The following is a 57,671-nucleotide window of genomic DNA, read 5'->3' as shown; positions in this document are numbered from 1 at the left end:
CATGCTCTTCTCATTTTGAAAGATACTATAGATACACCCAATTGAAAGAGAGGGATGTACATGCGAAGAAAGAGAAATCATCATTTTAAAAGTGGTGAAAAAAACGAAGAGTATGCAGCTGAAATATCACCAGCTGGCATACCAATTAGACATAAGCGTAAAGAAATTGCAAATGAAATAGAAGGTACAAATACCGGTGCAATGATAGGCTATGTCGCTTTATTTCTTTCGCTTTTCTCCATTGCATTTTATCCAGTTACACTCGGTTCTCTTGCGATTTTAGTCGGCTTATTAGCTGTCAATTTTGGAGCAAGAACACTTGGATATACCGCAATTGGTTTTGGTAGTTTTTCTGTTTTATTTACTTTACTTTATCCGCTTGCTTTGTCAGCGTTTTAAAAAAACACACCAAGTTATACTTGGTGTGTTCATTCGTGATACAACATAATATGACCGCATCCACAACAATGTTTCGCTGTAATTTCTTGAAACACTGGATAATTTTCTTCATCCCGATGCTCAATAAACACCTTTTCAAATCGATACATATTTGGTGCATATGCCCAATCTTGTTTCGTACGTGCGTATAATGTAGAAGAGAAAAACTCCTCACCGCCGCAAACAATACATGTGTTCTTCATCAATACCCCTCCTATGCTTGTCTTACTTCATCTATATGAACATAAGCATAAGAAAAAGACCTTCTATTACTAGAAAGTCTTCTCTGAAACAAAAAGAAATGTACCAAACATTCCTACTCCGCTATATTCTTTCGTAACACCAGCTTCTGTTTTAAATGTTTGCTTTACAGTCATAAAGAATACACCATTTCGTGCATCTGTACTTTCAAATTTTAGTTTTTCTTTTTTACCATCTACATTTTGTGTGCATTCAAAACTACTCTCATCACATTTCAATGCATACTTATCTTCTAGATACAATTTAAAATCTGATTCTTTTGGACAAGTGATAAGTAAAATTGCCACAAGAATAATACTTACAATACCCACAATTGTATAATACTTCTTCATTTGTACTCCTTTCAAAAGACAAGAAAACTTGACTGCATGCGCCAAGTTTTCTTAGTCTACAACCCATTGCCACTCTTGGTCTTTCTTATCAAAAATAAGCCAACCAGTCTCTGTTGCTTCTTCTTTCAATTCATCGATATTATCTAGTACTTCATCCGTACTTTCATACGAACCCACTACATATACCGGAATTTCAAGACCTCTTCTTGACTCAATTTTTCCTGCCAGATCAATATAAAGACCATCTTCCATTAATGGAATAAGCCCCATAATCACTTCTTTTGAAATTGCTGGGAAAATTTTTGATTTTTGGAAGAAAGAAAAACGTTTCTTACCGAAAGCACCGAGTTTATAAGGAATGACTTTACTTAACATTCCTACAAAATCAGCAATTCTACGATAATACACTTTGTTGTACCATCCGTCATCATGTGAAAAATAAACAAATCTATTTTTCAATAACGGAAAGAACGTTCTTGCAAGTGGTTCTTTTTTGTGAGCCAAATATAAAAGCTCTGCAATTTCTTTTGGCTCTAGTTCATCTAAATCGCTTGCATCATCAAAATCTACCCAACAAAATTCATCAAATTCATCAATCTCTGCTTGAATTAACTTATGTATATTTTCTTCCTCAACATATTCAAATAAAGTATGATAATGAAAATCTGTCCATTCAAAGTTATGCTTCAAAAGCAACACTTGATGAAGCGGTGAAGGGATGTTACTTGCAAACTCTTTAAACGTAATTCCTGATGTAATAAAACAATGACCCCGACGATTACCATTAATATATATCATATTCTTTACTTGGTCAGATCCTCCAGACAAAGCACCTAGCCACCTTCGTTTTATATGTTTCAATTCTATAGCATATTTTAACATGAAAAATTTTAGAAACATAGAAAAAACTTCAAAAACTATTTACAATTTCATGTGTTTTATTACATAGTGATTACAAGAAAAAACACCTGCTCGTAAGCAGGCGTTTTTAAAGGATTTCATCTGGGTTTTGAGGATGATGATTTCCCTCTTTCTTTTCATCTTTTTGGAACATCGATTGAATTTTATCAATTGTTTGTGGAGCTAATTCAATCATTTTCTCTGCTAAATGTGTCGCATTTTGTAAATGAAGAATATTTACTCCATCTTTATTCACCACAAGAAATGCTACTGGTGTAATAGAAACACCACCCGCGCTACCGCCACCAAATGCAGGGTTACCGTTCGCTCTTTGTCCATCATTCGTTTGGAAATCAGAACCTCCTGCTCCAAACCCGAACGCTACTTTAGAAACCGTTAACACTACACCACCGTCAGCCGTTTGAACAGGCTCTCCAACAATCGTATTTACATCGACCATTTCTTTTAAATTTTCCATTGCCGCTTTCATCAATCCTTGAATTGGATGATCCACCGTTCATAACCTCCTTTGTCATATCTTTCCTAGTTTTTCCGAAAGTTTGTGAACTAAACATAAAATTTTATATTGATTTCAAAAAACTTAAGTTGTAATATTTAGAAAAATGAAAAAGAGGTCGATTCGTTATGATGCGAAAATTAACAAAGAAAGATCATGAACAAGTATTCGCTTACCTAAAAGAAGAAGCAGCCCATAACTGATTTATTATTGGAGATATAGAGTCTCTCGGTTATGAAACAGACTTTCAAGATCTGTGGGGAGTATTTAAAGAGAATGGAACATTATAATCAATTTTACTCGGCTTCCATGATTCATTTATACCATATAGTAAAGAAGAATTTGTTACCTCTCATTATGAGGCACTTCTTTCCGCATATAAGCTGATAAAACTCTCCGGAAAGTCAACTATTGTTGAACGATTTAAAACTGTTTCAAATATACAGCTCGGTGCTAAAAATGAAATGTATTTTATAAATGTCTAGATGCCGACACCTTACCTAGTACGCCTGGCCAAGAAACAATTAAACTTGCCACACTAGATGTTGTAGAGCGAATTATGCAATTGCGGAGTAACATCATTGAATTTCCTACAAGATCAAACTACTGAGGAATACACACTATTAGGGGAGCCCCAGTATATTGGAAAAATCCACGTTAAGAGCATGCAAGATTTCACACAGGTTTTTAGCTAATTCAGTAACATACGAGAACCCTAAACCCTAAAATCTACGCTAGGATAGGGATACATATAAAGTTGCATAAAATTATATAAAAAGAAAACGGCAGATTCCTTTTGAGGGTAGGATTTCTCCTTATGCCTGCTACCAATCATGAGACGTTATGTTAATTGATTATGAACACAATATATAATAAAAACCCCTCGTTTTTTCTTCTTATCACATGATAAAATGATTATAAGTGATAAATTTCGAAATCATTAGAGAATACAAAAGGATTGATTACATGAAAAAAGGATTAGGATTACTTGTAACTATAATGATTGAAGCTGGAATTGTATATAAATTATCTAAGCTCTTAAAATGGAGTTTTATTGATTTAACTTTCTTCGCTGGAATATGTTTTGTCATTATTACATATTACTTTAGCAGTAAAGGCGGATTTTCTAGCAACAGTGTTCGCCTTCAAGCTCAAGCTAGATTGGGTATTAAAGTAGAGGAAGAAAAATTTGAATTAAGTGTAAATCCTATTTTAATAGGATCTATTGTTTATACAGTATTATCTTTAATACTTGTAGTAATAAGTTATTGGGATTACTTTATCAAATAATTTTCACTTTCAATAACGAGAATTATGTAAATGAGCTGTCCAAACGGATGGCTTATTTTATAACAACCCAGCTGCTGGCCGAATTTATAAACGATTAAGATTTAAAAATATTAGAATGCGAGCGATGTATCGATAATAAAAAGCTTTGTTCGCTGAATTACGATACTTTAGAGGTTTGAGACGTATAATGAGAAATGTTTTTGTTCAATACGTTCGTTGATACCGTTCACTCTTAACAATGTTTATCGTTATCCATATTTCACCCTACATCTTATTAATGGGAAAATTATTTCTGCATTTCCAAGACAAAATCGATAAAATTAATTTTTTGAAGGAGAACATAATATGGATTACAAATTCGAATTACTTAGTACAGGTAGCTTAGTTATTAGACTACAAAAAGAATTCGATACTTTAGAAGCTTTTTTAAATGTGGAGGTATCCACATTCGGTGATTGGATAGCAGAAACTGTAGATAAAGTTTTAAACAAAAAAAGTCATCACGAAAAAATAAGTGCGAATATTTTTGGGGCAGATGTTCGAAGAGATACAACAGTTATATTTAATAAGTATGATGAAGATGAAATCGAAATCCCTCTTGAAATAGAAACTATTACATTAAGAAATCTAATAGATATTTATTTAAATGAGCATACAAAATTAATAAGCGAAAAAAAATAATCATTAAATAATATTACATATATTACAAAATAACCGCCTGTAATAGACGACTTTTTTCATTAAATTAACACACATTCACATACTTATCACTAGCGGTAATATATAACACTTCACTTTCAAAAAATATCCTTTAATTTCAAAACCATAAGATGATGTTCGCTACTTACTTATTAATGTACAGCTCTCTCCAACTCTTATGGAAAGTTTATTATTATCATTTCCCAATCAATACAAAATTCCTAGGTGTTTATTCAACTCTATTTGTAATTTTTTTAGCTAAACGATTAAATAATACTGAACTTCCATATGCCAACATCCCAATACTGAAAAATAGTTTCTGCCATAAATTAAATGGGAAAAACCACCCTGCAAATACGTCCTTGTTTAAACATGTGTGCTTACTCCTTTTTTTTAGGTTTCAAGAAAAACCTCCTCCGAAACCTTTGTGGGTTATCCCTCTTGAAATCGCCCTTAATAGGTATTATTATCATGATGATCTCCCCCTCTTGTATTAACCTTATTTATGTTTAAATTTACTATACATCCATTCGTAAAACTTATTAGTACCAAGTGCACATGCTCCCAAAATAAGAACACCTATAATAAAACCAACCTTTTTAGGTAATTCATAAGGAGACATTATAGCGACTACAAGAAATATAGCAATTGCAACATATGTAATATATTTTCCAGCCTTAAATGGTTGCATATTAGTTTGCTCCTCTCTTAATCTCCAATTTTAATAGTACCACCTATCCCATAACCATCTCTAACGTATAATCCTGTTTATTTTCCTAATTAATATCGGATTGTCCCTATCCTTTTTCAAACTTTATTATTCTTTAAATTTGTTATATATTCGTCCTACTACTTTATTCGCTCCCAAGGAAATGGCCCCTAAAATTAAAAAAATAATAATAAGAGCAATCTTTTTAGGTAGGCTATATGGCAATAACATAGAAAATATAAGAAGTATCAAAACTGCAACATATGTAATATATTTCCCAGCCTTTAATGATCGCATATTCATACGTTCCTCTCTTAATCCTCAAACTTAATGGTATCGCCTACAACATAACCCATGGTCTCCTATAACTAGAGTAAAATCTAATATAAGAAAAGATTTCATTCAACTTCTTACTTATTAACCGTAACTTCTATTGCTAGTTTGGCTGTCTACATAATCAAAATTACATTTATGTGCCGATTCGACCATTATAACAATAATCATCAAAATTGTTTTAATCCCTCTAGTTTCACTACTACTCCAATCGACAAAAGTTTTATTTATTTCACTTTTTATGTATCTTTTGATAAATTCGTTCAAATAAAACTGAAGACCACACAGCTATTACACCGAATAAAAATATTACAAGTACATTTATTAATCTTGTTTTATTGTCTGCTGGCACCATAAAACTCGCGATGAGTGTTACTAATGTGCCAATAACAATTATAATTCTTCCTTGTTTTAACATTTAGTTACTCCTTTTTCTATTGAATTTCTCCAGAAGATTTATAACAAATGTGTTCCATACTAAAGAAAATCCAGTAAATATAAGAACAGCTAGCGAAACAACAATTTTATCTTTCCACGTTTCTCCATTTATCATAGCTAGTGTGACAAATAGTACTGCTGCTACATAGATTACTATTTGTGTAACTTTGCGCATATTCCCCCTCCTTATACACCTTAATCATCAAACTTTCCTACTTCTTTCATTAAAACTCCTTTCTCAAGTTCCTCCGACTCAATCACAATTGCCATCAATCCCTTTTCCGTACTCGTTTCATGAAACTCACCCTTCTCCCAAAACACAGCTTGTCCCGCTTCCACCTTCACTTTTTCTTTATCTGTCCCGCATACATATCCTTCTCCGTCCACAATAAGAAGCAGTTGCGATACAACTGCTTCATGATATCCAATTATTCCATTCTCTTTTAAATGCATAGCACCGATATGTATATTCCCTTGATGATTTACTATTTTCGACATTATGAAATTAGATTGAAATGCTGTGATTTGCTTTCCTACTTTTTTATTAAAATCAAAAATTTTCACTTCTAGTCCTCCTTATATGTATAAAACCATCCTTACTGTCTGCATCATATGTCCTTCAAAATCTTCTTCAAATTCCTCTAATTGTGCAAAACCTTTCGCTTCATAAAACCGCTTTCCTTTTTCATTCGCTGCTTCTACATGAATGTATAGTTTCCGAATTCCTTTTAATACCGTTAACCCTTTTTGTAATAAAGCACTTCCTATCCCTTTCCCCTGTTGATCTGGTAACAAATAAATTGCTCCTAATTCTGCTTCGTTTTGCAGTCTAACAGGTGAGAAATTTGCAAAGCCAATTACTTCTCCCTCTTCTTCTGCAACGAATAAATGTGTATTCTCAAGACGATATTTCATTTTTTCATCAGAATAAGCCTCGTCTAAAAAACTGTCTTGAATCTCTCTCGGAATAATGCCTTCGTATGTATCATGCCAAGCTATTTTCGCTACTGATTGTACAGCATGAATATCTTCTTGCTTCATTTCTCTAATTACATATGTCATCTCGTTGTCTCCATTCTCTTTAACTTATATTCTGCTAATATACTAGAAGAAATGGCAGAACCATTTTCATAATTCACCTTAATTAATTTTAATTTTTCAATTGAAGCTGTTGCAAAATCAAATTTTTCATAAATGTATTCCATTACACTTAAAAACTGATTTGTATGTAATCTATTTGCAATCGTACAATGCGGAACCCACTTTCCCGGTACGTAATATGAATTTGGGTTGTCATGAAAAGTTTTAAAATAATCATGATAAGAATGATGAAAATTTAACAATTCATCAGTAACAGTCAGTGCTAGAAAGACCGTTCCATTAGTAGGAAAAACTCCAACAGAAGGAAAAGTTACTGGGTCCGTATTTTCTTGAATAGCTACAAACTCTCCTAATTTCTCCTTATACAAATGAACATCTAACTCATTATAATCAGCTAACGTAATATGAGGTTCTACTCCGGCTAATTGATTTGTGCCAATGATATTTGTTAATTCATTTTGCAATTCTGTAATTTTATTAGTAAACACACGATCAAATGTAGCAATAATAGCGTACATATCCCTTCACCCCTTTGTTACACATAGTGCTTCCCATTCTTCACGAATCATCCCCATTCGAATAGAATCATAGTACGTTCCGTTATAATAACGACATTTGCGCATTCTACCTTCTAAACTCATTCCTATTTTCTCCGCTACTTTCATCATTCGTTCATTACCAGACCAAGTCGTGAGCCCTACTCTACCAATCTCCATCTTTTCAAATAGTAAATCTCGATATAACGTTAACGCTTCTGTACCGTAGCCGCCATTCCAGTAAGCCGGATTATAAATGACAATCCCCATCTCCAACCAACGCGTCGGTTTATACTCCCAATAAAATCCGACCGTCCCTATAACTTGACCGTTATTTTCTATAATTAAATTGGATAGAGGTTCTTCTTTTAAACGAGTTTGCATCTTCTCCTTATAGGATGAGTATTCTTGCATTGAAAACGGAAAATACGGTGCATCCCATTTTTTCCATTCTGGATTTTCTTCTTTAAATACGAGATCCCATAATGTTTTTATATCTAATTCTTCAATTGTACGAATTGTTACTTTATCCCCTTTTACGATTACGCTTTTCATAATTTCCTCCTACACTCCTCTTTATTTCATATATAATTATAATATTTTTTCTGAAAAATCAAAACAGATATCGTTTATTATATTGTATAATTTTGTTATAAGATACCAATTATTCATGTAGAAAGCTGGTGATTCAGTGAATAATCGATTTAGCATTGCTTTACTTCTCACTATTATTACGACAAATATTATTCTCTATTTCTTCTTACCATTACGTATTGTTACGAAATGGGACTTCAATGGAACGCCTACATCAACAATGGATAATAGTACTTTTGTGATCGTAAATATAATTATATGTTCCTTCTTATTCTTTTTATTTTTAGCTTTATCTAAAGCAACGAGTAACGAGAAATTTCTCCATTGGATCGGCAACACAATGTTACTATTCTTATTTTTTGTCGATATTGTCATTGCCCTTATAGCTCTTGGTTTTTCACTTCCTCTTGATCATTTTATATTTTTAGGATTAGGGCTTTTATTTATATTAATAGGTTATTTCAGTTCCAAAATTGATACGACTAAATCAACCGTTTCCTTGGAATGGAATGATAAGCACCTTGAAAAAAGAGCTTCAAATATTAGTAGTATTTCAATGATGATAGCAGGTATTTTCCTAGCGGGGCTTCCATTTATCGTTTCTACTCCTTATAGAGGTTATGCTATACTAGCGATTATTTTAGGAATGACGCTTGTCATTTTACCGAGTACGATTTATTTACTTATTAAAGATAGCAAGCAATCTACTTCTTAAAAAAATAGGAGGTTACATCCCTCCTATTTCAGCTAAATATTTTCTTTTTCGTCTTTTCTATCTCAACTAAAATCCCTTTCTCTATCCAACCTTCTACTCCATCTTTTTTAATTAAATCATATCCTGAGCAGCTACCATCAATAAGAGAAACAAAGTCACCTTTTCTTACACTTATTTGCGCACAAGATATATCCGTTTTCACTGTGTATTCACCTGAATCAAGTTGCCTAATATATTCATCTTTCACATAAAGTAATGTATTCGTTTCCTTTTGCCTGCATATTGTGTAATCTTGCTTCTTCTCAATAGGCTCTATGTAATAATGCGGATAGGTAACCCCGCCCTGCATTGTTGCATCGGCATGAAAATCTGCTATTACTTCATACTCTGGAAAACAGTCTACATATGTATAAGAAAACTTATCACCTGTTGGTTTCCTCTGAATGATAAATGCATTTAATTGCCCTGCCTCTTTAATCGTATTTCCGCCGTCAATTGCAATAATCTTTTTTTCCTTATCAATAACAGGATTATTAGACGGTGCTTCATCAGAATAGTTCACAACAGGCCAATGTCCAACAACTACATACTTATTTGCTTTATGTGATTGATTGAAAAACTCCGGCATTGCTATCGCATTTTTTCGTTCTGTTTCTTTCCAATCCTCTCTATCTTCAAGGCCAGCATGTACAAAAATATAATCTTCCGTTTCAATCGCTGTTGGTAATTCTGTTAGCCACTTTATTTCTTTTGAGAAATGGCTCATTAATTTTCTTTTCAATTCACGGATATCACTTTCTTCATGAACGTTAATATTCAATTGCCCTAGCCATTCATTAAAAATTGTATTCTTTTGCGTACATAAATAATGTATTAGCGCCGGATTTTCATTTACAAGCGCTTCAACTACAACTTCACAATTCCCTTCAACTACATAAACGTTTGGCTTACTAACTACTAGATCCATCACATAGTTTACGACGCCAATACTATTTCTTCCTTTCTCACAAAGATCGCCATTAATAATTAAATAATCTTCATCTTGAAAATTAACTTTATGTAGTAGTTCCTTAAAAAGATCTAATTCTCCATGAATATCAGAAATAATGATGACTCTTACATCATTTGGTATAGATAATTTCTTTATTTTTTCCAAGTTTAAACGCTCCTAACATTCTCTAAATTCAAGATTCCATTTTTAATTTCTAATATTCGACAAATCATATTGCTAGACCTGTTCCTAGCTCAAATCTGAAAAAGAAAATAGGTTCCATATATCTTTACATATGGAACCTACTTAATATTATAACGCTTTATAAAAAGAATAGCTTACCTTATTAAAGCCCTCTCTTTCATAAAAACGATGTGCATCAATTCTTGGAAACGCAGATGTAAGAACGATAGAACTGCATCCTTTTTCTTCCCCCCATTTTTCTACATATGACAGCAGAATCTTACCATACCCTTTTGATCTGTGAGCTTCCGCAGTTACAAGGTCATACACAAAAACATGTTTCTCATTATAAAAATTCGTACAAATCGCTACACCAGCTAGACTAACAACTTCTTCATCTTCATTACGTAGCGAAAATAGTTTATAATTTTCTTCTTTCATTTTTTGAAATAAAGAACTTGCCTCTTCTCTTGAAATTTTCGTTCTTAATTGTTGTAATACGGGAAATACATCGTGTAGATCCGCTTCTGTTACTACTGCTTTAACATTCATTATGATTCGCCCCTTACTATTTATAAAATTTTCTAAATGTTATATCATTATTATAGAAAGCGACTGCCCTTAGTTTAAGTGACAGTTCTATTGTTTTTTATAAGGCCAGTATAAAGTGAAACTTTAATCAGCCCTCACCAATTGGGCTTTTACGGGCAGTTGATTCCCACCTAACTTCTTTGCTTCCGCTGAATTTTGAGGTGAGGGTCTTACTGCCCGTTAATGCGGGATAAAAAGGAGCGTCTATAAATGGATTTGAATATTCCTTTAGTGTTACAAAATAAAACACCTATTTACTTACAAATTTACGAATATATGAAACGCGAAATCTCTCATGGATCACTATGTGCTGGTACACGCCTTCCTTCTCACAGAAATTTAGCTATGCAGCTTAATGTGAGCCGTATTACAGTTGAATCCGCTTATCAACAATTACTAGCTGAAGGTTACGTAGAAAGCAAACCGAAACGCGGGATTTTTGTTGCGGAAGTAGATATTGATGTCATTCAAAAGAAACAACAAATTGCGTCAAACAGTGCTAACAATAAAGAAAAAGAACAATATAATTATGATTGTAGTCAAGGACTTATTGATCAAAAAGCTTTTCCCATAACAAACTGGAAAAGAGCATTACACGAAACTTTATTTCAGTATGAAAATGAATTATTTGCCAAAGAGGATCCACAAGGTGAGCTCGTTCTACGAGAACATATTTCAAAATATTTATATCATGCTCGCGGGGTACATTCTTCACCTGATCAAATTATTATTGGAGCAGGTACGCAGCCTCTTCTTTGGCTACTCCTTCAACTACTTGGTTCAAAAAAAGAATACGGAATCGAAAACCCTGGATTTCACCGTATACCTGCTATGATTCAAAGTTCTGGCCTTCCTGTTCACCCTATCCCTTTAGATGATAAAGGAATTCATATTTCTGCTTTACGTGAATCGGGTTCCAATGTGGCATATGTCACTCCATCTCACCAATTTCCACTCGGAATCATTATGCCGTTATCTAGAAGACTCGAGTTATTAAAATGGGCGAATGATTGTAAAGGGTATATTATTGAAGATGATTATGATGGAGAATTTCGCTATATTGGAAAACCTATTCCTTCTTTACAAGGACTAGATTCAAATGAACGTGTTATTTATATGGGAACTTTTTCGAAATCTTTTTTACCTTCTTTACGAATGGGATATATCGTTTTACCACCTCATCTGCTAAAAACCTATAAAGAACTTGGTGGTATGTATAAACAAACGGTTTCTACAATGCAACAACTTACCTTTGCTACCTTTATTCAAAGTGGGGATTGGGAACGTCATATTAACCGAAGTCGTACGTTATATAAAAGAAAGCATATTTCTTTAATTAAATCTATTACAAACGAAATGGGGAATAACGTGCATATACTCGGTGAACAATCCGGACTTCATATTGTACTTCACGTTCATAATGGTATGAACGAACAAGAACTTATTCATGCAGCTGCAAAAGAACGTATTAAGTTATACCCTCTCTCGACATACGATTCTGTTCATAATGTGAGGAAGGAGTCATATGTATTACTCGGTTTTGGTAGTATTCCAGAGAATCGTATCGAAACCGTTGTCCAATTATTGAAAAAGGCCTGGTTCCCAAAATAAGAATAGCTCCACGTAAGTATAACTTACGTGGAGCTATTTCATTCACTATTTTTCTGATCTCGCTGCCCTTCCCGGACGTTTGACACCAGTTGTTTCTGTTGAATAAGACGCTTCAATTATAGCAGTTGGATCTACAGAGAGAACGAGATCTTTCATTTTCGGATAAATGAAACGGTTTGTAATACAGTAGATGATTCTCTTATGTTCTCCTAAAAAACCACCTTCTCCATGTAGATATGTAACGGATAATTGCAGTTCTTTCATAAGTAAATCGCCTATTTCTTTATTCTTACCAGAAATAATCATAACGCTCTTTCCTTGATTAATACCATCTAATATGAAATCAATCATCTTCGTAACAATATAGAAAATTGCTAATGAGAACATCGCTTGTTCAATTGAAAACAAAATGGCAACAAAGATAAAAATAACTGCATTTACAGCAAGTAAAAATGTACTAATCGGCACTTTAAAATGTTTATTCATCCAAACAGCTAACATTTCTGATCCATCAATTGCTCCGCCCATTTTTACTACAATCCCTACACCAACACCAAATAGAACTCCTCCATAAAGAACAATTAACAATTCAGAAGTTGTAATTGCTGGAAATGGTTTTAAATAAATCAATCCGAGTGTTGTAACAACATTTGCATAGGATGTACGAATAAAGAACTTCTTTCCCATTACTTTTGCAGTAAATAATAAAATCGGAATATTAATTCCTAAGAACACCCCATAAAGCGGCAACCCAGCAACTTTATTCGCCATAATTGCAATAGCAGTTACCCCGCCATCTACTAATCCGTTAGGTGCTAAAATAAGCTCCAATGAACCCGCTACAATAATCGAGCCAATTGTTAATAATATGTATTCAAATACTTTCTTCATTCATTACCCCCAAAACTTATATATTTTCTTAGTATTATTTTAACGTAATTTCAATGCCAATTCAAAGATATCAGTTTATATACACAAAAGTTTCACCTTTACAATGATTTTTTATGTAATTTATTTATAGAAACACACTTACATATTACAGTAAGTGTGCTCCAAACATTTATTTAAGTTTTGAGTATGAATTCATTTTTAAGATTTCATTAACTGCCCTATTATAACCACCAGCATTTCGAAGTGACTCTCCAACTTTACGACTATTTTCTTTAAACGTTACATCATTCATCACTTTCTTTACAGACTCACGTAACAATTCAGAAGTGAGTTCTTTACGATTTAGCCTTATTCCAGCCCCTACTTCATTTACTCTTTTCGCAACTAAAGGCTGATCTCCTGTTACCGGAATTACAACTAATGGGACACCGTAATATAGTGCTTCACTTGAACTATTCATACCACCGTGTGTCACGAATACATCAGCATACTGTAATAGTTCTAATTGCGGCACATAATTATACAACTTAAAGTTATTCGGAATGTTTTCAAATTGACTTATATTTATCTTCTTACCAACAACTAATACGACTGTCGCTTCTATACCTTTAAACGCTTCAAAACATTTTTCATATAACTCAGGTTGTTCATTAAAAACTGTTCCCATAGAAATGAAAATCAATTTTTTATCTTTTAAATCTTCCATAGGAAAGCTGCCTACTTCTTTACGCGTAGCAATTGATGGGCCAACAAACTTATACGATTCATCGAATACATCTGAACGCGGCTGATATTCCTTTGAAGTATACACAATTGTAATATCACCAGGATGGTTCATAATATCATACATACTATTACATTTCATTCCATACTGTTTGTTCCATTTTTCCATTCCCGCTAAACAAGATTGATACAATGGATTCGTTTCATCTACTTCTCTTGATTCATGTTCATCGTTAAAAGTAATGTACTGATTAAAAGCAAACGTTGTACAAGAAGAAACACTAGGTAATTTTAAAACATTGGCTATAATACGTCCTACTGGAAAGTGATTATCATATATCAAATAATCGTACTTTTCCCCTTTTGTTTCTTCTACAATTTGAGTAACAATACGTTCTGATGCTTCCATCATATGAGACAGCATTGTCAAAGGACTCCCACCTTCATTTACTCGCTCCATAATATTAATTTGAGAGAGGAAATTCTCAAACACTCGGAATTGTGCACCTGTTGCTTCAATCTTCTTTCTATAATCTTCAATACAATACGAAACAACTGTCTCCCCTCGCCGAATTAACTCACTTACAATAGCTAAAGTCGGATTTATATGACCTTCTCCAGGGAAATTTATTACGAGTACGTTTGCCATCATATTCTCTCCTATCTAATATTATTAATAATTAATTATATTAATTAATTTAAAACTATTATAAAGGAATCTATTCTATTTCTTCACATTTTTCTCTTCATTTTATTATTGAGAAATATTTTTCATAACCTACTTTATACCCCTATTGAAAGTGTGCTTAACTCTTCATTTACTAAAAAATATGAGATTTATATTTTGTATTTTTACAGATTTATCATCAAAAAATTATTTTGACAATTCATACAAAAGTAGAAAAATATAATTTTCACACTGATTTCTCACCGTAAATTTATTTAAGTTCTATGTTGTCCCTATCATTACCCACTTCGTACACATTCTGTTATATAATGAATTTATCGAATTTACAGAAAAGGAGCACCTTCATGCTACAACAACTCTTCGCTTCACCTATTTTATCTGTTCAAACTTTACATCCAAGTTATGAAGACCATGCAAGCGATGTGTTTCTCGTCCAAACAAAAGATGAAGAAGTCATCGTTCGTTCCTCAAAAATGACTGAAGAACCAAACAATGATTTTTGGTGGGGATGCAAAAACCTTTTTGGAATCGATCCAAGGAACGTACATCAGTTAGAATATATACACGAATTATTGAAAAAGCATACTAACTTGCCCATCCCCACTATTTTGCAAAAACATGTTTTAAATGGCCGAAAGTATGTTAGTGTCGAAAAACTAACAGGAAGTACGCTGCAATCCTTTGTCGGACAATCTGATTCAATTTTATTCAGCCTTGGAAAAGGACTAGCAGAAATTCATTCGTTTCAAGCAGAGTTTATAGGAAATCCATCAGGTACTTTCCAAGTTCCACTAGAAGAATGTAAGTCTCACATATTAAAAGTCAGTAAAGAACTTGTAAATAGGTTTTATTCCAATAATGCGAGCATCCGTAACGCATTTCCTACTTTTGAACAACAACTTTCTTCCTTACCGGTACCAAAGGAAGCAACGCTCGTTTTAATTGATATGGACCCTACTCAGTTTTTATCAGATGGTACAACTATTACAGGTTTAGTAGATACAGAAGCCTATGCAGTTGCTCCCCGAGAACTTGATTTTATCAGCTTAGAATATGTATTTACAGAAAAGGAAACTCATGCTTTTAAACAAGGTTACGAAACCATTATGCCCATTCCTCGTCTTGCAGAATGTAGACATCCTTATCGATATTTGTACCGGTTATTATCTATTCAAGGCAGTGTGGAGTTAGAGAAGTGGCTAAATCATCCATCCTATTTTTAAATACGAATGTGAGGGATTATAAAATGAATATTGAACGAAAAAAATCTTTAACAGCAAACGAAATTCAGCACATGAAAGATTTAGCTCATATTTGCGGGCAACACGATCAAATTGATTACTCGTCAGATTTACATATAAACTTTTTAACTGCTCGTAATAAAGAAGAGATACATGATTTTTTACTCTATGACGATACTCAATTAATTGGTGCATTAAGTATGTATGACTTTGAAAGATCGACAAAACTGGAGCTAATAGGGTTTGTTCACCCAAACTATAGGAAACAACATATAGGTGCTACTCTTTTGCAAACCGCAATGAAAGAAGTACGAAAAAGAGAGGTAGATGAAGTACTTCTTATTATGAATGGGGATTCTGCTTCCGGGAAAGAATTTGCAAAGCATATGAAGTTACCTTATTTATATAGTGAATATAGTATGGAGTTCCAAGCAAAAGAAGTGCAAAAACCAACAAAGAATACTTTACAGCTCACTCTTGCATCTTCAGAATCACTTCTTGATCTTATTGACCTTTCCAGTCAAGCCTTTGGAGATTCAGTAGAAAATACCTCTATATGGTTACAAAAAATGATGAATTCACCTTCTCATCAAGTATATAGTGCTCTTATCGACGAAAAAGTGATAGGAACGATTACAGTTTCGAAGCAAGAGCAATCTACTATACTATCAGGATTTGCCGTTCATCCTTCCTATCAAGGTAAAGGATACGGAAAAGATATTCTTAGTTATATGGTACATACCCTTATTACAGAAGGAGCTTCAACAATTGAATTAGACGTTGCAACAAAAAACATCAATGCTTTACAACTATATACACAATGTGCTTTTGAAATGAAAGCGAAGCATGACTACTATAATGTAATGAATTTTGAGGTGAATGCATGTGTCTAAAAAACTAATATATTCTGATTATGATATTTTCGCATCCATTTATAATAAACATTGGGGGCATTACGCTGAACACTCCTATCTACTTTTGGAAAAACTCATTTTACAATATGCACCACCACACTCTCATATTTTAGATCTTTGCTGCGGGACTGGTCACCTTACTAAGAAATTAATTGATAATACTTTTGTAGTAACTGGTATAGATGGTTCTGCCCAAATGATTGAATACGCACGTCAAAACGCGCCAAACGCAACCTTTATCGTCGATGATGCTCGCTATTTCAACATAAATGAGCAATTTCAATATGTTATCTCTACTGGCGATAGCTTAAACCATATTTTGAAATTAGATGAATTAAAACGTGTTTTTCGCAATGTTTATTCCGTATTACATAGCGAAGGTACATTCGTATTTGATATGAATATGGAAAAAGGGTTTCTTGAAAATTGGATTGCTTCGTTTCATATTTCAGCGGATGAATATGTTTGTACGATTGATTCTACATATGATGATGAAAATAAAAAAGCTATCATGAACTTTATACTATTTCAACATGACATAGATAATAATTGGGCAAGAAGTGATTTTTCTTTTGAAGAGGCTTGTTATTCAAATGAAGAAATAATTTCTTCACTGGAATCCGTAGGTTTTAAAAACATTCAACTACACGGTACAAATAGAACATTTTTCATTTGTCAAAAATAAAAAAAACTGAATCATATCGATTCAGTTTTTTCTTAGTATATTTACAATAGCAGTCGTTTCATTATTTTCTTTATAAACTCGCGGGATTCTTCTGTCTAACATACATGTAACTTCATAGTTAATTGTACCTAACATATCTGCTACTTCTTCTACCGCAATTTCTTCTTCACCTTGTTTACCGTAGAATACTACTTCGTCTCCCACTTGTACTGGCATTGCTTTTGAAACGTCTAACATAAGCTGATCCATACAAACACGTCCAATAACAGGTACTCGAACTCCATTTATTAATGCATGCCCTTTATTAGATAACTGACGGTTATAGCCATCAGCATAACCAATCGGTACAGTTGCAATCCATTCTTCACCAGTCGTTACATACGTATTCCCATAACTTACACCGCGATTTTTCTTCGCATGCTTAATATGGGCTACTTTTGATTTTAACGACAACGCAGGCTGTAAAGAAACAACTGAATGATCTACCTCTTTTGAAGGATACATTCCATAAATCCCAATACCTACACGAACCATATTTTGAAATGTATTGCTAAGTTCCATTGAACCTGCACTATTTGAACTATGAATATATGGAATATGAATTCCTAATTCTTTTGCTGCATTGACAGCTTTCTCAAATAAACTTGTTTGCATATTCGTATATGATTTATCAATTTCATCTGCCGTAGAGTAATGTGTAAACATTCCTACTACCTCTACATACTCCATACGGTTTAATTCTTCTAAAAATGGTTTAACCTCTTCTTCTTGTAAACCGATACGACTCATTCCTGTATCAATTTTCACCTGAATTTGCGCTTTCTTTTGAAGACGTTTTGCGATTTCATTTATACCTTGTAAATCTTCACTTCTATAAACAGTCATCATAACGTCATATTGAATTGCCTCTTCCGCAGCTGCTACTGATGTATAACCTAAAATTAAAATCGGCACGTTAATTCCTGCTTCTCTTAACTCTATCGCTTCATCTACAAATGCAACTGCAAGCTGATTTATTCCTGCTTCAATAGCAGCTTTCGCAACTTCAACTGCCCCGTGGCCATACCCATTTGCTTTTACAGCAGCCATCATTGCAATATTTTCATCATTCACTCGTTTTTTAAATTCTTTTACATTATGTTTTACTGCATTTAAGTCAACCTCAACAATTGTATCTCTTCCATATTTCAAACTCATTGGTCTAACTCCTAACTCAATAATTGCATTCCATTCTATTTCACGTTTCATATGACCTTTTACAATATAATACTTTTCAATATGCTAGTCAAACTACTAGAATTTTCGGAATTTTGAGTATGATATAATACCCTCAAGAAACTATTATATACGGAGAAGAGGAGAATTACAATGTTTGTACAATCTGCATTGCATCAACTTAAAGTTGCTGTTGATACTTCTATTCAAATGCTTAACCAATATAATGATGTCGATTTAAAAATACAACCCATTCACGCAAAACGATCTGTATTTGAAATGTGTGCACATCTTTCTCTTATTTGCCATGCAGATCTACTCATTTTAAATGGTTTTACGGAAAAACAAATGTACACTTTCTATAAAGAACAAACACCCGAAACAATTACGCAAATACAACAAACGATGATACAGGGATACGATTTACTTTCTAAAACTTTTTTATCCTACTCCAATGAACAATTAGCGGAAATAAAGACTGCTTATTGGGGGATTTCTTATTCACGCTTTGAATGGTTGCTTGAAATTGTTGCACACTTTTATCATCATCGTGGGCAAGTTCATATTTTACTATGTGAGCATATAAAAGATCCTAACATACCTTTATTTCAATAAAGGTATGTTAGACGACATGAAACTTCTCTAAAGCAAATAAAATACCACCTTCACTCGCCTTCTTTGTAACAAAATCAGCTCTTGTTTTTAACTCTTCTCCAGCATTCCCCATCGCAATACCTAATTCTACATACTGCAACATCTCAATATCATTTCTACCGTCACCAAAAGCAACCGCTTCTGATTTACAAATATTTAAATGATCTAATACTTTTTGAATTGCGGTGAGCTTCGATACTTTACTATCTTCCAATACATTTATTACGTAATTATGAAAACGCTCAAACGTAAGCATAGGATATCTTTCAAGAAATTTTTGAGCTTCTATTTCATCTGAATACAGACATAAGCAATAGATTTCTTCTGACAAATCCCTGCTTTTTTCAGGATACTTCTCTAAATTCAACGTCTCGCTAAGCGCTTGCATTACACGCTCATTATCCGAGGCTATTCCGTTCATTGCAAAATCCTCGGTAAAATAAGAAATACCGTGACCATGTAATTCAGCAAATCTCGAGATACCATGAACGATTTCACGTGAAAGTACTGATTTATGTATAACTTTTTCACCACATTTTATATGGGCACCATTTGCAGAAATAAACGTATTTATGCCTAGTTCCATAAATTGCGAACATAAGCTATATGGTCTCCCTGTCGTAACAACTACATGAATCCCTTTATCTATTAACCTTTGTATCGCTTCTTTTGTACTTTCGTGCATACTTCTATCAACCTCACTTAAAAGCGTACCGTCAACATCGAAAAATACAACTTTGTACATAATTCTCTACATCCCGTCCAAATGATTCGTATCATTAATGAAATGTACCGTTTTTTGTTCACCGTCAATTTCAATTAAGCTTATTCCCGTATCTCCCATTTTAAAATAATAGTCCATTGAAATTGGCATTTTGAAGAACGCACGTAATAGACTATTTATTACACCACCGTGTGCAACAATTGCTATCCGTTCATAAGTATTCTCTGTTACGATTTTAGAAAAGATTCCTTCTATTCTCATTCTAAATTCAATAAATGACTCCCCGTTTTCAAAACGATCATGAAGAAACTTTGGCTCTGGATATTTCTTTGCTTCTTCAAATGATAAGCCTGCTTGCACTCCATTATTGAACTCCATTAATTCCTCTTCTAATTGAATTGGACATCCAATTCCTTCAGCTAACGTTTCACCTGTTTCACGAGCACGTTTTAATGTACTTGCCCAAATGAAATCTGGCGGAAAATCTGCTTTCACTTTCTGTACAAGCCTTTGCACTTGCTGTCTTCCCTTTTCTGTTAATTCAAAGTCAGCTCGTCCTTCATGTACCTGTAAAATGTCCGCTTCGGATTCTCCGTGACGTATTAGTAGTATTTGCATGTATATTCCCCCTTATCTCCTTAAAACCAAGACTAAATTTTAACATATTATTTAAAAAATTCAAAACAATAAAAGCAATCCTCATTCATATAAGAATGAAAATTGCTTTTATTACTAACTAATTTTCTTTTAAACTTTCTTTAGACCTTCCGCCTACTCCCCAATGAGAACTTGGGATTTCATTCACTAAAACACGAACCCGTCCAACATCTACATCTAAGTTTTTCGCAACTACCTCTGTAACATCAAATATTAGATTTTGAATTTGCTCCTGCTTTCTACCTTCTATTATTTGAATTTGTATAATGGGCATTTTTATCTCTCGCTTTACTATTTATTCACAAAACATTGCTACACTTCCCAAATCATCAAATTGTGCAATGATAGAATCTCCGGCTTTAAATGCAATCGCTTCAGATAATGCTCCACTTAATACAATATCACCTTTTTTAAATCCTTCATTTTGTAAACCAAGTTTATTTACCGCCCAAGCAATTGCCTCTGCTGGATGTCCCAGTACAGCTGCTCCTGTCCCAGTCGTAGCAATCTTACCGTTCTTTGACATAACCATTCCTACATTTGCTAAATCTATATTCTTAACATCAATCCATTTACTTCCTAACAAAAATTTTGAAGAGGAACAATTATCTGCTATTACATCAGGTAATGTAAATTTAAAATTTAAATATCTACTATCAATCACCTCTAAAGCTGGCGCAACATATTTTGTTGCCTTTAATACATCGTCAGCTGTCACATTCGTTCCCTGTAAATCCTCACCTATTAAAAAAGCAATCTCTGGCTCTATTTTCGGATGAATCAGCGTTTCATATTGTAATGGCTCCCATTCGAATGCAAGCATATCGTGCAACAAGTATCCGTAAATCGCTTCATCAATCCCCATCATTTGTTGTTTTGCCTTACTCGTTAATCCAAGTTTCACACCAACTCTTTTAGAACCTTCGCTCATTTTTTGTTCAATTAAACGTTTTTGCAATTTATAAGCATCCTCTACTGTTAAATCAGGATGCTTATCCGTTACTTTTACTACTTCTTTTCTTTCCTTTTCAGCTTGAAGTAAATAGTCAATAATTTCTATATCTGCCCCTTTCACTAAAGCCATATGTTACACCTCCATTTTTATCTTTGCTAATTCTGCAGCTACATCTAAAATCATATCCTCTTGTCCTCCAACTACTTTTCTTTTCCCCAGTTCTATTAAAATATCACGTGCGTCTACATTAAAGCGTTGTGCCGCCCTTTCAGCATGTAATAGAAAGCTAGAGTATACCCCTGCATATCCCATTACTAGACTGCCTTTTTGAATTTCTTGTGGTACTGGTAATAACGGGGCAACAATCTCCTCTGCGACGTCCATCATCTTATATAAATCTATATCTAGCTTATATCCCATACGATCCAAAACAGCAAGCAATACTTCTGTTTGAGTATTTCCAGCTCCTGCCCCAAGACATCGTACACTTCCATCAATACGTGTCGCGCCCTCCTCAATTGCAGTAATTGTATTTGCTACTGCAACCGAAAGATTATTATGACCATGAAAACCAATTTCAATATTTAAAGATTGACGCAAAGCACGAATACGTTCACGTACTTCATGAGGCAATAAAGCTCCTGCAGAATCTGTTACATAAACTGCTTCTGCACCATAACTTTCCATAAGCTTTGCTTGCTCTACTAACTTTTCAACCGATGCAGAATGTGCCATCATTAAAAAACCGCACACTTCTATACCTAACTCACGTGCAAATTGAATATGTTGAGCGGAAACATCCGCTTCTGTTACATGTGTTGCTACACGAACAAGTTTCGCACCGATATTTGCAGCTTGCTCTAATTCATGAATCGTTCCAATACCAGGAATTAACAAGACAGCTACTTTAGCTTGCTTACACTCATCTACCGCGGCTTCAATGAGCTTCATTTCATTAACTAATGACTTCCCATATTGTAAAGTAGAGCCACCTAAACCATCTCCATGACTCACTTCGATATAATGCATACCTGCCTCATCTAATGTCCTTGTTACAGATCGAACTTGCTCTTCTGTAAATTGATGTTTCATTACATGACTTCCATCACGTAAACAAACTTCCGTTATTCTCACTGGTCTTTCACTATTTCGCCTCATTCATTACACCTCTTTTCTTCTCTGAAATGATTTGCGTTGCAAATTCTTCACCTACTTTTAATGCTGCAGCTGTCATAATATCTAAATTACCGGCATAAGGAGGAAAATAATCTCCAGCTCCTTCAACTTCTAAAAATACAGTTACACGATTCCCATCAAACATTGGCTCTTGTTTCAAAGAGTAACCAGGAACATACGTCCTAACTCGTTCAACCATCTTATGAATTGCTTCATAGATAGAAACCTCATCCATATCCTTAACTTCACAATAAATCGTATCTCTCATTAATATAGGTGGCTCTGCAGGGTTTAATATAATTATCGCCTTCCCCTTATCAGCCCCACCAACTTCTTCAATTCCACGCTTTGTCGTAATTGTAAATTCATCAATATTTGTCCTTGTACCTGGACCTGCACTTAAACTGGAAATTGTAGCAACGATTTCTGCATATGTAACATTCGCCACCTCATTAATAGCATGAACAATCGGGATTGTTGCTTGTCCCCCGCACGTAATCATATTAACGTTTTTCTTATCTAAAAAATTATTATTTCGAATAGCAGGACAAACAAATGGCCCATATGCAGCCGGTGTTAAGTCAATTACTATTTTTTCAAGCTCTTCTAACGTTTTCGCATGATAACTATGTGCTTTAGCTGAAGTTGCATCAAATACAATATCAGCTAAACTGGGATTATCAATAATCGCCTGTATTCCATTATCAAAAACCTCATATCCGGCTTCTTTCGCTCTCTTTAAACCATCCGATTCGGATTCTATTCCAATCATGGCATTTAGCTCTATAACTTTACTATTTTTTAATTTATACATTAAATCCGTACCAATATTACCTGATCCAATTATAGCCGCCTTTACTTTCTTCACGTCTATCCCCCCTTTTCTCAACACTTTAACCTATATGAATGTAACAGAAACCGATCCGAGTGATCCGAAGTCAGCTTGAATACTGTCTTTACTATTCACTGAGACTGCACCAGATAACGCACCTGGTAAAATTAACTCACCTGCTTTTAATCCAATATTAAATTCATGTAGTTTATTAGCTAACCAGGCAATAGCTTGTGCAGGATGCCCTAATGCGGCCGCCCCAGCACCTGTTGCAATTAAACTATTATTTTTATACAGTGTCATCCCAGTTGTACGTAAATCTACTTTATTTATGCTAGATAATGTATTACCAATTACAACCTTTGCTGACGAGCCATTATCCGCTACTGTATCAACCAATTTGATTTTCCAATCAGCAATACGGCTATCAATTATTTCAAGTGTAGGTACAACATACTTTGTTGCCATCAGTACATCAATGTATGTAATATTAGGCCCTTTTAAATCTCTCTCTAAAACAAATCCTATTTCTGCTTCTACTTTCGGAGATAGAAAAGAACTTATTGCGATTGTACTTCCATTTTCTATTTTCATGTCATCTAACAAATGTCCATAATCTGGTTCATTTACCCCAAGCATCTCCTGCATCGCAACACTCGTAAGTCCAACTTTCTTTCCGATTACACAATGCCCATTCTCCAACTTTCTTTCTACTACTTCAAGCTGAATATTATAAGCATCCTCAACTGATAAATCAGCATATCTCTCAGTAAAAGGAGGTATCCCTATACGTGAATCTTCAGCCTGTAATAGTTCATCAGCTAACTCTTTCATTAACAATTGCTCTCACCTCATTTTTTAATTTATATATCCTCAATTCTTTACATTGTAGACTAGCCCCCATCCATCTACTTATTTTTATAAACACCAGATGGGAGCTCTTTGTATGTTAAGTTAAAATATTATCCTTATAATTTCATCGTTACCGTCTTAGCTTCTGTATAAAATTCGAAACTATGACGCCCACCTTCTCTACCAATACCACTTGCCTTTGAACCTCCAAATGGAGTACGTAAATCTCGGACATACCAACAATTAATCCATAGTAAGCCTGAATCAATTTGCGAAACCACTCGTTGTGCTCGTCTAAGATCATTTGTCCAAACAACTCCAGCTAGTCCATAAATGGAATCATTCGCAATACGAATTGCATCCTCCTCCGTTTTAAATGGAATAACAACTAAAACTGGACCAAATATCTCTTCCTGTGCTACACGCATACTGTTATCAACATCATATAGAATAGTAGGTTCATAAAAGTTTCCTTCCACTAGACTCTCTACTCTTTTTCCACCATAGGCTAATTTTGCCCCTTCTGAAATTCCTATTTCTACATAACGATCAACTGTTTCTAAATGAGATTTTGATACAAGCGCTCCCATATCTGTCTCTTCAGAAAGAGGATCTCCAACTTTTATTCTTTTTACAGCCTCTACAAATTTCTCTAAAAACTGTTCATATACACTTTCTTGCACTAGTAATCTTGAACCAGCTAAACAAATTTCTCCTTGATTCCGATAAATAGCTTCAATTGAGCCTTGTACTGCTTCATCTAGATCTGCATCTTCAAATACGATATTCGCTGATTTACCTCCTAGTTCTAATGAAACAGGTATTAAGTTCTCTGATGCATTACGCATAATTGTCTTGCCTGTATTACTTTCTCCAACAAATGAAATTCTTCTAACAGCTGGATGTGTTGTCATTTTTGTCCCAACAGTATTTCCCGGACCTGTAATAATATTAAGTACACCTGGTGGTAGTCCTGCATCATTTGCAATTTTACCAAGCATAACTGCACTTAATGGAGTATAAGAGGCTGGTTTGACAACAACAGTATTACCAGAAGCAAGTGCCGCTGATGCTTTCCATGTCATTTGCATAAATGGCAAATTCCAAGGAATGATTAAACTTGTCACTCCCGCAGGAGCATACTTTGCATATGACATAAAATTATGTTTGTCATAGTGCTCGTGCACCATATATTTAGCCATTTCAGCAAAGAAGCGAAAATTATGAGCCGAACGTGGTATATCGAATCCTTTACTTTCTTTAATTGGCTTTCCCACATCCAGAGTTTCTATATAAGCTAGTTCATCCACTCTTTCCATAATCAAATCCGACATTTTGCATAAAATATTTGATCGCTCTTCCACAGGCATTTTACTCCAAATGCCGCTTTTAAATGTACGTTCTGCCACATCAATTGCTCTTTTGGTGTCCTCTTCATTTGCCTTTGCAATAGATGCAAGCTTTCTATTCGTTGCTGGATTGAACGTATCAAACGTTTCACCACATACAGAATCCACATACTGTCCATCAATAAACAATTTCGCATCTTTCACTTTCAGTTTGTCCGCTAATAATTCTTTGTTCACCTTCCTTACCTCCTACTCCTCAATTTCTAAAACCATCTCAATTTCAATTGTTGTATTATTAGGTAACTGAGCCATACCGACTGCTGAGCGAGCATGTTTCCCCTTTTCTCCAAATATATCTACTAATACATCCGATGCACCGTTCATTACTTTTGGCTGATTAATAAAGTCTTCCGTACTATTTACAAAACCAAGTATTTTTACAATTCGTTTTACCTTATTTAAATCACCTAATTCATTTCTCACAACACTTAACAAATTCAACATCGATTGCCTTGCCGCTTTATACCCTTCATCAATTGAAATATCTTTTCCTAATTTCCCGTGATACTCATCTACGCCTTGTCCAGCAGTAAATAATAAGTTACCTACTCTTACACAACTAACATAATTTCCAACTGCCGGGCGAATAGCTGGTAGTGTAATTCCTAACTCACTTAGTTTATCCTCAGGTGTTTGTACTCTCTGCATATGCTACACCTCGTTTTTTTATATCAATATTTAAAAATTCCGCAGCATTTCCCCCAAGCATTGCTGCTTTTTGTTCCTCTGATAAACTGGCTGTTTCATCAATCACTTTACCCGGATCAACTTCTCGCAATAAAAATGGATAATCTGAACCCATGAAAATCTTTTCATGCCCAAACCTTTCAATCATATATTTCAAATTAATAGGATCATAATTTAAAGAATCAAAATAAAATTTCTTTGCATAATAACTAGGAGGATGCGTAGTCAATCGTAAATGCGGCCATACTTTCCAGCCTTGATCTAACCTTGGCAAAATATATGGGAAAGAGCCGCCGCCATGCGCAAAACAAACCTTTAGCAGTGGAAACTTCTCCATTATTCCACTCCATACTAATGTAGCTGCCGCAAGTGCCGTTTCACTCGGCATCCCAACTGTATACATAAAATTATGATGTGGCATTCTATCACGTCCTAATGTTTCCCATGGATGAATAAAAATCGGAACTTGCCATTTTTCAGCCATTCGAAAAAATTCAATAAACGATGGGTCATCTAAATTTTTTCCATTTACGTTTGTACCAATTTCAATACCATGTAAATGTAATTCCGTTATACAACGTTCCATTTCACGAATCGCAGTTTCTCCATCTTGCATCGGAACCGTTCCTAATCCTACAAAACGATCTGGATATGCTAAAACTGTTTCTGCAATAAAATCATTTTGAATACGTGCCATACTTTCGGCTTCCTCTGGTTTTGCCCAATACGAAAATGTAACGGGGATTGGTGATAGAACTTGAATATCAACACCTTCACGATCCATATCTTCAATTCTTTTCTTAGGACACCATACTTGGTCTGTCACGTCTCGAAAATTTTTACCTCCAACCATAATACTTGCACCACATGTACAAGTCCGATTTAATATCGGCCAACGACCGCCACCAAACTTCTCTTCAAAATCTGGAAAAGTTTCAGGAATAATATGTGTATGAAAATCTATTCGCACTTCCATTCCTCCACTTCCTCTGGCATAATATGACCGCAGTTTTTACACGCTCGAATTTCTTTATTTGAATTAAAACTATGAATTGCTTCTTTTACTTGTTTTTCAATATCACTTAATTGGACGCGTACACGATGCATTTCATGATTACACTCATCACAGAACCAAACGAAATCCTCAAGTTCTCCTTGGCTACGTTTTCTTTCAATTACGAGCCCATATGTGTTAGCAACGCGATGTGGTGAATGCGGTACCATAGCTGGGAGCATAAATACATCCCCTTCTTTTACTGTGACGACTTCCCGCTTCCCTTCTTCTGTAATACATTCCACATAACATTCACCTTTAATTTGATAGAAAAATTCATCTGAAGGATCTACGTGGAAATCACGTCTTCTATTTGGACCACCTAATATCATGGCGATAAACTCTGAATCTTGCCAAATAACTTTGTTATTTACTGGTGGCTTCAATAACTCCTTATTCTCATCAATCCATTTTAGTAAATTAAAAGATTGCAATGTTTTAGACATATTATTTCCTCCTCATAATTCCTTTTTAGTTATATTGTTTTAAAAGACCAACCGAGCAAAGAGTTAGACTTTTGTAAATCTCCTTGATAAACATAATCTCTAATTCTCGTTGAAGATATTCGCTCACCTTCATCACAGCAAATATCTTTCACTATAGAAATATTGAAGTGCTCTCTTAGCAAATCTATATTGCCCTCCCGATTTTTTCCAAACTTAAAATCTTGGCCAACAAAAATTTCTACAGGGCTTAGTCTTTTTATATCTTGAATAAAACAACTCGCACTTTTTGTTATATAAGACTCATCAAACCGAATTACAATCACATGTTCAACACCAAGACTTTGAATACGTTTCACCTTCTCATCAATAGGTGTTAATACTTTCGCCCCTTGAAAGTATGAGCGTGGTGGTGGATCAAATGTATACACAACATTTGTTATCCTTAATACCTTTGCCTTCTCAACTGCATTTTTAATTACAGCTTGATGACCTTTATGCACACCATCAAATGCTCCAATTGAAACTATAGATTTCGTTAATTCAGGTATACACTGCTCATGTATATAAATGATACTCATCTCTTTTCTTCTAAAATTAAATTTCCAAATAACCAAATTCCTTGGAAATCAAATTTGCTGTATTCATCACACTTTGAATTATGATTTCACGATTACTTCCCTGCATATATGATATAGGTCCAACAATATTAAGCGCCGCAATAGTTCTCCCAGTATAAGATCGAATAGGAGCTGCAATTCCATATAGTCCATGCTCATTTTCGTTATCACTAATTGAATAACCTTGCTTACGAATTTTCTGTAACTCTGTTTGGAATTGTTTGACACATGTAATGGTATTGGGTGCTCGTCGTAAAAGCCCTTTTTCTGAAGTATATTCTAAGGGTGATGAATGAAATGAAAGCAGCACTTTCCCTGTGCTTGTACAATATGCAGGTTCTCTTGATCCAACATGTGTTGAAATTTGAACGGACTCCTTCGATGAAACTTTCAATATAAATACAACATCACCACGGTCAAACATACCGATATGCACAGTACCACTAAAATTTCTTACTAGCTCTTCAACAAGCGGAATCGCTCCACTATATATCTCTTGCTGAAACATGACTTGATTTCCCCACTCTAACAATTTCCAACCTAATCTATATTTTCTTTGCTCATCTTGTATGAGCATTCCTTCTTCACACAACGTACGAACAAGATGGTGAACCGTACTTGCATTCATATTTAGCTTTTCCGCTATTTCCGAATTACCTAGCACAGGCTCATCACTTGTGAAGCAATTTAGAATTTTGCAAATTTTACTGATAGAAGCGATCAAATCATATACCTCCCCTATTCCAGTTACAGTTCTCACGTTCTAGATATTGTTAAAAATATAAGAAGAATTACATCCTAACAGTAAAATTCTTTCTATCATCTATTGCTCCTTCCTTTTCCAAACAAAAATGTAAGCGCAAACATTTTTTTGTTTAACTTAAGGCCCCTTCAGATGAACTCGATTGCAACGCATTGTTCACAAGTGAAAAAGTTTGTTGTTTTTTGTACGCATTATAAAACATTCCCATTTTACGCACCGGATCTCCAGAATAATAACGCTCATATTGTAATAACCGTTGTCCAAAAGCCTCACCACATAAGTCCCATGCTAATTTAAACAAACGAACCCGTTCCTCAGAGGATACTCCTTCACGCCCGATATAATACTTTTGCATATCATCATGAATCTCGGGGTTCATAAAATCAGCACCTGTCGGTGACATTAATAATCCACCCGCACCTATAGTTTGAATAATCTCAATAGCCCGCGGATACATCTTAGGTAATAAACTGCGTATCGTATCAAGCGGTAACCTCGCAGGAATAACTTCTCCATATGAATTCGTTTCATACTCATATTCAGCTACTTGCAGGAGAGCACGTATCGTTTCGACATCTTGCATAAGCTCTGCTAACTGGTTTTGTACATTTAAAAAACCATCTACTCCAATCGAATCTGCTAATTTCATAGCTACTTCAGCTGCAAAAGATAGTTTTACTAACCCTCTTACCCCAGATTGATGTGCTGGTTGATGACCAATTCCGGTTTTAGGATACAATTGATTCCCAGCTTCCACACTTTGATAAATAAATACTTTATCCCACGGGATAAACACATTATGAAATACTAGTAATGCATCCATTTCCTCAAACCTTGATGCGAGTGGATGATCAAATAAAGATCGTTTTCCATCTTGCATTGGCTCACGACATAGAATTCTTAGACCTGGTGCGTCAATTGGAACTGCAAAAGAAATTGCATGACGTTCATCACCTGGCTTAAAACTTGGATAGGAATATATTATTACCTCATCCGTAATCGGCGCCAGTGTCGCTAACATTTTAGCACCACTAACATACATTCCTTCCGCTGTTTCACTTACTACCCCTAAATGCATTGTTTCATCTTCTTGTTGATGGGAGGCCTTACTCCGATCATTTTGCGGATTAATAATTGCGTGTGTTAAAAACAAATCATTATCCCTTATATGTTTATAATAATTTTTTATATTCGCTCCCCATTCTGGATTAAACTTCTCAAAAAACCACGAATTACTTGCCATTGAAGTAACCGTTACATTTAAAAAATCAGGTGTTCTACCCATTAAACCATAAGTAGCTTTTGCCCACACTTCAAATAATTCACGGCGTACTTTTAAATCCTCATAATTTTTCGGTACTAAAAATGCATTTGATACCCTTTCTCCTGTCTCTTCGCATATATGAGTAATCTTATCTTGATATTCTGGATTGTGCTGCATATCATACAAGTTCGCAATTTGTATAATTGGTTCACGAAAAACATCTTCATTTACTACATCCGTTACTTTTCTTCCTCCAATCCAAATTTCAGGATTTCTTTTTCTCAATCCTTCAATATACTGTTCCCCTGTTCTAATTGCCATTCTTTCCCCTCCAATTTCCAATAATAATATACTAAAAAGTTTAGAAACTTCATTAGATGACTGAATTTTCAATCATTATATCAATTCTATTTCTTACAGATTCTCCTTTATTTCATATTATGAAATCTTAAAAATTTTTTAGTGTATATGAGTAAGAAACGGTCCCCCGTCCCTTACTCATTTAATTTATAAATTAAAAAATGATAAAAAATAAAAAGAGAAATGGCATCCCATTTCTCTTTTTCACTCTTATTGTTCTTTTTCTGTATTATTTAAAGGCAGTTTCTTCGCTTGTTTTTCTTTAAAGATTTCTCCAATTGCCCCAAGAGTACCAAGTGTTTCAATTGCATTAGATGGAATAAAGACTTTATTTGCTGGTCCTTTCGCAACTTCAGCTAATGATTCAAATGATTTGTAAGCAAGTATACGTTCATCTAAATTCGCTTCACGAAGTAATTCAATTCGGTTTTGTTCTGCTTTTGCAATTTCCTCAATCGCTCTTGCTTCCCCTTGCGCTTCTAACTCTTTCGCTTCTTTAATACCTTCAGCTTCTCGAATACGTGCCTCTTTATCCCCTTCAGCCATTAATATTTTACTTTGCTTCTCCCCTTCAGCACGAAGAACTTTATCTTGTTTTGCAGCTTCAGCTTCTAAAATAATCGCACGTTTATTACGCTCTGCTTTCATTTGTTTTTCCATTGATGCTTGCACATCTTTCGGCGGATTAATATCGACAACTTCAACACGTTCAATACGAACGCCCCATTTTTCTGTTGCTTCATCAAGTGCTAAGCGAATTTCTGTTGAAATTTTTTCACGACCAGATAACGTTTCATCCAGTTCCATTTTACCAATGATTTGACGCATCGTTGCTGAAGTAATGTTACGTACACCGTATTCATAGTTCGAAATACCATATGTCGCAAGTTCCGGTTCAACGACTTGATAGAAAATAATTGTATCAATTTCCACTTGTACATTATCTTTCGTAATTACCTTTTGTGGTGGTACATTCGTTTGTTGAATACGCAAGTCGTGATATACGCGAACGCGATCCACAATCGGGATTAATAAATTTAATCCCGGCTGCATAACACGCTGAAACTTACCAAATCTTTCAACGACTCCAACTTTTTGCTGTGGAATAATTTTAATTGTTAATGCGATAAATGTAACAACAATTAGTGCAAAAATAATCGTTAACGTTAATACTATCATATTTATTCACTCTCCTTTTTTACTTGTAATATAGTACTATGCCTCTTTATAACAATAACTTTTTCTCCAGCATCAATTGGATCATCTGCAATAGCTGTCCAAGTATCTCCATCCACTTTCACAATACCGTTCGCTTCATTTGTAATCGCTTGCATAACAATCCCTTTTTTACCTGCAAGCATATCTACTGTATCAGTAAAACCTTTTGCTTCCCGAAAGTTTTTTGATATTCTTTTCGTAAAGAAAGTCAATGTTAAACTTACAATCGCACCAGCAACAACTTGTAGCAATAGTGCTTCAGGAACAAACAAAGCAATAAGACCTCCGACAACAGCTCCAATTCCAAGCCAAAGCATGTAAAATGTAATCGACAGCATTTCCGCAATAAATAAAATACCAGCTATTATAAACCAAATTACCCAAGCAGCCATATGCAACCCTCACTTTCTTTCTCATTTTCTATATGTATATGAAGAAAAGAATGGTTTATCCGCCCTTTCTCATACGTAGGCGCTTACTACGAGCTATTGTACATATTCACTGTTATAATGAGTATTATTAAAATACTATATTAATATATTCTTCATTATACATGAAATTCCCTTTCAAAAAGTGACAAAAAATTTAATTCTTTCAAAATTTATTTTTCACATTATAATTATTATAACTACTGTCATATTTTCCCCAGAAAGGGTGTGTGCTTATTGCAAAAACGTTCATTGACTTACTATTTAGGATCGAAAATATGCATTACTCTCGCTGACATCGTATACGTAATGATTATTACAACTCATATGTATATCACAACGAAATCAGCTACATTAACTGCTCTTTTTCCATTATTACAAGTCATAACTAATCTTATAGCAAATACATCTGCACCACTTGTAATGAATCGTTTTCCATCTTATTCATTACTGTTTACACTACAATGGATAAAAACTGCTCTATTATTTTTATTAATGATATTATTCCCGGTCCTTTCCACAAACATTGTAGTACTATTCATTTTCATTTTTTTCATTTCATTATGTAGTGGCTGGAGCGCTCCATTACTATACGGTATTCTTCCGCGACTTACACCGAAAGAAAAATTAGTAAAAGTAAATAGTATTTTTTCCTTTTCCACACAAATTGCACAAGCCGCTGCTTATTCATTTACAAGTGTTATTGTGCTTCTTATCGGTGCTTCTTCTACACTCATGATGAATAATATTTTGATGATTTTCGGATGTGTTGCACTACACTTCTCATTACGATCCCTACATACTGAACGAGTAATAGAGCCTTCTTCTTCAAAAGGTGCTACTTTATTGGAAGGTTGGAAACTCTTATTTCAAAACCCTTCTCTCCGTACTGTTACATGTATGGACTTAATTGAAACTTTTGCAGGGACGATATGGATCGGCGCTATTACGATGGCTTATGTAACAACTGTCCTTCATAAAGGAGAAGAATGGTGGGGATTTATTAATACAAGTTATTATGTTGGGACGTTAATTGGCGGTCTATTAGCATGGAAAATGAGTACATACATTCAAAACAATTTAATACGCTCTATGGCAATAGGCTCTCTTCTGTTTAGTATTCTTACATTTTTATATGGTATGACAAGTAGCGGCTTTATTGCGCTTTTTCTGTGCGTTCTAATGGGACCATGTTATCAAATTAGAGATATTTCTCAAACAACTGTTTTACAATCCAGCGTCGCTCCTTCTTTACTATCAAAAATGTATACAGCTCACGGCGCTCTCCTCTCAACAGCTTCTGGCCTTTCTATGCTGAGTGTTGGCATTATTACCGATTTGTACGGTGTTCGTACGATTTATATTCTCGCTTCAATCCTTATATTGTGCTCTGCTTGTTTATCATTTAACTTATTAAAATATGATAAGACAAAGCAAGAAAACATTTCACTTTAATAAACAAAATAAATAGGACAGGATTTCCTGCCCTATTTATTTTATTTATGATAAGTTAGGAGATTTCCGATGCTTTGTCGCTTGTTCAAAAGCGTATGCGAGTTTAATTAAAGTCCCCTCAGAAAAAACAGTGCTTGCAAGCGTAATTCCAAATGGTCTCCCGTTATCCATATATCCCGCAGGTATTGCTATAGACGGATAACCTGCTTTGGCACATATAGTGGAGCCTATATAAGAAGGGAACAGAATCGCATCAAGATTATATTTTTCCAGTGCAAAATCAATGCCTTGTTCTTGTGAAAAATATATATCTTCTAATCTTGCATTTAAATATTGTGGATTTCTTAACGTATTAGGAAAATCTTTTCTTCTTTCTAACTTAGTTTGTCCATATCTCAGAGCTCTTTCTGCTATGTTTTCATTAAACTTCATTAACTCTGAAATAGAATGGACTGGTATAGTAGAAGGCAATTTCGAAAGATAGTTATCTAAACTATGCTTTAATTCATAGAGCGATACCCCCCAGCTCCATTCTCTATGAAAAGACGGAATATTAATATCCTCTACTACTGTCGCACCCTTACTACGTAATACTTCAATTGTTTCCTTAAACAAATTCTCATCATACTCACCAGATTCATAATAATCTTTTGGTGCGTTGTTATATACACCAATCTTTGTTCCATTTAAACCGTTAACATCCAAATACTTTGTATAATCATGTTCTGCTATCCCTTCACTTTTACGAGTAGCTACATCTTTCTCATCTACCCCTGTTAAACTCCCTAGCAAAATAGCGGCATCTGTTACTGTTCTAGCAAATGGCCCCGCTGTATCTTGCGAATACGTAAACGGAATAATGCCTCTACGACTAATTAAACCAACAGTCGGTTTAATACCGACTACAGAGTTTTGAACAGCTGGACTCAAAATAGAACCATCCGTTTCTGTTCCAACCGATATTACTGTAAAGTTAGCAGCAACTGCTATGGCAGATCCTGTACTTGAGCCCCCAACAAACATATCATCCTCACCCGTACCGTAAGGGTTTATTGTTTGCCCACCTCTTGCACTATATCCAGCCCACATTTCAAATGACATTGCATTTGCTAATTCTGTCATATTTGTTTTCCCTATTATCACTGCTCCTGCTTCTCGCAGCTTCGTAACGAGAAATGCATCTTCACTACTTATATGTTGTTCTAGCGCAATCGTACCTGCACTTGTATGCATAGAGTCATTCGTTTCAATATTATCCTTAAGTAAAACCGGTATACCATGTAATGGACCTCTTACACCTTTTGTTTTTCTTTCATGATCTAGCGCTTCTGCAATAAAGATAGCTTCCGGATTGATTTCTAAAATAGAATTGATTTTCGGTCCGCCTTGATCATACTTTGCGATTCTATGAAGGTAATACATAACTAATTCTTTTGAAGTTAATTGCCCAGCTGCCATTGCTTTTTGTATATCATGAATTGTTAATTCTTTTTGTAGTAGTGTATTGAACTGAATCTCCATCGTCATTCTCCTTCTATAAAGCCTTTTATTGATAACATGTATCTATTACTTGTTCATTTTCTCCGCTCCTCGCATATACAAATACAATCCAATTAAAAGAATTCAACTTACCACTGTAAAAACCTTTTATTTCCTGAAAAATAAAAAAAGTCTGAAACGAATTAACTTCCGCTTCAGACTCTTTTATTATTTTACATATACCTCATCTAACAAATGTAAAAACTCACCTTGTTTCCCCGCTAATTCAGGGCATTTTGTAATATCAATCCATTCATAGCAAAATACTAAGCCTTCATCTTCCTCACCGGCACTTACAATATGTTCCCAACGATCTTTTACATCTGTTAGTAATGTTACGTGGAAGAAATGGCGTTTTTCATATTCCTTTTTTTCTCTTACATGTATGATGTAATCAACTAGGAATTGTTCTATGCATAAATGACGTAACCCAGACTCTTCTTGTACTTCACGTAAAATCGCTGCTTCTAGCGTTTCCCCTTCGTCAACTGTTCCCCCTGGCACTTGTATACCAGCTTCAGGTATATCACGATGTTTAAAAACAAGCAGTTGCATAACTCCTTCTTTTTCTCTTGTCACATATGCGTGTACTTTTTTCTTATATAACACCGTCATAATCCTTCTCTCCCCTCAATTGTTCACTCCGCTACTTCTTCAAGTGTCAGTTGATTTTCATATAAATATGTAGCTTGTGGATTTCCCACATACCTCACGTGCCATGGTTCAAATCGATAGCCCGTAATCGATTCTTTCTCTTTTGTATATCGAATGACAAAACCAAATTTATGGGCATTTTCAGAAAGCCACTGCCCTTCTTTCGTTTCACCAAAAATTGTCTCTAACTGAAACTTAGCAGATTGTGATGTGATATCCATAGCTAGTCCTGTTTGATGTTCACTCGTTCCAGGAACTGCACTCGACATTGCTGTTTTTGCTTCTCCATCTTGTTTTTTATACATTGTATTTAACGCTTTTTGCCGATCAAAAGATCTAAATCCAGAGACTGCAAATAAGAAAACACGCTCCTTATCCGCTTGCTGAAACATTTCCTCAAGCGCACCGGCTGCTTCTTTCCTCATTTTTTTCTTTTCTTGATCACCTTCACTAGAGTAGCGCACTTTCGGAATAACTAAATCTGGCGGTCTATACCCGTCTGGTAAACGCCTACTTTTATTCACAAGCACAAGCATCGAATTCGGATTACTAATTACCGCAATATCCCCATCCATATTCGCAATCGTTTCTTTCGCTTTCGGAAATATGTTATTTACATTCACCTCGCGCGCTTGCTTATCCTTATACATTTTATAATTGATTCCCGCTACTCCAACTATGAGTATCGCCGCTACGATACCAAGTAGTATCCATCTTTTTTTCATATAACGACCTCTTATTTTAATAATTTGGCCATTTCATACTCATCGATGTTCTCTCCATCGATAATAAGAGCAGCTCTTTTGACACCTTCCTTCTCAAATCCAGCTTTTTTATATAGTGCCTGAGCTCTTGTATTGTGGGCCATTACCGTTAATTCTAAACGCCATACATCATGTAATCTTGCCCACTTCTCGACCTCTTTAAACAATTTAGTCCCAATACCTCGCCCACTATACTCTTGCAAAATCCCAATTACAATACTTGCTACATGTCTCTTTCTTTGAATATGATTTCCATTCACTAAAATAAACCCTACTATTCTCTCTTCTTCAACTGCTACCAATATTGTTGCATATTTATTTTCTACAAAGCGCTGAATCATTTGCTCTTGTTGCTCGGCTGTGAATTTCCTTTCTCCTGGTTCATATAACATAAATTTCGTTTCTTCATCTAGTTGCTTACTTAATTGCAAAAATGATGCTGCATCTTCTACTTTGATTTCCCTAATCACTTCAATCACCCTACCAATTTCATAATAAAAAACTTTCCTTGTAAAAAGATTTTCTCTACTTTCCCGAAAATCCCTTTGTAAATCTCCCAGTATAATTTGACAAATTTCGATATTACTATAACAACGACAAATTATGTCTATTCTGTGACATCTCATCACTACAAAAAAACGCAAGCATTACACTCACGTTTTTTCAGACTCTCGCATTCATTTCTGTTTCACTTTATCCATTCACTTTTTCTGCCTGCCAGAAATATTCACCAAACGCTTTAGCTAGCGCATCAATTGATCGATTTAGTTCTTCCTCTGTATTATCTACGCCACCAACTTCAATTAATATCGCTTGTCCTGACAAATCTTGATTGTAGACACCATTTCCTGTTTGGAATCCTTTTTGAATGACACCACGACTAACGCCTGGATATTTCTTACTAATCGTCTCATGTAAAGCCGTTGCTAATCGCAAGTTTTTTTCATAGTTTTTGTTACCTTTCCCTACTACAAACGCAAGCTTTGCATATGATTTATCACCGATTATTTTTGTCGTGACATTTTTCCGAGCACTATCACGATGTAAATCAAAGAAGTATTGTAATTCTTTATTGCCGGCCATTGCTTCTTGTACAATTTCCCGTGACATTTTATAAGAACTATTACTATTTAACCCTTTACTAATCAACTTTTGACCAACATCAGTCTTGTCGTTAGTTGCTCCGATTCCTTCATTTGCTAATTGTTCACGAAATCGGTCGCCGACTATTGAAATATTCGTTACGGAACTTGTGGCTTTATTCGGATTTGGATCATTTGTTAAATTCAATAATGGCAAATAAGATTCCCAGCTATGCGAATGATAAATAAATGCAACTTGTCGTTTTCCTGTCGTTTGAGCTGGTTGCTTTTTCTCTTTATTCGTATCCGGCTTTTGAGCCTGTCCACCTTCTCCAGTCCGTTCTTTTACTACTTCTTCAAGTGGAACGCTCGACTCTATAGGCAAGTTAGAATAATTTGTTCCTTCACCCGCAATAACAATTTCTGTATCGTACTTACCGAAACCAGGTAGCTCTTTGCCGACAAAACTGCGTACATCGTTAAAACGAATATTCGTAGCCATAGAAAAGAGAAACGAAGATATTGAAAAATCTTGATTTAAATTTCGATATTCCTGTGTAAAATAATGATTCTCTTTCCCAAGAACGTACATGTAACCATTCATTGATAACTCATTTAACCAATTATATAAATACGTTGACTTTGTCTCTTTCATAGAGGTTACCATCATACTAATAAGAAAAAAAGTCGCTAGTACTGTAGCAATAATAAATAATACTAACTTACGTACACTCGTGAATTTCACATAAAAAAAGCCTCGATTCATACTATCACCTCTCTATTTCAAGTTATGTACAAGCTCTAGAGAATAGACCGTCTAAATTCCGGCTATATTGTTAATGAGGTGAAATGAATTGAAACTACTAATAGGAACACTACCCATTGTACTATCATTTATCTTTTATTGGCTTGCTAAGCATCCTACCATCCGTGTTGCGTTACTTATTTCAGCATATCTAGCACTTTATGTACTCGGTACAATCATTTCTATTCATATATATGATGTTTTAATACAAGACTTAGTTTTTATGACAAGTATTCATGGGATTTTACTAAATCCATTTTTTCTTATATCAGGAGCGTATATAGGGATATACACTTTGTACCTACTTTTGTCCTACATTATTACAAATATAAAAAATGGAGTGTAATGAGATGCAACCACCGTTCATCTGTCATACATGCAAAAAAAGAATTACGCGAAAGAAAGATCTTATTACTACCACATGGTACTTCCGCTTTTATGTATTTCATAGTGATTGTTTTAAACGACAGCAAGTTTTTATCTCACGATTTATCCCTGTGAATACACTTATTAATTTCTTTCTTATTATATATGGGCTGATTGTTGGTAGCATTCTTATGACTGCAGAGCCATCTATCATTTGGCTTGTTTTCTTACTTCCAATTTTATATCGGTTTCTTTCCTATTATTATGTTGAACGTTTTTTCTCTAAATAAAAGTTAGACTTTCCTCTAGGAATACTTAAACATTCCCACTCATTTTCTTTTAACATTTTACCGATGTAAATCATTTGTCCAATATGCAAAGCATAATGAGAAATTTGTCTTTCAATTGCTTGCATGACAGTATGTGCTTCACCGCGAATATATACCGTCTGCAATAAATGTTCTGGCGTTAGCGCACTCATCGTTTTAAAAACATATTCCCAACCTTCATTCCATGCTGCGAGTACCTCTTTCTTAGAAGAATAACCCCCTTCAAATTCAGCATCTCGGTTACGATCTATTTTTTCACCGTCAGATGTTAAAAAATCCGTCCATCTAGAACGCATATTACCGTGCAGATGCTTAATTATAATTGCTATGCTATTTGTTGCTTCATGAGAAGACCATTCAATCTGCTCATATGATAATTGTGAAAGCACCCGTTCCCCTTGTTTCTTTGTTGCTTCAAAATTCGAAATGGCACACTGTACGTATTCGCGTCCAATATCCATGTTCCCCCGCCTTTACATTAACTAATTTTTGTTCCATTTGGTAATTCCATATTAGGCTGCAGTAATACAACATCACCCGCTTCAGGTACTCCTCCTAAAACAAGCACTTCTGATTTAAATCCAGCTACACGTTTTGGCGGGAAATTTACAACTGCAACGATTTGCTGACCGATTAAATCTTCTGAGGTATATCTCTTCGTAATTTGAGCACTTGACTGCTTCATTCCAAGCTCTCCAAAATCAATCTCTAGTTTAATCGCTGGAACTCTTGCTTCTTTAAATTCCTCTGCATGTGTTACAGTCCCAATCCGTAAATCCAAAGTTAAGAAATCTTCAAAATTAGCCATTTTATCACTCCTTCCATTTATTACTTAGACAAAATAAAAAAATCCCCTTTAAAAAAAGAAAGGCGCCTAAGCACCTTTCTTTTGTATTTCACTTGATTCATTTGATTTATAGAAGAAGAAACCGAGGATCCCGCCAATACATGATGGGATTAACCATCCTATTCCTTCATTATATAATGGTAACATTTGTAATACGTTAGAAATGGCTTCAATTTTAATCTTCGCACTTTCTAAACCGTTAAAGAAACTAATTAATAATGCACCTAAAATAGCTCCAATATAAATGGTATTACGCTTCCCAATCCATTTATGGAAGTAAGAAAGTACAATTAATACGATTGCAACTGGATAAATAATCATTAACACTGGTAAAGTAACTGCGATTAATTGTGTTAAACCTAGATTAGATACAATTAAACTAAATACACATACCATTGTTACAATCGTTTTATGCGAAAGTTTTGGGAATAAGTTTGTAAAGAAGCCAGCACAGGCTGATGTTAATCCAACAGAAGTTGTTAAACAAGCAAGTACAATAACAAGTCCTAATAAAATTTTACCACTTGTTCCATATAACTCATTTACAACATTCGTTAAAATAAGTCCACCATTCTCTGATACCCCAAGTGATGTACTTGTTGAACCAAGATAAGCAAGTGATAAATAGATTAACGTTAAACCAAGTACAGCGATAATACCTGATACTACTGTTATTTTTGCAATTTGATTACTCTCTTTTATTCCTTTAGAGCGGATAACTTGTACAACTACAATTCCAAATACAAGCGCACTAATTGCATCCATCGTTAAATACCCTTGAATAAATCCACCAAAGAAAGCATTTTCCTTGTATGCCTCTAGCGGTGCAGCTGGTTCTCCAATCGGATCAACAATTGCCTTTCCGACAATTACAGCAACAATTAATACTAACAATGGTGTAAGAAATTTCCCGAACCAATCCACTAATTTTGATGGATTTAAAGATAAATACCAAGTTATTCCGAAGAAAATTATAGTGAAAAGAAATAGCATGTACCATTCGGAAACTAATGCCTCTGATAAAAATGGCTTCATACCCATTTCAAATGAAACGGCTCCCGTACGCGGAATCGCGAAAAATGGTCCAATCGCTAAATAACTAATCAATGGGAAAACAAACGCAAATATAGGGTGAACTCTAGAAGATAGCGCTTTCAAGTCCCCCTCTACAAACGCGACAGCTGTTACAGCTAATAGGGGTAATCCGACTCCCGTTACAAGGAATCCAATTGTAGCAACCCAAACATTCTCTCCAGCTTGTTGCCCTAAAACTGGTGGAAAAATTAAATTTCCTGCTCCTAAAAATAGTGCAAATAACATTAAACCGATTGCTACCGTATCACCTGGCCTTAAACGTCCCTTCATGCTTTTCATTTGCATAGCAATTTTTCATTGTTTATCTCTAATTTCACAATATGCTATGCATCCTCCTCTCTGCTCAAGCTGATAAAATATGCCCCTTACAAAGCAGTGTCTTTCTCCATAATTTCTCCATTCCCCTTATTTTTACTCTAATTATTAATTTTTGATTTTTGATTTTTTTGAATTTTTAAATCATTAGAGTGGTATTGCGTGGAGTATAGTTGTCAGACCTCTTTGTTTTTATCACACATATAGTAACATATTTAGTTGAAAAATAAAAACATATTTTCAAATTGACTTTTTTGAAAATCAAAATTATCTACATTTTTTATTCTTTTGCACAAATATTGTTTCAGACTCACTTATTATCCTATCATTATTTTCAAATAATTTTATACACGTAACATAACAAAAGCCATCCAATAATAGACGGCTTTTGCAGATTATTCTATCGTTTCAACTTCACGTGGATTTTTCATCTCTTCCACATACACCACTCTAAATCCGTGATCTTCTAAATCTTTCAATAACGTCTCTAATTCACCATCGTTAAACTCTTCTCCTAATGTAAACATAATTCTACGAACTAATAAGGCATCATTATCAAAAGTCATTAAACTTTGGATACCTGTATATTTTTTTAATACTGTCGATAATTTTTGAATAGCCCCATTATAATCTTGTGTCCCAATCATGACAGAATATTTACTAGAATGAACGCCCCAGGCATCTTCTAATAGCTCAAAAACCTTTTTATGCGTTAAAATCCCAAGAAAGACTCCTTTTTCATCAACTACTGATAAATAAGGTAATTTTTTTATTGTAAAAAATACTTTAAAGAACGAAGAATCTTCTCTGACATATCCTTCTTTATCGTTTAATAATTGCAATACATTTTCTTCCAGAGAACCTTTATATTCTAAAATATCTACTTTATATATATTCCCTAAATATTTCTCTTTTTTTTCATCTAAAACTGGTACACAACGATAACCAGTTTTATTTAAATGCTCTAGTGCTTCCCCTATCGTAATTGAACTTGAGCAAAATAAAACTTCCCTTTTCGGCACATAATTCCCTTTAATCCTCATAAACAGCCTCCTTATGTTAAAATACTTTCTGTGCCATAACTATATTATATTTTCAGAAAAAAATAAATGATTTATTTTATTTTTCTGAAAATTATTCATTTTCTTGTCATAATTTATTCACGTTTCATTCAATTCTATCCACTACAATACTAAACTTCTTTAAGAAAAATATATTGTAACTTACTGCGAAAAAAGCTAAAATAAGAATAAGAATTTTCTGAATATTCAAAGAGTAGGTGATTACATGTCTTTATTGCGCTCACATATATATAAATTTATCGTTGGTGTTCTCATTATATTTATCATTAGTCCTATTCCAGCTTTATTCATTACACATAAATACTCATACATAACCGGCTTTATAAGCATTTTCCATAACTTCGCACAACTTTATTCGATGACAATTCCAAAGATTGATTGGATGCACGAATCTATCTTTTTCTCAGCAAATCAGATGGTACATACTGCTAATCAATCAACACCGTTATTCCCTTACATGTGGGAAATATATTTTTTATCGATTGTTCGTTTTACCTTTACTCTTGCGATCGGATTCTTCATCAGCTTAGGGATTGGCCATTTATTTTTTAAAGCACCTCAATCGGTTAAAAAGTTCGCTTCTTTATTAAGATGGATTCCTTATTCTTTATGTACTGTATTATTACAATGCGCAGTCTTATTACTACTCCTATACATCACAAAATTTATAAAGATTCCTTACTACTCATCTTTTATCATCGTTTGTAGTACTTCCATGATTATCGTTATGCAAGCAATAAAAAAATGGATTCCTTTCTTAAGTAATACAAATGAATATGAAATAAAACAATCCTCTTTCCTTGTAGATACATTGTTTTTTGCGCTTACCTCGAATCATAAATCTATTTTAGGTTCCATTATTCTTTCATTTGTTTTTATGGAATGCGTTTTTCACGCAAGTGGACTATTGCAATTTATCGTTCAATTCGGCGGAAATGCACCTATTATTGTTACAATTAGCTTATTGCTTTTGTATATCCCGTATTGCATACTCTCATTCCTTCAAACACTATGGACGACAAACCATTTTAAACAACAATCATACGCTTTAACGAGAAGTATTCCAAAACCTTAATTTGAAATAACCCTCTAGAATCTGAAAGTAGGGGGTTATTCCTTTTGTATAGCGGACAAAATAACAGCAAATTCAAAAACCATTGCAGAAACATACCAATATTTACCCTTTTTCTTTGACTATTCTTTTCATTTGGATTTATTATAAAAGTATAACATAATTGCAGGAGGTGACATCTTTATTCCAAACGACGGAATAGAGAATACACTTGGACATATTAAATATTTTTCTCATCTTTATACTTATCCTTATTTCCGGCTTTTTCGTTGCATCAGAATTCGCTGTTGTAAAAGTACGAAAAAGTCGAATTGATCAGCTTGCAAATGAAGGAAATAAACAAGCCTTAGCTGCAAGAAGTGTCATATCCAATTTAGACGTTTATTTATCAGCTTGTCAGCTCGGGATTACAATTACTTCTTTAGGGCTTGGTTGGCTTGGTGAACCGACTGTGGAACATTTACTACGACCACTCTTTGAAAAAATTAATATTACTGGAACAATGGCAAATACTTTATCCTTTATTATTGCTTTTAGTGTGATTACATTTTTCCATGTTGTATTAGGTGAATTAGTTCCAAAGTCTTTTGCAATTCAAAAAGCAGAAGCAATCACACTTAAGTTTGCACGACCACTTATTTTATTTGATAAAATTATGTACCCGTTCATTTGGTTACTTAATAGTACTGCTATCTTTTTCACAAAACTACTCGGTTTAGAACCTGCGAAAGAAAATGAACTTGCCCATTCTGAAGAGGAACTACGACTCATTTTAGGTGAAAGTTTCAAAAGCGGAGAAATAAATCAAACCGAATATAAATATGTAAATAATATTTTTGAATTTGACGACCGAGTTGCGAAAGAAATTATGGTCCCTCGTACAGAAATGATTTGCTTATCTACTGAAAATACGTTAGAAGAAAATATGGATATCGTCGCAACTGAAAAGTATACACGCTACCCTATCATCGAAAAAGATAAAGATGATATTATCGGTATGATCAATACGAAAGAAGTATTTCATGATCAAACAAAAGGCATTCATAAGCCACTTGAATCTTACATACATCCAGTACTAACTGTATTTGAAACTGTTCCAATTCGCAAAACGTTAGTTCATCTACAAAAAAATCGCGTTCAGATGGCAATCGTTATGGATGAATATGGTGGTACTGCTGGACTTTTAACAATGGAAGATATTCTTGAAGAAATCATTGGGGAAATTCAAGATGAGTTTGATGCGGATGAATCACCTATGATTGAAAAGCGTACGCCTAAACTTACTGTTTTAGATGGAAAAGTACTTATTTCTGAAGTAAATGATATGTTTGGCTTACATATTGATGAGAGCGACTTAGATACAATCGGAGGCTGGCTATTATCGCAAGCCGTTGACGTAAATATTGAAGCTGGCTACTCCATCGAATATGCCGGTTTTCAATTTAAGGCATTAGAACTTGATGGACATCAAGTCAAAAAAATTGCTGTACATAAATTAGATATAAAAAAGGAGCTATAAAGTGACAGTATTATTAACAATCTGTATCATTGCCTGTTTCATTGTTTCATTTCTCGCCTTTATTTATCCTATCATTCCAGGCATCCTCGCTGTCTGGGCTGGATATTTCATTTACCATTTCGGTATAAATGGCGGAGAACTAACAACTTCCTTTTGGATTATTCAAGTCATTTTCACACTATTCATTTTCGTTGCTGATTTTATTGCAAATGGATATTTCTTAAAAAAATACGGAAGTTCTAAATGGGGAGAACGTGTCGGTATGATTTCTATCATCGTCGGATCTTTCTTTTTCCCACCATTCGGTTTAATTATCATACCGTTCTTATCGGTATTTATTACAGAACTCATGCATAAAAAAGCGCCAAAAGACGCCTTTCTAGTAGGAGTTGCTACTGTAGTTGGTTTTTTAAGCAGTACAGTAGCGAAAGCCATTCTCCAAATCATTATGATTATTATATTTGTATGTTATATCGTCTTTTAACCATCCCAATTTCGGGATGGTTTTTTAATAGGAAATCCCTACTCGGCTATTCTCATATTTGTTTTTACTACATAGATTCCACGTAAATTGCGCTGTATCACCAACTGTTATTTTTGCTCCTCCTTCTGGTAATACATCTTTTTCAGTTCGATATATACCTGTCACATCACCGTCAATTAAATGCGTCGGACAAACGACCGTCCAGCATAAATTACTACTACTAAGTATCTTATATGCAGCTAAATGATCTTCTGCTGCTGTTGTCGACTTTCTCTTTGATTCCGTTGATTGAAAACGATATAAATTTAGATTTGTTCTTGCTTGTAAAATACCGGCTGTTCCTATTGTAATGATTTTACGAACTCCTTCTTCTTCCATTTTCTTTATAATTTGTGGCATACTCTTCGCTAACGTCCCATTTTGATCCGTTCCAAGTGCACTAATTACTATATCGCTTCCTTCTATCGCTTTCTTTATATCATTTTCATTTAATACATTACCTTCTATAACTCGTAATCTTTCATGATTTATTTCTACTCTACTTGAATCACGCGCTAATGCATTCACTTCTGCTGAATCTTTTAATGCTAATTTAATTATGTTTGAACCTACTCGCCCTGTTGCTCCCAATATACATACTTTCATTTGTTTTCCCCCTCTTTCATTTGTTTTCCCCCTCTTTCATTCTTTCTCTATTTTTCAATAATCTCAATCAATTTACAACAAAAAAGCTTCCTCACATAAAAGAGGAAGCTCTATTATTACATTATTTCTTTTCTTTAGAATCCGTAGACTTCTCAGTTCCACTTGTTTCTTTATCCTTTTTATCCTCTTGTTGTGTTGTTGTATCGTCTTCTTTCTTCTTGTCCTCACCTTTACTACAACCTACCATTAATAAAGAACTTGCAAGTGCCATAGCAGTTAATGATTTAACCCATTTGTTCATTTGCGTTTCCTCCTTTTGATAGAATATGTACAATCCCATATTACTCTCTATTTTTAAAGGAAAGATTGAAAAATAGTAAATAAACGGTAAATATTTGTAAATTTTCTGATAATAGATATGTACATATAGTCATTTTTTCTCCACAAAAAGTAAAAAACTAAGGCGCCTATCTTTCCGCCTTAGTTTCTTATGCAAACTTCTCCTTTTCATATACATGTTTAATCTTATACTCTTTCTTCACGACATATTGCCATACACTATAGGCATAACGATTCATTTTCAGGAAGCAGTTTTCTAAAAACGAGCGAAATTCTGGATTTGCAACTTCAACTGCCACTTGAGCAAACTTTAACGCTAACCGTTTCAAATGCGAAATATAACAAGTTGCAATATAAATATCACCTGTATATTTACTATCAGTTTCCTTTTCCATTTCATGAAAATGAAATGAAATTGGTTCACAAGTTATATGCTGTACGTTCTCTCCTTCTTGAAAATTCACTTGTTCATTATATGCTTGCAACATATATGGTAAATGATGCTGTAATAGCTCCTTTAATTCTTCGTCTCTTACCTGTCCTGTATACTCCCCAACCTTATATATAAGCATATAACTATACCTCATCAATTCTTTCATACAATCCATGAAAGTGCCTCCCTACTTTTTGTCTATATGCTATAAATATGATGCTATAACATTTGCTATTCTTGCTAAAAACCAATCCCATTTACTAATTTTCTCAAAATCTTCTTCCGAAAATCTTTTTGATTTATGGAAGTCTTCTTTTAGTCGATCCCATAGGTCAGCAACAACTGTTTTATCATATACAACACAATTAGATTCACAATTTAAATAAAAACTTCTATTATCAAAATTCGCTGTACCTATATCAACAATTTCTCCATCAATGATTGTTACTTTCCCGTGAAAAAAACCATTCCGATATTGATAAATCTCCGCTCCAGCATGGTTCATCTCTCTCAAATACGGGTAGGCAGCTTGTTTTAACAATACTGCATCACTTTTAAATGGTACGAGAATTTTCACATTGACACCGCGGTTTAATGCACCTTTTAACTCTTTCATCATTTCTTTACTTGGTACAAAATATGGTGTAGCAATAATTAAAGACTTTTTAGCCTGCTTTAAAAGCTCTCCATATTTTTCCCATAACCCTTTTCCATCTGAAAATAAATATTGATATTTTACATTCCCAATTGCAGGTAGACTTTCATGTACAGGCATTTTTTCTCCTGTATCTTCTTTCCAGTCAGCAGCAAATTGTCTTTCCATATCCGTGGCACCATTCCCAATGACTCGCACATGATAATCACGCCACGGGCCAAATTTCGGATCTTGTCCAAGGTATTCCTTTCCGATGTTAAAGCCGCCGATATATGACACTTTTCCGTCTATCGTAACAATTCGTCTATGGTTTCGCTGATGCAACGAATAGAATAAATGTTTCAATTTAGGTTTTTTACTAAACGTAAACTGGACACCGTTGCTTTGTAGTTGACGAATTGTCTTTTTCTTCAGCTTATATCCACCTATTCGATCGACTGACAATTTCACTTCTACTCCGCTAGATGCTTTTTTCTCAAGCAACTGCAAAAACTCTTTGCTTATTTCATCTTTACCTACAATATAAAAATGGATATATATGTACTTCTCCGCCTTACGTATATCCTCAAATACTTTCGTATATAACTCTTCACCGTTCGTATACAGTTGAAATTCACCTAATCGAACTTGTCCTACTTCATATTCACTAGCCATTTTTTTCCCCATTTCCACATCGATGTTCATCCAAATGAATACACCTATTACACAAAGGATTACAACGAAAAAGTGTTTCATGGATATTTTCCTTTCTCCACTTACTGTTATTTCTATATCTTCCCTTTTTTTATACAATATCATTCAAGAAAATATGTCATTGCATGATATATGTCCATATCAAACGATAGCTCATTTGCATATTGTATGTTGTATCTTAAAATAAAAGGAGGAAATAACAATGGGCTTCGCACATGGTAATGGATTCGCGCTATTAGTCGTATTATTTATCCTCTTAATCATCGTCGGTGCTGCTTGCTTCTGCTAAGTAGTTACAGTCATATGATATGTGGATGAAAAAACTATAAAAGCGGACACCTATTGTTAGGTGTCCGCTTTTCATATGAAAAACATTTCAGTCCGTTATAATACCTTTAACGACTTAATATTCAACTCAAAAAGTTAATAATGTGGCTACTTTCTTACTCTCCGCCTTACGTATATGACGTTGTTCTGCACGCAACACAGCAATGCGATGTAATTCTTTCTCTTCTTCTGTTTCAGGAATTACTCGAGGAACTGGAACTGGATTATTATCCTTACTAAGTGCAACGAAAGTAACAAATGATGTTGCTGCGATACGTTTCTCACCTGAAATTAAATCTTCTGCTACTACCTTCACAAATACTTCCATAGAAGTTCTACCCGTCCAAATTACAAAAGATTCATAACTAACACAATCTGAAGAGCGAACAGGATGTAAGAAATCTACCCAATCCATAGATGCTGTGACACATTCTTTCCTTGCATGCCTCGTTGCTGAAATGGAAGCAACCATATCCATCTCGGCTAATATCTTTCCACCAAATAGCGTATTATGATCGTTTAAATCTGTTGGAAATACGCGGCTCGTTTTAAACACTCTAGACTCATTAGCTGTTTTTCCTTTTACTTCAGTCATTGTATCACCTCTTTGATTATTTAATCCGCTATTTGCAGACATTAAGACTCCCACCACAAAATTTGATTAGAGCAAAGAAGTTCGGCACAAGTTCCCTTCCCTATTAACACTAGAACAATATGAGCTTATTACTACTACCTGTTTAATATTAACAACATTCAGAACCTTTAGTCCATAAAAAAGAACCGATGTTATCAATCGGCTCCTCTAAATACATATTGCTCTTTCGGTTGTTCAACTTTATTCCATTTCGTTACTTCTAAAACAGGAATGTTCGCATGGAATGGCTGATAAAATTCCGTTGATATTTCTCCTTCAACTTGAATCCAATCATCATTGTTCCATTCTACTCCTTCTGGCTTTTTCACTAACATACCATATACACCAGAATCTGCTACACAATGTATAATACCGAAACGGAATAAGAAATACTGTTCTTTTTTAGAAGAATCATCTTTGAAAACAAACCCTTTAAAAGATAACTTTTTCCCAGTAAACTCGCCAGGGTAATTATAAATTGTTTCCATACCTTTTAGGAAGTTCTCATCATTTAAAGTAACACTATCTTTCGTTACAAACTCTTTCTTTCCTTTTTCCATTACACCACGGTATCCTTCTTTTCCGTAATATATACTCGTGTCAGGCCTTAAGAATTGCCTTCTCATAAATGGATCTGTACTTTCCGCTTGCGCAACAGGAAAATGAAATCCTTTCGCCTTAACAATATCTGAATCTAACGTTGCAATCGGGAAAAACAATCCTGAGACAATTGGAAAACAAAACAATGTGTATGAAAATACTTTTTTCCACCATGTGTTCTCATCTCTTGAATGGTCATGTCCGCAATGGCTATGATCACAACTACAATCCTGTTTTCCTTGTTCTTTCTGATGTTCTTTTTGGAAAACGATTATAATTTGAACAACAGTTAAAAAACCTAATATAATAGCTGCTGTTTTTGATAAGTAGGCATACTTCATATTAATATACTTCGTAATATTACCTGAAATATGAAGCTGCGCGATTAAGATTGTAAAACCTAATAATATATATGCTCGAAACATAACCTACCACCCCATCGCATAAATGAGTAGTGAGCTTGCATAAACAACAAGTGTAACTGTAACTGTAACGACAATTACAAATTTTGTTTTAAATGTCGCAAGCATCATAAACATATTTTTAATATCCACCATCGGTCCATATACGAGGAACGCGACAAGTGATGCTGTTGAAAATGTACTTTGGAATGACGAAGCAATAAATGCATCTGCTTCTGAACAAAGTGATAAAATGTAAGCAAGTCCCATCATAACAGCTGGTGAAGAAAACGGACCTTGTCCTATAGCAAGAAGTGTTGAAGTTTGTACGAACGTTTGAACTGCTGCTGCAATTAACGCACCTAATACTAAATATTTCCCCATCGAGAAAAATTCCTCAACAGCATGCGTACATACATCCCACATTTTTTTACGTAATGGACGCTTATGATTCACTTCTGGGAAGTGATCATCTCGTAATTGATGTTCTTTAAACATAAATGATAATATAATTCCAACGATAATTGCTACGATAATCGCTACAATAGAACGATACCATACCATGTGCATACTACTTCCAAAGGCAACGTATGTTGCAAATAATACGACTGGATTAATAATTGGTCCTGTTAACATAAATGCAATCCCAGCATATGGCGGAACCCCTTTTCCGATTAATCGTCTTACAATCGGAACGATTCCACATTCACAGCCCGGAAACATCATCCCTAAAAAAGTAGCCATTAAAACAGACAGAAATCGGTTTTTCGGCATCCATTTTGCTACCATATCTTCTGTAACAAACATTTGAATGAATCCTGAAATAAATACACCAATGAGCACAAAAGGAAGTGCTTCGATCAATATGGAGATAAAGATTGTATTCATTTGCAGGAATGCTTTCGGTAATTGAAACAATTCCATGATGTATTTCCTCCAACTTTTCATTAACAATATGTAATTTTAACCCTATTTCATTAATTGAACAAGACTTATACGAAATTCCCCTCTATCATATACATTACATTTCATAAGCTATATTCTATTCAAAACTTTCGATTTCATAGCAAAAAAGCTGCTCTAGCGCAGTTATATAACTATGCTAGAGCAGCTTTCTTATCGTTAAAAGTAACGTTTCTTCCAAAAAACAAATGCTAATGTGAAAGATAGTGTTACACATATTATAAGTACAATTACAAAACCGTGCGCTTCCCCTTCAAACGGAACTTTTACGTTCATTCCAAAGAAACTAGAAACCATCGTTGGTAACGATAAAATGATTGTAATAGACGTTAACAGTTTCATAACACTATTTAAGTTATTTGATATAACGGAACTAAAAGTATTCATCATTCCACTTAAAATGTGACTATATATTTCCGCCATTTCAATAGCCTGTTTATTTTCAATTAATACATCTTCTAATAAATCTTGATCGTCTTCATACATTTTTAAAAATGTACTGTTACGCATTAACTTTTGAATTACGATTTTATTCGCCTTTAATGATGTTGTAAAGTAAACTAAACTTTTTTCAAGACCTAGCAATGTGAAAATCTCTTTATTTTTCATCGACTGATTTAATTGATGCTCTAAATCAATTGTTTTTCTGTTAATTTGCTTTAAGTATCTTAAATAATAAGTAGAAATCGTATATAAGAGCTGAAGTGCAAATCGTGTCTTTTTAAACGTATAAAATTCTTTAATACGTTGATTAATAAAACGTTCAAATATTGGGTTTTCCTCTAAACAAATTGTCACAAAACAATCTGGCATAACAATCATACCTATTGGAATCGTGTCATAAATCGAATTTCCTTCTTCATCATGTCTAACTGTTGGAATATCCACGATTATTAAAGTATTACTGTCTTCCTTTTCAATACGAGAACGTTCTTCGTCATCTAAAGGGTCTTTAATGAAATCTAAGTCTACATTTAAAGTTTGTACTAGATATTGAATTTCTTCTTCCGTTGGATGAAGTACATTAATCCAGCAACCCTTTTGCATTTCCTCAATCTCTTGTAGTTTTCCGTTTCGGTCTGTTAAATAAATATTTAACATACTATCACCCCGATTCTTTTTACATGTAGGAATCTACCTCTCTTACATAACAGTTTTTGAACCGCCATTCTCAGCATATGAAACATGCGTTTAAATTTCAATAGAAAAATTATTTTGAAAACGTTTTTACAAGAAAAATATTTTAAACAAAGAAAAAGACAGAGCGCTCTCTGCCTTAAAAAGCTTATGTTGCCTTTATAACATATTTAGAAAGCATCCACAAGTTAAAGCCAACTGAAATCGTGTAACCAGCGTATGTTGAAATAATAAAACTTACATAATCGAAATACGGAAGCAATACAATATTTAAAACTATCTTTACAATAATGCCAATCACTAACCCTAGCACCGTTTTCTGTTGCTGATTGATTCCTTGGAGCATCGCAGCTGTTACTGTAAAAAGCGAAAATAGTATACAGGCAGGAGCGTAATACTGTAAAATAATACTTCCCATCTCTGGATCATTTCCGGCACCGAATAAAAGAGTATATACCGGTTTTGCTAACATCATCATTCCAATCGCCGCTGGTACCGTAATACCTACTACTAATAGATTTGTCCTCGTAAAATGTTTGTACAGTAACTTCACATTTCCTGCTGTATAAGCTTTTGTCATCTCAGGTACGAGTGACATACTAAAAGCAGTCGCAACGGAAACTGGGATAAGTACAACCATCTGAACAAGTCCAATTATTGCATTAATCTTCTCTGCTTCTCCTTGCATATATCCCATTTGTATAAGCAATTTATTAATTGTAAATGTGTCAATCGTCTGATACAACGGAATTGCTAAACCAACCACAACAAATGGTATTGAATATGTAAAGAGCTCCTTATAGAGTGAGAAAAAAGATTTCGTTGTTTGTGGTATACTTGCCATTTCTTTTTTCTTTAAGTGCTTTCTCCTCCTTATGTAATACGCACTTAAAACAGTTAGTCCACCTATCGCTCCCATAAAAGCACCGAATGTTGAAATACCAACAGCTAGTGAGATAGAAGCTTTTAAAATATATATAACGACAAAGCTTCCTATCAAAATGGTTAATACCCGAAAAAATTGCTCTACAACTACACTTAGAGCAGAAGGCCCCATCGATTGGAACCCTTGAAAAAAGCCCCTTAATAAACTCATGACTGGTACAAGTATTAACGCAAAACTTACAATTTGAATATTAGTAGTGACCGCCGCTATACTATTCCCCGTTTGATCATTTCCATCGATTACAAGTTTAGCCAAATGCGGAGCTAGCATATACAACGTAAAACACGAAATAATTCCCATTATAAACATAAAAACAATTCCACTTTTCAGCACTCTCTTAACCGTATGATAATCATTTAGTTGATCATATTTTGATACCATCTTTGAAACTGCAAGTGGTAGTCCCATCGTCGCAATGCTGAGCATAATTGTATATGGACGATAAGCATACGTGTATAAAACGTATCCACTCGTACCGACCATAGCTGTAAATGGTATAACATATATAAACCCTAACATTTTAGATATCATCGTTGCCATTGTTAAAAATATCGTTCCACGTATAAACGGTGACCCTTTCATCACATTCCCCCGCTACACTTTATTATTACACATTATGGACAACTCTTTTTTTTTAGAACCGAAACAAGTAAAAAAAGCCAATGAAAAATCATTGACTTTAACGCGCTGCTTTTTTCTTTTTGAAATACTTTAAACCGAAGTATAGAGCAATAAAGAGAATCGCTCCTATAATTATGTAATGTGTGTAATCAGATGCATATTCTTTAATATGTCGCCAATTTCCACCAAGCTTTTCACCTAAATATATAAATAGTATTGACCACGGAATAATCGCAACTACTGTATACAGTGTGAATAGTTTTAATGGCATCTTAGCTAATCCTGCTGGAATAGAAATTGCATGACGTACGACTGGGATAAAACGTGCCGAAAAGATTACTCCTGCTCCGTAACGCTTAAACCAATTTTCCGCTATGTCTAAATGGTGTTTATTAATAAGCAGATATTTCCCATATTTCTCTACAACTGGACGTCCTCCGTAGTATCCAAGCCAGTATAAAAAAATCTGTGCTAGCGTACCACCGATCGTTCCTGCAATAACAGCACCAACAAAACTAATTTTCTCCTCTGCCACTAAAAAACCGGCATATGAAAGTACAATTTCACTTGGGATAATTTCAATCATTAAACCGAGCGCTACCCCAAAATAACCTAAGCTTGCAAAGAACTGCAATAACTGTTCTATTATATTTGCTAACATTTCATTTTCTATCTCCTTTTTTCTTCACATACCATCCCATTATTACATAAAGGTTGCATTCTGCCAATATCTTCATTCCAACATTATTATCGGCATAAGCATTATTAATCTATTACTATTTCTTTCTGAGGTTCTTTTATGTAGGCAAACATTTGTTTAATTTGCTCTTCTGTATTTCTAGCAATCGATAAATTAGGCAATTCATCCTCACCAAAAAACTCCACATCATCTGTTTCAATACTAGTTTTCTTTTCACCACCAATAATTTTACAGCCAATAAAAATTTTATATACATGCGTTGCTGAAGGCGATGGTTGATGTTTTTCTTTATCAAATATAGCGAGTAACTTAAAATGACCTACCTCATAACCTGTCTCTTCGAAAACCTCTTTTGCTGCTACTTCTGTCGGCGTATAACCGATATCAGCCCATCCACCTGGCAATGCCCATTTCCCATCACTTTTTTCTTTCACAAATAATAACTTTTCACTTTGAAAAACGACTGCTCTTATATCGACTTTAGGTGTTTGATAGCCTGTCTCGCTTGCAAATAGCTTCTCTACAACTTCCCAATCTGTCTTTGTATAATGTGACATCATCGAAATGGAAATATCCCGTAATTGTTGGAAACGTTCTATATCATACACATCCTTAGAATACGTTAAACCCGCTTGAGCTATAGATTGTATTTGTTTTACCCAATCAATCCATTTTACCGTCATGTTTCCACATCTCCATCCTTTATTTAAGTGTATATTAAGCCAATTCTACCAATACATCTTTATTATACAAAAAAAGAGATTGATAATGTTCCAATCTCTTTCAAAATTAATCCAATTCATGTAAATGATCTTGTATATACTTTCTTCTTTTATTTATATATTCCTCAATCATATCAGCTTCTTGATCAAATATTTCTAATTTTTCTTTCATATATGGATCTTGTAGTAAATAAGGACGAATCGACTCACACAAACTTTCTACTTTCGGCATCATAAATGAAACAGTAAATTGTTCTTCTAATATTTCTTCCAAAATACCTCGGTATTGCTTTCTAAATACAGGTATATCTAACAATCTTGCACTTAACGTGTTATAACCTTGAATACGAATATATTCATGATTAAGTGGTCTCCCTTGTACATCTCGCCCCCAAGTCGCATCATAATCCCACGGTATCACTTCAAATAAATTTGTTTCATCATTATGATATAGTGCATAGTTATGAACAAAACCATCAAAGTTTTGTGTAAAAATAACGCCAGCTAACCATCGTAAATATTTATCAACATGCAAAAACTTCCCAATTTCTTTTTCATAAGATTCCCTTGACAAAGTATTTGCTTGAAATACAAATTCACTCAATTGTTCTTCACTATTTTCATTCGAATATTTAAATTCATAACCCGCAAAAAGCTCGGTCTTAACATCTTTATCTCTCTCACTCATTAAAGAGAAATTTGCATCATCATCTATCGCATAATAAATAGAGCCACTCGGTAATCCTCTATTTTTCAAAAAGTTTTCATCTACTGATTCTAATTGTAAATATACACCTTGAATTTGACCATTAATTTTTATAAATACATGTTGTGATTTCGGTGAAAGTACACCAATATCATGAAAAAAATCTAAAGACAATTTATTTCGTATGAGAGACGGATCCATAAACTCAGAGTTTAAATGAAACTCCTTCGCACCTTGAAATTTTTTCGGTTTATAAAACATAACATGATAAGACTTTTTCTCAAATTCACGAATATGAGCCCCTCGGTATACGATATCAATGTCATACTTCTTTTTTCCATAAGTTAATTTTGCTGGCACTGGATTATCTGACCAAATTTCTTTTTTCAATTCCACCAGGTTCATTGGATGAATAAAAAAATCATATGAAGGTAGCATATTTTCACATCCCTTCTCAGTTCTCTTCATTCAATGTATGCACTCCGCCTTGTCCATACCTCCACTATCAACCATTTATATAAAATTACACTCTTGTCCTGTTCAGAAATATACCTACATACATATCCTGTTAAGGAAAAAGAATACCTTTTCACCTGAATACATGATAAGGAGGATTTCTATGAAACGTGATATTAGAAAAGCTGTCGAGGAAATCAAAAGTGCTGGGATGGAGGATTTCTTACACCAAGATCCAAGTACTTTTGAATGCGATGATGATAAATTCACTCATCATAATTGTACAACTGGATGTAAATGTACAACTGGGGGTAAATGTCCAAGAACAAGATGTACTCGCGTGAAACATTGTACGTTCGTTACAAAATGTACGCATGTAAAAAAATGGACATTTGTTACAAAATGTACTCGTGTACGTGTTCAAAAATGGACGTTTGTTACGAAAGTAACGCGTAGAAAAGAATGCGTTTTAGTTACAAAACGTACTCGCAGAAAACATTGTACTTTCGTTACAAAATGCATACGCTTTGAAAAGAAATTTTTCTGGACAAAACGAAGTTTCTGTAAAAAATGCGAATTCTTCCCTAACAGAC

71 protein-coding genes and 2 pseudogenes are annotated in these 57,671 nt (G+C 34.3%); 19 read left to right on the top strand and 54 right to left on the bottom strand.

What is annotated here, in order from left to right:
• Window positions 1–60: 60 nt before the first annotated feature.
• Window positions 61–399, top strand: coding sequence for a hypothetical protein (locus tag MR079_RS08255; RefSeq protein ID WP_001253199.1), 339 nt, complete (start codon window positions 61–63; stop codon window positions 397–399).
• A gap of 29 nt (window positions 400–428) precedes the next feature.
• Here MR079_RS08255 and MR079_RS08250 read toward each other — a convergent pair whose 3' ends face one another.
• The 4 genes from MR079_RS08250 to ytfJ all read right to left on the bottom strand — a co-directional run bounded on the left by MR079_RS08250 (window position 429) and on the right by ytfJ (window position 2,445).
• The gene (locus MR079_RS08250; RefSeq protein ID WP_000798747.1) at window positions 429–641 is read right to left on the bottom strand and encodes a hypothetical protein; all 213 of its coding nucleotides are present in this window, start codon (window positions 639–641) and stop codon (window positions 429–431) included.
• Window positions 642–710: 69 nt separating this feature from the next.
• The gene (locus tag MR079_RS08245) at window positions 711–1,031 is read right to left on the bottom strand and encodes a hypothetical protein (RefSeq protein ID WP_000761181.1); all 321 of its coding nucleotides are present in this window, start codon (window positions 1,029–1,031) and stop codon (window positions 711–713) included.
• Window positions 1,032–1,082: 51 nt separating this feature from the next.
• Window positions 1,083–1,859, bottom strand: a complete 777-nt coding sequence (locus MR079_RS08240; protein WP_139867452.1) for an oxalate:formate antiporter — start codon at window positions 1,857–1,859, stop codon at window positions 1,083–1,085.
• A 160-nt stretch (window positions 1,860–2,019) separates the two neighbouring features.
• Window positions 2,020–2,445, bottom strand: coding sequence for a GerW family sporulation protein (ytfJ, locus tag MR079_RS08235; RefSeq protein ID WP_000349987.1), 426 nt, complete (start codon window positions 2,443–2,445; stop codon window positions 2,020–2,022).
• A gap of 209 nt (window positions 2,446–2,654) precedes the next feature.
• Between ytfJ and MR079_RS08230 the strand changes: the two are divergent.
• The 4 genes and pseudogenes from MR079_RS08230 to MR079_RS08215 form a co-directional block, all read left to right on the top strand.
• Window positions 2,655–3,043, top strand: a pseudogene (locus MR079_RS08230) (GNAT family N-acetyltransferase); the annotation flags it as partial.
• 371 nt (window positions 3,044–3,414) lie between these two features.
• Complete coding sequence (locus MR079_RS08225) at window positions 3,415–3,738, top strand: hypothetical protein (protein WP_113711465.1); 324 nt, start codon at window positions 3,415–3,417, stop codon at window positions 3,736–3,738.
• Between the two features lie 52 nt (window positions 3,739–3,790).
• Window positions 3,791–3,874, top strand: a pseudogene (locus MR079_RS29535) (GNAT family N-acetyltransferase); the annotation flags it as partial.
• 209 nt (window positions 3,875–4,083) lie between these two features.
• A complete protein-coding gene (locus MR079_RS08215) occupies window positions 4,084–4,419 on the top strand; it encodes a hypothetical protein (protein ID WP_139867454.1) in 336 nt (111 codons plus the stop codon).
• Between the two features lie 517 nt (window positions 4,420–4,936).
• Here the strand turns inward: MR079_RS08215 and MR079_RS08210 are convergent.
• The 8 genes from MR079_RS08210 to MR079_RS08175 all read right to left on the bottom strand — a co-directional run bounded on the left by MR079_RS08210 (window position 4,937) and on the right by MR079_RS08175 (window position 8,109).
• Window positions 4,937–5,128: a hypothetical protein gene (locus tag MR079_RS08210; RefSeq protein WP_078420030.1), complete on the bottom strand. Its 192-nt coding sequence runs from the start codon at window positions 5,126–5,128 to the stop codon at window positions 4,937–4,939.
• 126 nt (window positions 5,129–5,254) lie between these two features.
• Window positions 5,255–5,443: a hypothetical protein gene (locus tag MR079_RS08205; RefSeq protein WP_139868120.1), complete on the bottom strand. Its 189-nt coding sequence runs from the start codon at window positions 5,441–5,443 to the stop codon at window positions 5,255–5,257.
• A 268-nt stretch (window positions 5,444–5,711) separates the two neighbouring features.
• Entirely contained in the window at window positions 5,712–5,897 is a 186-nt protein-coding gene (locus MR079_RS08200; RefSeq protein ID WP_000917620.1) for a hypothetical protein, read from the bottom strand.
• Complete coding sequence (locus MR079_RS08195; protein ID WP_139867456.1) at window positions 5,898–6,092, bottom strand: hypothetical protein; 195 nt, start codon at window positions 6,090–6,092, stop codon at window positions 5,898–5,900. It lies immediately after the preceding gene.
• 20 nt (window positions 6,093–6,112) lie between these two features.
• A complete protein-coding gene (locus MR079_RS08190; protein WP_242293833.1) occupies window positions 6,113–6,481 on the bottom strand; it encodes a cupin domain-containing protein in 369 nt (122 codons plus the stop codon).
• 12 nt (window positions 6,482–6,493) lie between these two features.
• Window positions 6,494–6,979: a GNAT family N-acetyltransferase gene (locus tag MR079_RS08185; protein ID WP_000222822.1), complete on the bottom strand. Its 486-nt coding sequence runs from the start codon at window positions 6,977–6,979 to the stop codon at window positions 6,494–6,496.
• Window positions 6,976–7,536, bottom strand: coding sequence for a 2'-5' RNA ligase family protein (locus MR079_RS08180; RefSeq protein WP_242293832.1), 561 nt, complete (start codon window positions 7,534–7,536; stop codon window positions 6,976–6,978). The genes MR079_RS08185 and MR079_RS08180 overlap by 4 nt, the downstream gene beginning before the upstream one ends.
• Before the next feature lie 6 nt (window positions 7,537–7,542).
• On the bottom strand, window positions 7,543–8,109 hold the full coding sequence (locus MR079_RS08175; RefSeq protein WP_061688174.1) for a GNAT family N-acetyltransferase: 567 nt from the start codon (window positions 8,107–8,109) through the stop codon (window positions 7,543–7,545).
• A gap of 136 nt (window positions 8,110–8,245) precedes the next feature.
• Between MR079_RS08175 and MR079_RS08170 the strand changes: the two genes are divergently transcribed.
• Window positions 8,246–8,863, top strand: coding sequence for a DUF1648 domain-containing protein (locus tag MR079_RS08170; protein WP_139867463.1), 618 nt, complete (start codon window positions 8,246–8,248; stop codon window positions 8,861–8,863).
• A 28-nt stretch (window positions 8,864–8,891) separates the two neighbouring features.
• Here the strand turns inward: MR079_RS08170 and MR079_RS08165 are convergent, their stop codons facing one another.
• Together MR079_RS08165 and MR079_RS08160 are read right to left on the bottom strand one after the other, a co-directional pair.
• A complete protein-coding gene (locus MR079_RS08165) occupies window positions 8,892–10,019 on the bottom strand; it encodes a metallophosphoesterase (protein ID WP_242293831.1) in 1,128 nt (375 codons plus the stop codon).
• A 147-nt stretch (window positions 10,020–10,166) separates the two neighbouring features.
• Window positions 10,167–10,589 carry a GNAT family N-acetyltransferase gene (locus MR079_RS08160; protein ID WP_139867468.1) on the bottom strand — a complete coding sequence of 141 codons (423 nt, stop codon included), beginning with the start codon at window positions 10,587–10,589 and terminating at the stop codon, window positions 10,167–10,169.
• A gap of 249 nt (window positions 10,590–10,838) precedes the next feature.
• Here MR079_RS08160 and pdxR point away from each other — a divergent pair, with 249 nt between their 5' ends.
• Window positions 10,839–12,239: a MocR-like pyridoxine biosynthesis transcription factor PdxR gene (gene pdxR, locus MR079_RS08155; protein WP_242293830.1), complete on the top strand. Its 1,401-nt coding sequence runs from the start codon at window positions 10,839–10,841 to the stop codon at window positions 12,237–12,239.
• Between the two features lie 45 nt (window positions 12,240–12,284).
• On the opposite strand, the gene MR079_RS08150 is transcribed toward pdxR, so the two are convergent.
• Together MR079_RS08150 and MR079_RS08145 are read right to left on the bottom strand one after the other, a co-directional pair.
• On the bottom strand, window positions 12,285–13,130 hold the full coding sequence (locus tag MR079_RS08150) for a YitT family protein (RefSeq protein ID WP_000755119.1): 846 nt from the start codon (window positions 13,128–13,130) through the stop codon (window positions 12,285–12,287).
• Window positions 13,131–13,299: 169 nt separating this feature from the next.
• Entirely contained in the window at window positions 13,300–14,502 is a 1,203-nt protein-coding gene (locus MR079_RS08145) for a macrolide family glycosyltransferase (RefSeq protein WP_242293829.1), read from the bottom strand.
• A 383-nt stretch (window positions 14,503–14,885) separates the two neighbouring features.
• Here MR079_RS08145 and MR079_RS08140 point away from each other — a divergent pair, with 383 nt between their 5' ends.
• From MR079_RS08140 to MR079_RS08130, 3 genes are read left to right on the top strand one after another with little or no spacing between them, the layout of a single operon-like run.
• Window positions 14,886–15,764: a nitrate reductase gene (locus MR079_RS08140; protein ID WP_242293828.1), complete on the top strand. Its 879-nt coding sequence runs from the start codon at window positions 14,886–14,888 to the stop codon at window positions 15,762–15,764.
• Window positions 15,765–15,787: 23 nt separating this feature from the next.
• A complete protein-coding gene (locus MR079_RS08135) occupies window positions 15,788–16,675 on the top strand; it encodes a GNAT family N-acetyltransferase (RefSeq protein ID WP_242293827.1) in 888 nt (295 codons plus the stop codon).
• A complete protein-coding gene (locus MR079_RS08130) occupies window positions 16,668–17,381 on the top strand; it encodes a class I SAM-dependent methyltransferase (protein WP_242293826.1) in 714 nt (237 codons plus the stop codon). The genes MR079_RS08135 and MR079_RS08130 overlap by 8 nt, the downstream gene beginning before the upstream one ends.
• Window positions 17,382–17,402: 21 nt before the next feature.
• Here the strand turns inward: MR079_RS08130 and alr are convergent, their stop codons facing one another.
• Entirely contained in the window at window positions 17,403–18,578 is a 1,176-nt protein-coding gene (alr, locus tag MR079_RS08125; RefSeq protein WP_242293825.1) for an alanine racemase, read from the bottom strand.
• 171 nt (window positions 18,579–18,749) lie between these two features.
• On the opposite strand from alr, the gene MR079_RS08120 reads away from it, so the two are divergent.
• A complete protein-coding gene (locus MR079_RS08120) occupies window positions 18,750–19,211 on the top strand; it encodes a DinB family protein (protein ID WP_242293824.1) in 462 nt (153 codons plus the stop codon).
• Window positions 19,212–19,218: 7 nt separating this feature from the next.
• Here the strand turns inward: MR079_RS08120 and MR079_RS08115 are convergent, their stop codons facing one another.
• The 16 genes from MR079_RS08115 to MR079_RS08040 all read right to left on the bottom strand — a co-directional run bounded on the left by MR079_RS08115 (window position 19,219) and on the right by MR079_RS08040 (window position 32,656).
• The gene (locus tag MR079_RS08115) at window positions 19,219–19,995 is read right to left on the bottom strand and encodes a Cof-type HAD-IIB family hydrolase (protein WP_139867484.1); all 777 of its coding nucleotides are present in this window, start codon (window positions 19,993–19,995) and stop codon (window positions 19,219–19,221) included.
• Window positions 19,996–20,001: 6 nt separating this feature from the next.
• Window positions 20,002–20,592: a histidine phosphatase family protein gene (locus tag MR079_RS08110; RefSeq protein ID WP_139867486.1), complete on the bottom strand. Its 591-nt coding sequence runs from the start codon at window positions 20,590–20,592 to the stop codon at window positions 20,002–20,004.
• Window positions 20,593–20,710: 118 nt separating this feature from the next.
• Entirely contained in the window at window positions 20,711–20,911 is a 201-nt protein-coding gene (locus MR079_RS08105) for a 4-oxalocrotonate tautomerase (protein WP_313897260.1), read from the bottom strand.
• Window positions 20,912–20,926: 15 nt separating this feature from the next.
• Window positions 20,927–21,715, bottom strand: coding sequence for a 2-keto-4-pentenoate hydratase (locus MR079_RS08100; protein ID WP_139867492.1), 789 nt, complete (start codon window positions 21,713–21,715; stop codon window positions 20,927–20,929).
• A gap of 3 nt (window positions 21,716–21,718) precedes the next feature.
• Window positions 21,719–22,744: a 4-hydroxy-2-oxovalerate aldolase gene (dmpG, locus tag MR079_RS08095; RefSeq protein WP_139867494.1), complete on the bottom strand. Its 1,026-nt coding sequence runs from the start codon at window positions 22,742–22,744 to the stop codon at window positions 21,719–21,721.
• A complete protein-coding gene (locus tag MR079_RS08090; RefSeq protein WP_139867496.1) occupies window positions 22,731–23,630 on the bottom strand; it encodes an acetaldehyde dehydrogenase (acetylating) in 900 nt (299 codons plus the stop codon). Before MR079_RS08090 ends, dmpG begins: the two co-directional genes overlap by 14 nt.
• Before the next feature lie 30 nt (window positions 23,631–23,660).
• Window positions 23,661–24,434 (bottom strand): 2-keto-4-pentenoate hydratase, encoded by a 774-nt coding sequence (locus MR079_RS08085; protein ID WP_276608972.1) that lies wholly within the window; start codon window positions 24,432–24,434, stop codon window positions 23,661–23,663.
• Window positions 24,435–24,562: 128 nt separating this feature from the next.
• Complete coding sequence (locus tag MR079_RS08080) at window positions 24,563–26,032, bottom strand: aldehyde dehydrogenase (protein WP_242293822.1); 1,470 nt, start codon at window positions 26,030–26,032, stop codon at window positions 24,563–24,565.
• A 12-nt stretch (window positions 26,033–26,044) separates the two neighbouring features.
• A complete protein-coding gene (locus tag MR079_RS08075; RefSeq protein ID WP_001190048.1) occupies window positions 26,045–26,503 on the bottom strand; it encodes a RidA family protein in 459 nt (152 codons plus the stop codon).
• Entirely contained in the window at window positions 26,481–27,518 is a 1,038-nt protein-coding gene (locus tag MR079_RS08070) for an amidohydrolase family protein (protein WP_000453802.1), read from the bottom strand. Before MR079_RS08070 ends, MR079_RS08075 begins: the two co-directional genes overlap by 23 nt.
• Complete coding sequence (gene nbaC, locus MR079_RS08065; protein WP_000047733.1) at window positions 27,503–28,042, bottom strand: 3-hydroxyanthranilate 3,4-dioxygenase; 540 nt, start codon at window positions 28,040–28,042, stop codon at window positions 27,503–27,505. The genes MR079_RS08070 and nbaC overlap by 16 nt, the downstream gene beginning before the upstream one ends.
• A 29-nt stretch (window positions 28,043–28,071) precedes the next feature.
• Complete coding sequence (locus tag MR079_RS08060) at window positions 28,072–28,620, bottom strand: FAD synthetase family protein (protein ID WP_000022932.1); 549 nt, start codon at window positions 28,618–28,620, stop codon at window positions 28,072–28,074.
• 16 nt (window positions 28,621–28,636) lie between these two features.
• Complete coding sequence (locus MR079_RS08055; protein ID WP_139867502.1) at window positions 28,637–29,383, bottom strand: IclR family transcriptional regulator; 747 nt, start codon at window positions 29,381–29,383, stop codon at window positions 28,637–28,639.
• Window positions 29,384–29,534: 151 nt separating this feature from the next.
• A complete protein-coding gene (locus tag MR079_RS08050; RefSeq protein ID WP_139867504.1) occupies window positions 29,535–31,007 on the bottom strand; it encodes a 4-hydroxyphenylacetate 3-hydroxylase family protein in 1,473 nt (490 codons plus the stop codon).
• Window positions 31,008–31,256: 249 nt separating this feature from the next.
• A complete protein-coding gene (locus tag MR079_RS08045) occupies window positions 31,257–32,225 on the bottom strand; it encodes an SPFH domain-containing protein (protein WP_139867507.1) in 969 nt (322 codons plus the stop codon).
• A gap of 2 nt (window positions 32,226–32,227) precedes the next feature.
• On the bottom strand, window positions 32,228–32,656 hold the full coding sequence (locus MR079_RS08040) for an NfeD family protein (RefSeq protein ID WP_000741991.1): 429 nt from the start codon (window positions 32,654–32,656) through the stop codon (window positions 32,228–32,230).
• Between the two features lie 273 nt (window positions 32,657–32,929).
• On the opposite strand from MR079_RS08040, the gene MR079_RS08035 reads away from it, so the two are divergent.
• A complete protein-coding gene (locus tag MR079_RS08035; RefSeq protein ID WP_242293821.1) occupies window positions 32,930–34,147 on the top strand; it encodes an MFS transporter in 1,218 nt (405 codons plus the stop codon).
• 45 nt (window positions 34,148–34,192) lie between these two features.
• On the opposite strand, the gene MR079_RS08030 is transcribed toward MR079_RS08035, so the two are convergent.
• The 5 genes from MR079_RS08030 to spoIIP form a co-directional block, all read right to left on the bottom strand.
• On the bottom strand, window positions 34,193–35,668 hold the full coding sequence (locus tag MR079_RS08030) for an amidase family protein (protein ID WP_139867512.1): 1,476 nt from the start codon (window positions 35,666–35,668) through the stop codon (window positions 34,193–34,195).
• Window positions 35,669–35,854: 186 nt separating this feature from the next.
• Window positions 35,855–36,301 carry an NUDIX hydrolase gene (locus MR079_RS08025; RefSeq protein ID WP_139867514.1) on the bottom strand — a complete coding sequence of 149 codons (447 nt, stop codon included), beginning with the start codon at window positions 36,299–36,301 and terminating at the stop codon, window positions 35,855–35,857.
• A 23-nt stretch (window positions 36,302–36,324) separates the two neighbouring features.
• Complete coding sequence (locus tag MR079_RS08020) at window positions 36,325–37,065, bottom strand: M15 family metallopeptidase (RefSeq protein WP_139867516.1); 741 nt, start codon at window positions 37,063–37,065, stop codon at window positions 36,325–36,327.
• Between the two features lie 11 nt (window positions 37,066–37,076).
• The gene (locus MR079_RS08015) at window positions 37,077–37,574 is read right to left on the bottom strand and encodes a GNAT family N-acetyltransferase (protein ID WP_139867518.1); all 498 of its coding nucleotides are present in this window, start codon (window positions 37,572–37,574) and stop codon (window positions 37,077–37,079) included.
• Between the two features lie 223 nt (window positions 37,575–37,797).
• The gene (gene spoIIP, locus MR079_RS08010) at window positions 37,798–38,952 is read right to left on the bottom strand and encodes a stage II sporulation protein SpoIIP (RefSeq protein WP_139867520.1); all 1,155 of its coding nucleotides are present in this window, start codon (window positions 38,950–38,952) and stop codon (window positions 37,798–37,800) included.
• A gap of 88 nt (window positions 38,953–39,040) precedes the next feature.
• Between spoIIP and MR079_RS08005 the strand changes: the two genes are divergently transcribed.
• Both MR079_RS08005 and MR079_RS08000 read left to right on the top strand, forming a co-directional pair.
• Window positions 39,041–39,337 carry a hypothetical protein gene (locus MR079_RS08005; RefSeq protein WP_242293820.1) on the top strand — a complete coding sequence of 99 codons (297 nt, stop codon included), beginning with the start codon at window positions 39,041–39,043 and terminating at the stop codon, window positions 39,335–39,337.
• A 4-nt stretch (window positions 39,338–39,341) separates the two neighbouring features.
• On the top strand, window positions 39,342–39,647 hold the full coding sequence (locus MR079_RS08000) for a hypothetical protein (RefSeq protein WP_033677760.1): 306 nt from the start codon (window positions 39,342–39,344) through the stop codon (window positions 39,645–39,647).
• Here the strand turns inward: MR079_RS08000 and MR079_RS07995 are convergent.
• The 4 genes from MR079_RS07995 to cbpA all read right to left on the bottom strand — a co-directional run bounded on the left by MR079_RS07995 (window position 39,620) and on the right by cbpA (window position 42,986).
• Entirely contained in the window at window positions 39,620–40,147 is a 528-nt protein-coding gene (locus tag MR079_RS07995; protein ID WP_139867524.1) for a DUF1572 domain-containing protein, read from the bottom strand. The two genes, MR079_RS08000 and MR079_RS07995, sit on opposite strands and share 28 nt — an antisense overlap.
• A 17-nt stretch (window positions 40,148–40,164) precedes the next feature.
• Window positions 40,165–40,494 carry a chaperone CsaA gene (gene csaA, locus MR079_RS07990; RefSeq protein WP_139867526.1) on the bottom strand — a complete coding sequence of 110 codons (330 nt, stop codon included), beginning with the start codon at window positions 40,492–40,494 and terminating at the stop codon, window positions 40,165–40,167.
• Between the two features lie 66 nt (window positions 40,495–40,560).
• Entirely contained in the window at window positions 40,561–41,898 is a 1,338-nt protein-coding gene (gene brnQ4 / locus MR079_RS07985) for a branched-chain amino acid transport system II carrier protein BrnQ4 (RefSeq protein WP_396022959.1), read from the bottom strand.
• A 440-nt stretch (window positions 41,899–42,338) separates the two neighbouring features.
• Window positions 42,339–42,986, bottom strand: a complete 648-nt coding sequence (gene cbpA, locus MR079_RS07980) for a cyclic di-AMP binding protein CbpA (RefSeq protein WP_087994535.1) — start codon at window positions 42,984–42,986, stop codon at window positions 42,339–42,341.
• Window positions 42,987–43,230: 244 nt separating this feature from the next.
• Between cbpA and MR079_RS07975 the strand changes: the two genes are divergently transcribed.
• From MR079_RS07975 to MR079_RS07965, 3 genes are all read left to right on the top strand, one after another.
• A complete protein-coding gene (locus MR079_RS07975; protein ID WP_139867529.1) occupies window positions 43,231–44,100 on the top strand; it encodes a hypothetical protein in 870 nt (289 codons plus the stop codon).
• Window positions 44,101–44,308: 208 nt separating this feature from the next.
• Window positions 44,309–45,616 carry a hemolysin family protein gene (locus MR079_RS07970; protein ID WP_000353720.1) on the top strand — a complete coding sequence of 436 codons (1,308 nt, stop codon included), beginning with the start codon at window positions 44,309–44,311 and terminating at the stop codon, window positions 45,614–45,616.
• Between the two features lies 1 nt (window position 45,617).
• Window positions 45,618–46,100, top strand: a complete 483-nt coding sequence (locus tag MR079_RS07965; RefSeq protein ID WP_000217327.1) for a DUF456 domain-containing protein — start codon at window positions 45,618–45,620, stop codon at window positions 46,098–46,100.
• A gap of 24 nt (window positions 46,101–46,124) precedes the next feature.
• Here MR079_RS07965 and MR079_RS07960 read toward each other — a convergent pair whose 3' ends face one another.
• The 4 genes from MR079_RS07960 to cls form a co-directional block, all read right to left on the bottom strand.
• Window positions 46,125–46,745, bottom strand: a complete 621-nt coding sequence (locus MR079_RS07960; protein ID WP_139867531.1) for an NAD(P)-dependent oxidoreductase — start codon at window positions 46,743–46,745, stop codon at window positions 46,125–46,127.
• A 121-nt stretch (window positions 46,746–46,866) separates the two neighbouring features.
• Window positions 46,867–47,046: a hypothetical protein gene (locus tag MR079_RS07955; RefSeq protein ID WP_001045960.1), complete on the bottom strand. Its 180-nt coding sequence runs from the start codon at window positions 47,044–47,046 to the stop codon at window positions 46,867–46,869.
• Between the two features lie 187 nt (window positions 47,047–47,233).
• Window positions 47,234–47,692 carry a spore coat protein gene (locus MR079_RS07950; protein WP_000340557.1) on the bottom strand — a complete coding sequence of 153 codons (459 nt, stop codon included), beginning with the start codon at window positions 47,690–47,692 and terminating at the stop codon, window positions 47,234–47,236.
• 30 nt (window positions 47,693–47,722) lie between these two features.
• Window positions 47,723–48,907 (bottom strand): cardiolipin synthase, encoded by a 1,185-nt coding sequence (gene cls, locus MR079_RS07945; protein WP_242293819.1) that lies wholly within the window; start codon window positions 48,905–48,907, stop codon window positions 47,723–47,725.
• 160 nt (window positions 48,908–49,067) lie between these two features.
• Between cls and MR079_RS07940 the strand changes: the two genes are divergently transcribed.
• On the top strand, window positions 49,068–49,154 hold the full coding sequence (locus MR079_RS07940; RefSeq protein ID WP_000505094.1) for a YjcZ family sporulation protein: 87 nt from the start codon (window positions 49,068–49,070) through the stop codon (window positions 49,152–49,154).
• 126 nt (window positions 49,155–49,280) lie between these two features.
• Here the strand turns inward: MR079_RS07940 and MR079_RS07935 are convergent, their stop codons facing one another.
• The 8 genes from MR079_RS07935 to cotH all read right to left on the bottom strand — a co-directional run bounded on the left by MR079_RS07935 (window position 49,281) and on the right by cotH (window position 57,060).
• On the bottom strand, window positions 49,281–49,787 hold the full coding sequence (locus tag MR079_RS07935) for an acyl-CoA thioesterase (protein ID WP_000141166.1): 507 nt from the start codon (window positions 49,785–49,787) through the stop codon (window positions 49,281–49,283).
• Between the two features lie 194 nt (window positions 49,788–49,981).
• Entirely contained in the window at window positions 49,982–50,851 is an 870-nt protein-coding gene (locus MR079_RS07930) for a TIGR03943 family putative permease subunit (RefSeq protein ID WP_139867535.1), read from the bottom strand.
• Window positions 50,852–50,854: 3 nt separating this feature from the next.
• Complete coding sequence (locus MR079_RS07925) at window positions 50,855–51,751, bottom strand: permease (protein ID WP_000418724.1); 897 nt, start codon at window positions 51,749–51,751, stop codon at window positions 50,855–50,857.
• 198 nt (window positions 51,752–51,949) lie between these two features.
• Complete coding sequence (locus MR079_RS07920; protein WP_000932390.1) at window positions 51,950–52,891, bottom strand: magnesium transporter CorA family protein; 942 nt, start codon at window positions 52,889–52,891, stop codon at window positions 51,950–51,952.
• A gap of 184 nt (window positions 52,892–53,075) precedes the next feature.
• On the bottom strand, window positions 53,076–54,455 hold the full coding sequence (locus MR079_RS07915) for a putative polysaccharide biosynthesis protein (RefSeq protein ID WP_011040245.1): 1,380 nt from the start codon (window positions 54,453–54,455) through the stop codon (window positions 53,076–53,078).
• Between the two features lie 97 nt (window positions 54,456–54,552).
• A complete protein-coding gene (uptA, locus tag MR079_RS07910; protein WP_049113522.1) occupies window positions 54,553–55,155 on the bottom strand; it encodes an undecaprenyl phosphate transporter UptA in 603 nt (200 codons plus the stop codon).
• Between the two features lie 104 nt (window positions 55,156–55,259).
• Window positions 55,260–55,877, bottom strand: a complete 618-nt coding sequence (locus MR079_RS07905; protein ID WP_000216925.1) for an NUDIX hydrolase N-terminal domain-containing protein — start codon at window positions 55,875–55,877, stop codon at window positions 55,260–55,262.
• Window positions 55,878–55,983: 106 nt separating this feature from the next.
• A complete protein-coding gene (cotH, locus tag MR079_RS07900; protein ID WP_242293818.1) occupies window positions 55,984–57,060 on the bottom strand; it encodes a spore coat protein CotH in 1,077 nt (358 codons plus the stop codon).
• Between the two features lie 181 nt (window positions 57,061–57,241).
• Here cotH and exsB point away from each other — a divergent pair.
• A partial coding sequence (gene exsB, locus MR079_RS07895) for an exosporium protein ExsB (RefSeq protein ID WP_242293817.1) occupies window positions 57,242–57,671 on the top strand: 430 nt, incomplete at its 3' end.

The organism is Bacillus cereus group sp. BfR-BA-01381 (assembly GCF_022663555.1).
Lineage (GTDB): Bacteria > Bacillota > Bacilli > Bacillales > Bacillaceae_G > Bacillus_A > Bacillus_A pacificus.
Note: the sequence above shows the minus strand (reverse complement) of the source record. Positions and strands in the feature narration are given on the sequence as shown.

Coding starts and splice junctions, on each gene's coding strand:
- MR079_RS08255 (WP_001253199.1), top strand. CDS start 61: ATGCGAAGAAAGAGAAATCATCATTTTAAAAGTGGTGAAAAAAACGAA.
- MR079_RS08250 (WP_000798747.1), bottom strand. CDS start 641: ATGAAGAACACATGTATTGTTTGCGGCGGTGAGGAGTTTTTCTCTTCT.
- MR079_RS08245 (WP_000761181.1), bottom strand. CDS start 1,031: ATGAAGAAGTATTATACAATTGTGGGTATTGTAAGTATTATTCTTGTG.
- MR079_RS08225 (WP_113711465.1), top strand. CDS start 3,415: ATGAAAAAAGGATTAGGATTACTTGTAACTATAATGATTGAAGCTGGA.
- MR079_RS08215 (WP_139867454.1), top strand. CDS start 4,084: ATGGATTACAAATTCGAATTACTTAGTACAGGTAGCTTAGTTATTAGA.
- MR079_RS08210 (WP_078420030.1), bottom strand. CDS start 5,128: ATGCAACCATTTAAGGCTGGAAAATATATTACATATGTTGCAATTGCT.
- MR079_RS08205 (WP_139868120.1), bottom strand. CDS start 5,443: ATGCGATCATTAAAGGCTGGGAAATATATTACATATGTTGCAGTTTTG.
- MR079_RS08200 (WP_000917620.1), bottom strand. CDS start 5,897: ATGTTAAAACAAGGAAGAATTATAATTGTTATTGGCACATTAGTAACA.
- MR079_RS08195 (WP_139867456.1), bottom strand. CDS start 6,092: ATGCGCAAAGTTACACAAATAGTAATCTATGTAGCAGCAGTACTATTT.
- MR079_RS08185 (WP_000222822.1), bottom strand. CDS start 6,979: ATGACATATGTAATTAGAGAAATGAAGCAAGAAGATATTCATGCTGTA.
- MR079_RS08180 (WP_242293832.1), bottom strand. CDS start 7,536: ATGTACGCTATTATTGCTACATTTGATCGTGTGTTTACTAATAAAATT.
- MR079_RS08175 (WP_061688174.1), bottom strand. CDS start 8,109: ATGAAAAGCGTAATCGTAAAAGGGGATAAAGTAACAATTCGTACAATT.
- MR079_RS08160 (WP_139867468.1), bottom strand. CDS start 10,589: ATGAATGTTAAAGCAGTAGTAACAGAAGCGGATCTACACGATGTATTT.
- pdxR (WP_242293830.1), top strand. CDS start 10,839: ATGGATTTGAATATTCCTTTAGTGTTACAAAATAAAACACCTATTTAC.
- MR079_RS08150 (WP_000755119.1), bottom strand. CDS start 13,130: ATGAAGAAAGTATTTGAATACATATTATTAACAATTGGCTCGATTATT.
- MR079_RS08145 (WP_242293829.1), bottom strand. CDS start 14,502: ATGGCAAACGTACTCGTAATAAATTTCCCTGGAGAAGGTCATATAAAT.
- MR079_RS08140 (WP_242293828.1), top strand. CDS start 14,886: ATGCTACAACAACTCTTCGCTTCACCTATTTTATCTGTTCAAACTTTA.
- MR079_RS08135 (WP_242293827.1), top strand. CDS start 15,788: ATGAATATTGAACGAAAAAAATCTTTAACAGCAAACGAAATTCAGCAC.
- alr (WP_242293825.1), bottom strand. CDS start 18,578: ATGAGTTTGAAATATGGAAGAGATACAATTGTTGAGGTTGACTTAAAT.
- MR079_RS08120 (WP_242293824.1), top strand. CDS start 18,750: ATGTTTGTACAATCTGCATTGCATCAACTTAAAGTTGCTGTTGATACT.
- MR079_RS08115 (WP_139867484.1), bottom strand. CDS start 19,995: ATGTACAAAGTTGTATTTTTCGATGTTGACGGTACGCTTTTAAGTGAG.
- MR079_RS08110 (WP_139867486.1), bottom strand. CDS start 20,592: ATGCAAATACTACTAATACGTCACGGAGAATCCGAAGCGGACATTTTA.
- MR079_RS08100 (WP_139867492.1), bottom strand. CDS start 21,715: ATGGCTTTAGTGAAAGGGGCAGATATAGAAATTATTGACTATTTACTT.
- dmpG (WP_139867494.1), bottom strand. CDS start 22,744: ATGAGGCGAAATAGTGAAAGACCAGTGAGAATAACGGAAGTTTGTTTA.
- MR079_RS08075 (WP_001190048.1), bottom strand. CDS start 26,503: ATGCAGAGAGTACAAACACCTGAGGATAAACTAAGTGAGTTAGGAATT.
- MR079_RS08070 (WP_000453802.1), bottom strand. CDS start 27,518: ATGGAAGTGCGAATAGATTTTCATACACATATTATTCCTGAAACTTTT.
- nbaC (WP_000047733.1), bottom strand. CDS start 28,042: ATGTCTAAAACATTGCAATCTTTTAATTTACTAAAATGGATTGATGAG.
- MR079_RS08060 (WP_000022932.1), bottom strand. CDS start 28,620: ATGAGTATCATTTATATACATGAGCAGTGTATACCTGAATTAACGAAA.
- MR079_RS08050 (WP_139867504.1), bottom strand. CDS start 31,007: ATGGCAATTAGAACAGGGGAACAGTATATTGAAGGATTGAGAAAAAGA.
- MR079_RS08045 (WP_139867507.1), bottom strand. CDS start 32,225: ATGATAGTATTAACGTTAACGATTATTTTTGCACTAATTGTTGTTACA.
- MR079_RS08040 (WP_000741991.1), bottom strand. CDS start 32,656: ATGGCTGCTTGGGTAATTTGGTTTATAATAGCTGGTATTTTATTTATT.
- MR079_RS08030 (WP_139867512.1), bottom strand. CDS start 35,668: ATGGAGATTCAGTTCAATACACTACTACAAAAAGAATTAACAATTCAT.
- MR079_RS08025 (WP_139867514.1), bottom strand. CDS start 36,301: ATGACGGTGTTATATAAGAAAAAAGTACACGCATATGTGACAAGAGAA.
- MR079_RS08020 (WP_139867516.1), bottom strand. CDS start 37,065: ATGAAAAAAAGATGGATACTACTTGGTATCGTAGCGGCGATACTCATA.
- spoIIP (WP_139867520.1), bottom strand. CDS start 38,952: ATGAATCGAGGCTTTTTTTATGTGAAATTCACGAGTGTACGTAAGTTA.
- MR079_RS08000 (WP_033677760.1), top strand. CDS start 39,342: ATGCAACCACCGTTCATCTGTCATACATGCAAAAAAAGAATTACGCGA.
- MR079_RS07995 (WP_139867524.1), bottom strand. CDS start 40,147: ATGGATATTGGACGCGAATACGTACAGTGTGCCATTTCGAATTTTGAA.
- csaA (WP_139867526.1), bottom strand. CDS start 40,494: ATGGCTAATTTTGAAGATTTCTTAACTTTGGATTTACGGATTGGGACT.
- brnQ4 (WP_396022959.1), bottom strand. CDS start 41,898: ATGAAGGGACGTTTAAGGCCAGGTGATACGGTAGCAATCGGTTTAATG.
- cbpA (WP_087994535.1), bottom strand. CDS start 42,986: ATGAGGATTAAAGGGAATTATGTGCCGAAAAGGGAAGTTTTATTTTGC.
- MR079_RS07975 (WP_139867529.1), top strand. CDS start 43,231: ATGTCTTTATTGCGCTCACATATATATAAATTTATCGTTGGTGTTCTC.
- MR079_RS07960 (WP_139867531.1), bottom strand. CDS start 46,745: ATGAAAGTATGTATATTGGGAGCAACAGGGCGAGTAGGTTCAAACATA.
- MR079_RS07955 (WP_001045960.1), bottom strand. CDS start 47,046: ATGAACAAATGGGTTAAATCATTAACTGCTATGGCACTTGCAAGTTCT.
- MR079_RS07950 (WP_000340557.1), bottom strand. CDS start 47,692: ATGGATTGTATGAAAGAATTGATGAGGTATAGTTATATGCTTATATAT.
- cls (WP_242293819.1), bottom strand. CDS start 48,907: ATGAAACACTTTTTCGTTGTAATCCTTTGTGTAATAGGTGTATTCATT.
- MR079_RS07940 (WP_000505094.1), top strand. CDS start 49,068: ATGGGCTTCGCACATGGTAATGGATTCGCGCTATTAGTCGTATTATTT.
- MR079_RS07935 (WP_000141166.1), bottom strand. CDS start 49,787: ATGACTGAAGTAAAAGGAAAAACAGCTAATGAGTCTAGAGTGTTTAAA.
- MR079_RS07930 (WP_139867535.1), bottom strand. CDS start 50,851: ATGTTTCGAGCATATATATTATTAGGTTTTACAATCTTAATCGCGCAG.
- MR079_RS07925 (WP_000418724.1), bottom strand. CDS start 51,751: ATGGAATTGTTTCAATTACCGAAAGCATTCCTGCAAATGAATACAATC.
- MR079_RS07920 (WP_000932390.1), bottom strand. CDS start 52,891: ATGTTAAATATTTATTTAACAGACCGAAACGGAAAACTACAAGAGATT.
- MR079_RS07915 (WP_011040245.1), bottom strand. CDS start 54,455: ATGAAAGGGTCACCGTTTATACGTGGAACGATATTTTTAACAATGGCA.
- uptA (WP_049113522.1), bottom strand. CDS start 55,155: ATGTTAGCAAATATAATAGAACAGTTATTGCAGTTCTTTGCAAGCTTA.
- MR079_RS07905 (WP_000216925.1), bottom strand. CDS start 55,877: ATGACGGTAAAATGGATTGATTGGGTAAAACAAATACAATCTATAGCT.
- cotH (WP_242293818.1), bottom strand. CDS start 57,060: ATGCTACCTTCATATGATTTTTTTATTCATCCAATGAACCTGGTGGAA.